Below are 55,587 nucleotides of genomic sequence, written 5' to 3'. Positions count from 1 at the left end.
CGGGCGCAAGAATGAAGAATGCCGGAATGGCCAGTCAAAAAGCCGCGAGCCGGTATTTTATCCTCTTGCGGGAGCGCAATCCGTCCCCTGGGGCGACATTGCCCCCCAACCCGCCCCGGACGCCGCCCGCGCGGCGCCCGGACGCCCTGCTCTTCAATCCGGCTTGATCCCGGCCGACTTGATCAGGGTTTCATAGCGGCCGGCCTCTTCCTTCATGGCAGCCAGCGTGGCCTGGGGCGTGGAGCCGCGCACCAGCAGGCCGCGCGCTTCGTAGGTCTGGCGAAACGCTGGATCCGCCGTGACCGCCGTCACCGCCTGGTTGATCCGCGCCACCAGCACATCCGGCGTCTTGCCCGGGGCGAACAGGGTAAAGACCGTGGACGGAATGCTGCCGGCCTTGCCGCCCGCCTCCTGCAGCGTCGGCACGTCGGGCATCATGGCGGCCCGCTGCGAGGCGCCGGCGACCAGCACGCGGATCTTGCCGGCCTTGTACTGTTCCGACACCGCCAGGCCGCCCGCCATGACGCTGTCCACGTCGCCCGCCATGGTCGCTGTCATGGCCGGCGCCACGCCCTTGAACGGCACATAGGTGAACTGCACGCCCTCGGCGCTGGCCAGCATGGCCATGCCCAGATGGTTCACATGGCCCTGGCCGCCGGTGCCGACGTTGATGCGCTGCGGATTGGCCCGGGCGTAGTCGATGAATTCCTTATAGGTCTTGGCCGGAAAGGCATTGCTGACCGCCACGTACAGCTGGACCTGGCCCAGGTCGGTGACGGGCTTGAAATCTTCCTGCCAACGGTACGGCACCTTGGCATATAGAAAGGGATTGGTCTCCAGCGCCAGCCGGTCCACCATCAGCAGGGTATTGCCGTCGCCCGCCGCCTTGGCGACGTAGTCGCTGCCGATGATGGCGTTGGCGCCGGGGCGGTTCTCCACCACCACGGTCTTGCCGCTCTCCTTGAAGAGTCGGTTGCCCAGGTCGCGCGCCAGCACGTCGGGTTCGGTGCCGGGCGGATACGGCACCACGATCTTCACGGTGTCCGACGGCCAGGACTGGGCCGCGGCCTGGGTAGCTGGCAATAGCGCCAGCGCGGCCCACAAGACGGGTTGCAAACAACAACGGTACGGCGATCCCATGGTACTTCCCCTTGTATATGTCGTTTCCCGGAAGCGTCCGGCGACTGAGTTGCCGCTCCGAGCCAGGACGAACCCGGGCGGCTGGAAATCCAGATCAGGACCGGTCCGCTTCACCAGCGGCCGATCAGAATGCCCATCATCCGTTCGTGCGCATGCGTGCGCTCGCGTACTTCCTCGTCGGTTTCGGTGGCGCGGCGCTTGAGGCCTTCGTGCCAGTCCAGCAGTGCGGAACGCATCCGTGCCGCCACCGGCGCCATGCCCGGATCGGCGCCCAGGTCATGCAGTTCGCCAGGGTCGTCGCGCAGGTCGAACAGTTGCGCGGGATAGCCCTGCCAATGCAAGTATTTGTAGCGCTCGTCGCGGACCATGAGACCGGTGCACTCGCGCTCACCACGTCCCAGGAACAGGCGCGCCTCGCGGTAGGCGTAGTCCAGGCTGCCCACCACGTACTCGCGCGCGGGCGGCGCGGACTCCGACACGCCGCGGATGCCCGGCAGCAGCGAGCGGCCCTCGATGCGGTGCTCTTGCCCCGGCAGCGCCAGCGCGTCCAGCACCGTGGGGACGATGTCTATGCATTCGACGAAGGCTTCGCTGCGCGTGCCGCGGGTCGCGTCGGCGGCGGGCGCCGGGTCATGGACCAGGCAAGGCACGCGCATCGCGCTCTCGTAGAAGTACTCCTTTTCGCCCAGCCAGTGGTCGCCCAGGTGGTCGCCGTGGTCGGAGGTGAAGAGGATCAGCGTGTCCTTCAGCCTGCCGCTGCTCTCCAGGTAGTCCAGCAGCCGGCCGATCTGGTCGTCGATCTGCTTGACCAGCCCCATGTAGACCGGCCGTATGCTGCGCCAGACCTCGTCGCGGGCGAAGGACTCCGACTCTTCCAGCCGCTGGTAGGCGCCATGCACCGGATGCGGACGCTCGCGTTCCGCCTGCGAGCGTACCGGCGGCGCGCAGTCTTGCGCGCCGTACATGGCGTGGTAAGGCGCCGGCGCCTTGTACGGCCAGTGCGGCTTGATGTAGGAAAGATGCAGCGCCCAGGGCTGGTCGCCCTGCCCCTGCATGAAATCCAGCGCGCGGTCCGTGAGATAGGCCGTCTCGGAGTCCGCCGCGTCCACGCGGGCAGGCAGCGGCGCGTTGCGCATCAGCCAGCCGCTGGCGATGCTGCCGTCGGCGGCCTGGCTGCCCACCACGTAGTCTTCCCAGGGCCGTTCGCTGTCGTAGCCGCGTTCGCGCAGGTAGCGGCGGTAAGGGCTGTCCTTGGCCAATTCGAAATGGCCGTCGTAGCGCTCGATGGGCACGAAGCCGCCTTGCAGGAAACGTTGTTCGTCCTCGGCCGAATAGCCTTTGCCCCGCAATCCGGCGCGATCGGGCACGAAATGCGTCTTGCCCAGCAGGTGCAGCGGCAGGCCGGCCTGGGCCAGGTATTCACCCAGGCACCATTCGTCCACCGGATGCGGCACGCGGTTCCAGGTGACGCGGTGCGACAGTGGATAGCGGCCGGTGTAGTAGGACGCGCGCGACGGGCCGCAGACCGCGGACGTCACGTAGGCCCGGTCGTACTGCACTCCCATGCGCGCCAGCCGGTCGATGTGGGGCGTGCGCAGGGCGCCGGCTCCGCCATAACAGGACAGGTGGTCCGCGCGCAGCTGGTCGCACATGATGAACAGCACGTTGCGGACCGGGCCGTTCCCGGATTGGACAGGCGCGTTCATGGCTGCGCTCCGTTCAGCATGGCCCCGGGCGCATGTGCCGGACTGCTTGCCTGCGCCGCGGGCTGGCTTGTGGCCTGGGCGGCGCCCGGCACGAAGCGGGCGGCGTAGCGGCCCAGGGCATCGGCCGCGTCCTCGCGCCGGCCCAGCGCCGCGACGTAACGGTCCGGACGCACCAGCACCCAGTCGGCGCGGGTGCGCTGGAACCAGAAGTGCAGCGCGTTTTCCGTGTCCTGCAGCACGGGCAAGGCCCCGGCCTGCAGCTCGTCGGGATCGCAGCCGCTACGCGCGCGCTGCGCCGCCACGTAGCGGCAGCCCAGCTTGTCGAGCTGCGCGCGCAGGGCCGGCGGCAGCCCGGCGCGCGGATCGCGGCGCCAGCCTATCAGGGCGAAGCCCGCGCCCAGCGCTTCATCCAGGCGCAGCGTGGCGCCGTCCTCGCCTTCCACCAGCGGCTGGATGAACATGCGGCCGATGCACTCGCGCTGCGTCCTGTCGGCGCTGTCGCCTACCACACCGCTGCTGTAGCGCGGCATGGGCTTGAACTTCATCTGCAGCACATAGTCGCGGATTTTCGGAATGTTCCGGATCGACAGGAAGAACGTGTCGCGCAGCGCCGCCAGCACGGGATTGGTCTGCGACAGCATGGCGCCGAACATGTCGGCCAGCGAAATCATGGCGCGGGCATGGCTGTGGCGTTCGTCGTGGTAGCTCTGCAAGGCGGCCGGGTCCAGGCGGCCCTGCACGATCCAGGCCACCTTCCAGGCCAGGTTGAAGGCGTCGCGCAGGCCGGCGTTCAGGCCCTGGCCGATCCAGGGCGGAGTCAGGTGCGCGGCGTCGCCCGCCAGGCAGACCCGGCCCGAGACGAAGCTGCGCGCCACCCGCGAATTGTGCGTATAGACCCGTGCGCGAATGACGTTGAGCCTGGTCGGATCGGCGACGTGGTGGCGCAGCAGTTCCTGCACCTTTTCGGGCTGCAGCATCTGCTCGCCGTCCTCACCGGGAAACAGCATGAACTCCCAACGCCGCAGGCCGTAAGGCAGGCGCAGGCAGACATAGGGGCGGCGCGGCTCGCAATGCAGCGCCGTGTAGGGCGCGTCCAGGGGGTCCTGGTCGCATTCGATGACTACCCATTTGCGCGGATGCGTGTTGCCGTCGAAGGGCAATTGCAAGATGCGCTCGCGCACCGTGCTGCGCCCGCCGTCGGCGGCCAGCAGGTATTGCGTGCGGATCTCGCGCTCGGCGCCCTTGGCATCGCGCACCCGCACAGAGACGCCGCGCTCGTCCTGCGTCAGCGACAGCAGCTCGGTGCCGAGTTCCAGCGCCACATGGGGAAAGCGCCGCAGCCCGGCGCGCAGGGTGCGCTCGCCCAGCGGCTGCGAAAACAGGTTGCGGCGATACCAGCCGAACTCACGCGTGGCCGGCAGGATCTCGGCGAAGCAACGCTTGGTCCGCGTGTACATGCGCATGGGCACGTTCTGGATCATGTCGCGCAGCATCTCATCGGCCAGGCCCGCGCTCTGGAACGTGCGCATGGCCTCGTCATCCAGGCCCACCGCGCGCGGATAGTCCAGCACGTCCTGGTTGCGTTCCAGCACCAGCGTTTCCACGCCATAGCTGCCCAGCAGATTGGCCAGCGTCACGCCGACCGGCCCGGCGCCCACAACCAGCACCGGCACTTCTACGATATGCGCCATCTCGGCTCTCCCTTGGATTCTTGTCTTGTGCCTGGCGGGTTGCGCCTTGGGCTCGCCTCAGGCGCGCCGCAGGAACCCGCCGACGGCCTGCTCGAAGGCGGCCGGCCGGTCGTCGTGGATGTAATGGCCGGCGCCTTCGATCTCGACCCATTCCACGTTCGGGTTGCGCGCCGCCATGTCGCGGGCGGTCTGGGCCTGCAGGTAGTCCGAGCGCCCGCCGCGCACGACCAGGGTCGGACAGCTCAGCGCCTGGACCTGCGGCCACAGGTCCACCACGCGCGCCGGATCGGGATCAAGCCGGGTCGCGGCGATGCCCGCATGGTCGTGGCGCCAGGTCCAGCCGCCCGCCCCGTCCTCCTTCAGCATGTGGCGCAGCCGTTCCTCGCGGGCGGCTTCGGTCACGCTGGGCCGCAGCGCGCGCAGGTATTCGCGCGCCGCGGTTATGTCGGGAAAGGATTCGGGCGTTTCGCGCAGCTCGCGCTGGATGCGCGCCGCGCCCGCGCTGCCTTCGAAGGCGGCGGGTCCCGCATCCTCGACGATCAGGCGCCGCACGCGCTGCGGATGGCGGGCGGCAAAGACGATGGCCGCGATGCCGCCCATCGAATGTCCCAGCAGATCGAAGCGGTCCAGGCCCAGCGCGTCGGCCACGCTCGCCAGGTCGTCGACGTAGGCGTCGGTGTAGTAGTTGCGCCCCGGATCCCAGCTGCTGGCGCCGCGGCCGCGCTGGTCATAGGCCAGGACACGGAAGTCCGGCTGCAAGGCCTGCGCGATGCCGGCGAAGGTCTCGGCGTAGCCCCGGATGCCGTGCAGCATGAAGAGCGGACGCCCTGCCTGGGGGCCCCACTCGGTCAGGTGCAGGGTCATGCCGTTGACGGCGATTTCGGTGTCGCGGCGTTGCATGTGCGCTTCCTTTCAGCAGAGTCCGTCTTTGCCCTGGATTTCGCTGGCCGGGATGCCGCCCAGGCGCGCATGCAGGCGGCCGCGGGTGGCGAAGGCGAAGGCGATCAGCACTTCGTCGCGGTTGGGCGCGTCGCCGAACAGTGCCGTCACGCTGTCGTAGTGGGAACGGACATAGAGCGCGTCCTTGTGCGCCAGCGGAATGTCGATGACGGTGCCGGGGCCGCCGCGCTTGCCGGTGGAAGGCACCCAGGCCTTGCCGCCGCCAAGCGCTGCTCGCACGGGCTCGGCGAAGATGGTGGTCAGGAGCGCGTTGCCGTGCTCGTACTCGCCCTCGGTGCCCACCACGCAGGCCTTGCCGTAGCTTTCCAGCGGTTGGCCGCCAGCCGCGGCGATGATGCGCCGGCCGAATTCCTCGCCCAGCATGCCCGAGGGTTCGACGTAGCCCGACAGGTCGCGCTCGAAGCGCCCCGCGTAGGGGTTGTGCAGCGCGGCCGCGATGACGATCTTGCGCAGCGGCTCGCCGTCGGCGGGTTCGCCGGTTTCGGTAGCCAGGGTGTCGTCGATCTGCAAATACCACTTGCGGATGCGGTAGGGACCGAAATTGCTGTTGCTCATGGATGCTCCAGGAAATGTGGAATCAGTAAGGGATGCGCCGCGCGGGCGGTCAAAGCGGGTCCAGCGTCATGGGGACGCTGGGTGCGTTGTGGTCGTGCAGAACCTGCTTGCCCTCTTCGTCGCCGTGCACGGTTTCGCAGAAGAACTCGAAGCGGTGGCCGTCCGGGTCGGTGAAGTACAGGCCGTAGCCGACCTTGTGGTCGGTGATCTTCACCACGTCCACGCCCTTGGCCAGCAACATGCCGTAGAGGCGGCGCAGTTCGTCCACGTCGCCCTCGATCTCCAGGCCGTAGTGCTGCATGTTGACGGGGCCGCGGGCGGGCTCGCCCTCGGCCGCGCGGATCAGGGCGATGTCGTGGTGCTTGCGCCCGAAGGACAGGAACACCCATTGCTCGCCCCGCGCGGTCTCCTGCATGCCGAGCACGGATTCGTACCAGGGCGCCGACGCGAACGGGTCGCGTACGAACAGGGCCAGGTGGGTGCGCGCGATGCGCGGCCGGCGGTCTGCCGGCGCTAGCGTGGTGTTGGTGGACATGGCGGTCTCGGGCGGGTTGTCAGTTGATGGACTGGGGATGCGCGGTCACGGGCGCGGCATACGGCGTCCAGGCCACGGCGGTGATTTCGCTGAAGTCGCGCCATTCCTTGAACCAGCTGCGGCCGCCGTCGGTGGAACGGAACAGATGGCCGTACTTGGTGCCGGCGAAAGCCAGCCGCGGGTCGGCGGCGTGCACGCCGAAGGCCCAGAAGGTGGAATTGGGCGGCGTGTGCAGCAGCGCCGGCTGCCAGTTGCGGCCGCGGTCGGACGAACGGTAGATCCTGCTGCGCGTGCCGGGTGTGCCGTCGCCGATGGCCAGCAACAGCGTGTCGGGATCGTTCGGCAACGCCTGCACCGTGCGGGTGTAGTACATGCCGTCAAAGCGCGACTTGGATGCCACGCCGTCCCAGCGCCGGCCGTCGTCCTCGCTGAGGTAGACGGAGTTCACGGTCAGCGCCATGGCGGTCTTGGGCGCGGCGGCGGTGGCCGGCAGGACAGCTACGCAATGGATGTCGGGGTTGGCGATGGCATCGGCGTTGCCCTCCTCGTCCTCGCGCGACCAGGTGTCGCCGCCATCGCGGCTGCGCCACAGCCCGCCTTCCTCGACCCCGAACCAGACCTCGCGGCCGTCGTCCGGATCCACGCAGACCGACAGGATGCGCGGGCGGTTCACGCCGCGGCAGAATTCCGGCAGTTCAGGCGACAGGCGTTGCCAGCTGGCGCCGCCATCCTCCGAACGGAACATCGCTGCGCGCGAAGGCGCGCCGGTGCCCGCATACATGCGTCGCGGGTCTGTCGGGTCGATCGCCATGGCCCAGACAGTCATGCCGTTCATGGGGCTGTCCACCCGGGTGAAATGCGCGCCGCCGTCGGTGCTGACGCACATGCCGGCGTCGGCGCCAGCGAACACTCGGCGCGGATCGGCCGGGTCCACGGCCAGGCTGCGCACCGTGCCGTCGAACTCGATGGCTTCCTTCAGCCCCAGGCGGTGCCAGGTGGCGCCGTCGTCCACGCTGCGCAGTATTCCTTGGCCGGCCGTGCCGACCAGTATCGTGCCTTGCATATCCAGACTCCCCGAATGAGGTTCAGCGGTTCAAAGAAAGATGCCGCGCGTGATGCCGCCGTCCACCCCCAGCGATTCGCCGGTGATGGCGCCCGCCCGCGGCGACGCCAGGAACAGCACCGCGTCGGCGATCTCGGCCGGCTGCAGCACCCGGCGTATCGGCGTGGCCTTGGCATAGTTGGCCTCGACCTGGGCGGCCGTCAGCCCCTGCTTGGCGGCTTCCTTTTCATACAGTTCATGGATGTGGGGCGTCTCGACCACGCCCGGATGGATCACGTTGACCGTGATGCCATGCGGACCCAGCTGGTCCGACAAGGTCTTGGTCAGGTGGCAGATCGCCACGTTGCGCATGCCCGAGAGCTGCTTGCTGCCACGCCCGGTCAGCCCGCCGATGTTGACGATGCGGCCAAAGCCGCCCTGGCGCATGTGCGGCGCGGCCGCCTTGGCGCAGCGCATGTAGCCCACCACCTTGATGTTGATGTCTTCCAGCAGGCCCTCGGGATCGGCCTCGTCGATCTCGCTGCGCACCAGCCCGCCGGGATGGGCCGCGCCGTTGACCAGGATGTCGATGCGGCCGAAGTGTTCGGCCACGCGCTGCATCATGGCGTTGACCTGGGCCGTGTCCGACACGTCGGCCGCCACGCCCAGCACTTCCACGCCCGTGGCGCGGGTGATATCGGCCGCCACCTCGTCCAGCTGCGCCTGGCGGCGCGCCACGATGGCCACGCGCACGCCCTCGGCCGCCAGCGCTTCGGTCACCGCCCGCCCGATGCCCAGGCTGCCGCCCGTGACCACCGCGACCTTCCCCTTGAGTTGCAAGTCCATGTTTTGATGCTCCTTATATATAGCGGCGCCTACAGCGCCATCTCGATCAGGACCGGTCCTGGCTGGCGCAGCGCGGATTCCAGCTGCGCGGCCAGTTCTTCCGACGTCGCGGCGCGGCTGGCCTGCACCCCATAGCTGGACGCCAACCCCACCCAGTCGATGCGCGGGCGGTCCAGCGCAGTCAGTTCGGCGGCGCGCTCGCCCAGCACGGCGTTGCCGCGGCGCAGCTCGTTGCGCAGGATGGCGTACTGGTGGTTGGCGGCGATCAGCACCGTGACCGGCAGGTTTTCATGCGCCAGCGACCACAGCGCCTGGATCGTGTATTGGGTGCTGCCGTCGGACAGCACGGCCACCACGCGGCGTTCCGGACAGGCGATGGCGGCGCCCATGGCGACCGGCAAGCCCTGGCCGATGGCGCCGCCGGTATTGGTCAGCACGGTGTGCGGCGCGGCGCCGGCGGAAGCGGCATACAGCGGATAACCGCAGGTGCCGCCCTCGACCGAGACGATGGCGTCGTTGGGCAAGGCCCGCGCCACCACGGCCGCGATGGATTGCGGCGTCAGGGCGCCCGGCGCCGGTTCGCGCAACGGTGCGGCGGCGGGTTCGAAAGCCGGCGCGCCCGCCAATTCGGCCAGCGCCTCCAGGCGCGAGGCGGCGTCCTGGCCAGGCGCCGCCAGCTCCAGCAGGCGTTCCGCCGGCACCAGACGGCTGGGATGGCCGGCATAGCCGAAGTACGTCACGGGCGGCAGCGCCCCCACCAGCACCACCAGGTCGGCGGCGTCGAGCGCGGCGCGAGCGGGTTCCGGGAAATACGGCAGGCGGTCGAAGTCCGGCAAGCCCCGGCCGCGCTCCGATCTGGCGGGAAAGGTCTCGGCGTATGCCTTGCCACCCAGGGCGGCGCACAGGCGCGCGGCCGCAATCTGCGCGCGGCGTCCCAGGCCGCTGGCCGGGCCGCCCCCACCCAGCAGGAACAGCGGCTTTTGCGCGCGGCTCAGGCGCTGCCATGCGGCGGCGGCGTCGAAGGTCTCAGGTTCGGCAGCGGGCTGGACAGCCGCCTCCGGGGAATCCGCCGCCACGCTTTCAGCCTGGAAGTCAGCGGGAAAGATCAGCGTCGCGCCCTGCCCGCCATCGGCCAGGCTGGCCTGCACGGCGGCGCGCGCGGCGCCCGCCGCCTCCTGCGCGGACGCGATCCGTTGCACCCAGCCGGACACGGGACGCGCCAGCGATTCGATGTCCGAGGTCAGGGGCGCGTCGCATTCCAGGTGCCAACTGGCGTGGTCGCCGATGATGTTGACGATGGGAGTGCGGGCGCGGCGCGCGTTGTGCAGATTGGCGATGCCATTGGCGAAGCCCGGCCCCAGATGCAACAGGGTCGCGGCCGGCTTGCTGCTCAGCCGGCCGTAGCCGTCGGCCGCGCCAGTGCAGACGTTTTCCTGCAGGCCGACGACGCAGCGCATGCCGCGCACCTCCTCCATCGCACGCACCAGGTCCAGCTCGGTGGTGCCGGGATTGGCGAAACAGACTTCCACGCCCTGCTTGCGCAGAGCCTCCAGCAAGGCACTAGCTCCGGTCATGATTACCGCCTCCTTTTTTTGCTACTTTATCGTAATTTGATAAATGTGCAATTTCTTTTGGCGGATTGATGTCTGATAATTTATTAGAATTATCTATTTGATAGATCTGCAGGAAAGTCCTATACACACGCGTGCGCGCCGCGCGCGGTGGGGCGATTTGCCAATACGCGCCCCTTGGTGCACCCTCGCAGCACGTCTGCCTTCCCACGCCTCACACACATGAACAGTCTTCGCCGCATGCTCGATGTCCTGGACCTCTTTCAGCCCGACCGGCCGGTCCTGGACGTAGACGCCATCTGCCAGTTGCAGGGCTACGCGCCCGCCACCGCCTACCGCTACGTGCGCGAGCTGTGCGCCTGCGGCTTGCTGGTGCGCCTGCCCGCCGGCTACGCGCTGGGCCCGCGCATCATTGCCCTGGACCTGCAGATGCGGGAGTACGACCCCATGCTGACGGTCAGCCGCGACCTGATCGAGGAACTGTCCGGCCAGACCGGGCTGGACGTGCTGCTCAGCGCGCGCTACGACGACAAGGTGATCAACGTGCACCAGCAGGCGGGCCGCAATACCCAGGCCCTCAACTTCGGCCGTGGCCGGCACATGCCGCTGCTGCGCAGCGCGACCGCCCGCGTGATCCTGGCCAATCTGGGGCCGCGCCAGCTACGCCGCGTCTACGACGAGCACGCCGATGCATCCGACATGCAGCGGCTGGGCCAGGACTGGAAGTCTTTCTCCCGAGCCATGCTGCAAGTGCGCAAGGCCGGCTATTGCATCTCGTCAGGCGAACTGGATTCCGGCAAGACCGGGATCGCCGCGCCGATCTTCGATGAAGAGAACCATGTGCTGGGCAGCATCACGCTCATCGGCATGCAGGATGCCTTCGCGGCCTTCCGCGAGGACTACCTGGCCGGCCTGATCTGCCGCGCCGCCACCGAGATCACCCGGCGCATCGCGCAGGCGCCGACCAAGCTGCCGCAAGCGGCCTGATCCACGCCCCCAGTTCCAGGTTCACGCATGACACCCGCCATCCGTATCGGTCCCCTCGTCTTTCCCTCGGACCTGCTGGTCCTCATCGTTGCCGCCGCCGTCGGGCTGCTGGCCGCCAGGATATTCACCCGCAAGCTACAGCCCCGGCCCGATACGGGCGCGGTGCTCTGGCGGGCGTTGATCATCGGCCTGGTGGTCGCCCGGCTGGGCTTCGTCTGGCAGTACCAGGCGCACTTCATCGAGAATCCGCTCCGGATCCTGGACCTGCGCGATGGCGGCTGGGCCGGGATGGCCGGGCTTGCCGCGGCGTGGCTCTACGCGCTGTACGCGGCCTTGCGCCGCCAGGCGCCGCAGCCCGCGCTGCTGGGCGCGCTGGCGTTGGCCAGCGCGATCTGGATAGGCGGCGGCCGCTGGCTGGCGCCCGCGCCGCAGGCTCAGCCCGAACTGGCCGCCCTCGCCTTGCGCCAGCTGGACGGCGCACCCGCGGCGCTGGCGGCCTACCAGGGCAAGCCCACCGTCATCAATCTGTGGGCGAGCTGGTGCCCGCCCTGCCGCCGCGAAATGCCCGCCTTCGCCGCGGCGCAAGCGGCGCATCCCAATGTGAATTTTGTCTTCCTGAACCAGGCCGAAGCGCCGCCGGACGTCACGGCGTTCCTGGCGCAACACGCGCCGACGCTGCGCAACGTGCTGCTCGACCCCGCAGGCGCGGCCTCGCGCCAGATGAGCAACCGCGGCCTGCCCGCCACGCTGTTCCTGGATGCCCGGGGACGGCTGGTGGACCTGCGCGTGGGCGAGCTGTCGGCAGCGTCGCTGGCCCAGCGCCTGGAGGCGATCCAGGCGCCGGCCAGCGGCGATTGACCCGAGAGCGCTTCAGGACCTCGGCTCGGCCGCAAGGCGGGCCCAAGGCAAGGGCCGCCCGTCCGTATCGCGTTCGAATAGCGACAGGAGCTGGCCTGCATGGGTGGGCGGTTCTTCCAACCGGACGACCAGGACCGGTCCCGCGGGCAGCGCCCGGACCGTGGCAATGACTGCGGCGGGCGCACCGTCCCGCGACGGCAACTCGGTCCAGGCCAGCAACTCCGCCTGCTCCACCGCCGCCGCGCGCGCCTGTCCATGGCCGCAAGCCGGGCACCACAGCCTCACGGGATAAACCAGATGGCCGCAGCTGCTGCATAGGCTGACGTTGACGCTCATGCTTCCTCCCGCGCCAGCACCGCGGCGTTGGCGCACATGCCGTAGCGCAGCTGCACCATGCCGTAGCCGGTAGCCACGCCGTGGCGCGCGCCGCGTACCTGCCGTTCCCCTGCCTGCCCCAGCAATTGGCGCGCCACTTCGACCAGGCCATGCATGCCGCCGGCGGTGCCCGCCTGCCCGGCGGACAGTTGGCCGCCCGCGGTGTTGACGGGCAAGTCACGCGAGGCCAGGCGGCGCGCGATGAAGCCAGGCAAGTCATCCACGCTGGCGACGCCCAGATCGCACAGCTGCGCCAGCGCCATGGCGGGATAGTCGTCATACACGCTGAGCACATCCATGTCTTGCGGCCCCAGGCCCGCGCGCTGCCAGAGCGCCGGCGCAAACGCCGCGATGCCGGTCTGCAGCCCGTCGCCTTCCTGCTGGTCGCCGTTATAGAGGGCATCGCTGGCCAGCAGCCGCACGCTGATTCCCGCCGGACGCGCGCTCAGTACCAACGCGCAAGCGCCGCTGACCACCGGCACGCAATCCAGGCGTCCCAGCGGCGGCGCGACCATGGGCGCGGCCAGGTACTGCGCCAGGCTCATGGGCTCGCGATACGCCGCGTTGGGATTGCCGGCCGCCCATTGCCGCTGCGCGACACACAGCGCGCCATAGTCTTCCCGGGCAAGGCCGGTATGCGCCATCTGCCGCTGCGTGAGCATGGCGAACAAGGGGTTCGGACCCTCGCAGCCCAGGGGGCTGAGATAGTCCTGCGCGCTGCGGTTGTAGCCCCGCACCAGCCCCGCGAAATCGGCGCCCGTGAAATGGTCTCCCGCGACCAGCACGATGGTCTCGGCCTGCCCCGCTTGCAGCGCCAGCCACGCCTGGCGCAGCAGATTGATGGCGCTGGCGCCGCCCATCTCGTCCTGCATGCACCAGTTCAGCCGCAGTCCCAGACGCCACGCCAGATCGATCGCGCGGTCGGGGCGCAACGTGAATGAAGCCACGCCCAGTCCGTCCACATCGCCGGGCTCCAACCCTGCGCCGCGCAACGCCTGCGCGATCGCCTCGGCCATCAGGCCGGCCGTGCTGGTCCCCGGGCCGGGATGGCGCAACGAAGGCGTTTCGCCCACGCCAACGATGCCCGGGCCGCGCGCCGCGCTCATGCCGATTCCTGCCGCGGCGGTTCGCGCGTCAGCAATAAGGTCAACACCGTGACCGCGGCCATGCCCACCAGGAACCACGCCACCGGGGTCGCCGATTCATACTTGCGCAGCAGCGCCATGGCGATCAGCGGCGACAGGCCGCCAGCGAAGACAGACGCCAGTTCATGCCCCAGCGCCAGTCCGGTGTAGCGGACCTCTGCAGGAAACAGTTCGGCGAAATACGCCGGCTGGGTGCCGATCATCGCGGCGTGGCAGACCGTGTTGCCCAGGAAAAAGGCCAGGAATATCCACACCGGCTCCTTCGTCTGCACCAGCCAGAAGAACGGGAAGGCCACCAGCACCAGTCCGGCCGAACCGATCAGGTACACCGTGCGCCGCCCGATGCGGTCGGACAGGTGGCCGAACCAGACCAGCGTGCCTAGCTCGATGAACATCGACACCAGCACGCCGCCCAGCATGACGTCGTTGGGAATGCCCAGGAACTTGCCATAGGCCAGCGCGAACGCCAGGAAGATGTACGACCCGCCGTTCTCGGCCACACGCAGGCCCATCGCGGTAAACACCTGGCGCGGATAGCGGCGGAACACTTCGACTGCCGGCATGCCGCGCTTGGCGGTCTTGGCGGCTTGCACGAACTCATCGCTTTCCGGGATGTGCTTGCGGATGTAGAGGCCCACGCCGAAGATCAGCACGCTCAAGAGGAACGGCAGGCGCCAGCCCCAGCTCATGAAGGCTTCCTGCGGCAACTGCTGCGCCAGCATGAAGACGCCCGAGGACAGCACGAAGCCGCCCGCCACGCCCAGTTGGCTGAAGGAAGAGAAGTAGCCGCGGCGCTTGCCTCCGACCGCCTCGCTGATCAGCAGCACGCCGCCGCCCCATTCCCCGCCCGCGGCCGCACCTTGCAGGATGCGCAGCACCACCATGGCCACCGGCGCCCAGAAGCCGACCTGGTCATAGGTGGGCAACAGCCCGATCAGGAAGGTCGCGGCTCCCATCAGGCCCAGGGTCCATTCCAGCGCCAGCTTGCGGCCGTAGCGGTCGCCGATATGGCCGAAGATCACGCCGCCCAGCGGCCGCGCCAGGAAGCCGACCGCAAAGCCGGCAAACGCCCCCATGGTGCCCAGCAGCGGGTCGGTGCCCTTGGGAAAGAACAGTTCGCCAAACACCAGCGCCGCCGCCGTGCCGTAGATGAAGAAGTCATACCATTCCATCGCGTTGCCCGCGACGGACGCCATCACCACGCGCCGCGTGCGCTTTCTGCGCGCATCGTCGCCAGCGGCCGCGGCCGCCCCCTTGTATGCCATCGTCATTGCCGCCCCTAGTCTGTTTGAATGGATTGATGACGCTCAGCGCGCCACGCGATAACCGACGGCGTCGCGGTCCCAGGCGTCGCCGGTAATGCCCTCATCCCGCAAGCGGAACTTGCGGATCTTGCCGTTCTCGGTGCGCGGCAAATCCTCCAGCACGCGCAGATAGCGCGGCACGGCGAAATACGGCATGCGAGGCTGGCAGAAGTCCAGCAGCGCCTCGGGCGCGATGGCCTGCCCGGTCTTGTAGACCAGCGCCGCCATGACCTCGTCTTCCGCCAGATCGGAACGCACCGCATAGACCGCCGCGGCAGCCACCGCCGGATGCGCCAGCAGCACCTGCTCCACCTCGTACGAGGAAATGTTCTCGCCGCGCCGGCGGATGGCATCCTTCGTGCGGTCCAGGAAGCGGAAATAGCCGTCCGCATCGCGCACCACCCGGTCGCCCGTGTGGAACCAGAGGTTGCGCCAGGCTTCCACCGTCTTGTCATCCATGCCGAAATAGCCTGTGGCGATGGCGTATGGCACATGTGCGCGCAGCAGCAATTCGCCCGGCGTGCCGTCGGGCACCGCCGCGTCGTGCTCGTCGGCCGCCATCGCGTCGAACTCAGGCGCGGCCCGTCCCATCGTGCCGGGGCGTTGCTCGGCCAGCGTGCCGCCCAGCGCGAAATTGGTTTCGGTGGAGCCGTAGCCCTCCAGCAGCGCAATGCCGGTACGTTCGGCGAACGCCGCATGGAAGCGTTCGGGCACCCCGGGCGCCAGCGCGATCCGCGCGCGCTGGCGCCGTTCGGCTGCGGCAGGCGGCTGCGCCAACAGCATGGGCACCATGGCGCCCAGCAGATAGGTCACCGTGGCGCCCGCGGCCTCGAGCCGGTCGAAATAGCGGCTGGCCGAGAAACGCTCGTCGCAGACGATGGTCGCGCCCGTGACCAGGGCCTGGAAGCAGGCGTTCAGGGCATTGGTGTGAAAGAGCGGCAGGCTCGTGTAGAGCACGTCGCTCTCGACGATTTCCAGGTTGCGCGCGGCGATCCTGCCCCACCAATAGAACTGCGCATGAGGACAGCAAACGCCCTTGGACAGGCCTGACGTGCCCGAGGTGTACAGGATGGCCAGCGTATCTCCCGGCCCAAGGTCGGCCGCCGGCGGGAGCGGCGTGTCCGGCGCGGGAGGAGGCGGACACGCGTGCACCGGCAGCGCGTCGGCATTGCCGTCCAGCAGCCAGATGCGGTTCAAGGCCAGGGGCTGCATGTCCAGTGCGGCCAGCGCCGGACAGGACGCGGCGTCGGCCACCAGCAAGCGGCAACCGCTGTTGGCCAGGATGTGCTGCAGCTGCATGCCGCGCGACGCGGTGTTGATAGGCACCACCACCGCCCCCAGCCAGCCGCAGCCCAGCACGATGGACAGGAACTCATGCCGGTTGCCGGCCATCAGCCCGACCCGGTCGCCCCGGGCGATCCCGGCTTGGGCCAGGCGCGCGGCCCAGGCCGCCGCATGCCCGGGAGCATCGCCGTAACGCAGCGCGCCGCCCGGCGCCTGTACCCATGTGCGCTCGCCCCATCGGGCGCCCTGCTCCAGCAACAACGACGGCAGTGTCAACGCATGCATGGCGGTGCTTCCCCTTTGTTGCGGCCCTCGGCAAGCGTTGCCCCAGCCTTATGAAATTAGTCTAGGAATCAACTATTTATATGTCAAATTTATGGATATTATTTATCTTATAAATCAAGCTGATATGAGAGGCATGCGTGGATTTTGATCTCAACCTCATGCGGGTTTTCCTGACCGTGCTGCAGGAGCGCAGCGTCACGCGCGCGGCGCAGCGCCTGAACCTGACGCAGCCCGCCGTGAGCTACGCGCTGGCGCGCCTGCGCGAAAAGTTCGACGATCCCCTGTTCGCGCGCACGGCGTCCGGCATGCAGCCCACGCCGGTCGCGTTTGCCCTGGCCGACCCCATCGAGCGCGGCATGAACAGCTTTGCGGAGGCGGTCAGCCTGCGGCAGCGCTTCGAGCCCGCCAGCAGCACCCGCCGCTTTCGCCTGTCCATGTCCGATATCGGTGAAATGGTGTTCCTGCCGTCGCTGATGGAACGCGTGCACGCCCTGGCGCCGCGCCTGCAGGTGGAAGTATTGGAGATCCCGCTGGAACGGCTGCCGCAGGCTCTTAAAGAAGGCGAGGTCGATCTCGCCATCGGCAACCTGGCCGGGTTGGGCAGCGAAACCTGCCACGCGGAATTGTTCAGCGAACGCTACACCTGCATGGGCAGGCGCGGCCATCCGGTGTTGTCGACAGGCCTGACGCGCAGCCAGTACAAGCGCCTGGACCACATCCTGGTGGCCTCGCGCGCCAGCGCCCACCGCTTGCTGGACGATGTGCTGAGCGAGGCCGGCCTGCCGCGCAGGCCGTATCTGACCTTGCCGCATTTCTCGGCGGCGGCCGAGATCGTGCGGCGCACCGATCTCACCATGACCTTGCCGCTGCGGGCCGCGATCTGGTTCAACCACGACGACGCGTTCCAGATACGCCCGCTGCCGATCGCGCTGCCGCCCCTGTCCGTGACCGTGCATTGGCACGCCCGCTTCGAAAGCGACCCGGGCACCGTCTGGTTGCGCCGCCTGGTGGTGGAAACGCTGGCGGACCCGGCCTGAGCCCGCCCAGGCGCGGCGCTTATCGCATCGCGGCCAGCATCAGGTCCAGGTTCTGGACCGCCGCGCCTGAGGCGCCCTTGCCCAGGTTGTCGAACACCGCCGTCAGCAGTACCTGGCCGTGCTGCGCATTGCCGTAGACGGCCAGGCGCAGGTCGTTGGTGCCGTTGAGCGCCTGCGGATCCAGGTGCGTATGGGCGGCCGCGTCCTGCGGCGCCACGACCTGCACGTGGCGCGCGTCCTTGTAATGCTGCTGCAGGCAGGCGTGCAGGCGCTCCATGTCCACGCCCGCCGGCAGCAGGCGCAGCTGCAGCGGCACGGTCAGGACGATGCCCTGGCGATAGGCGCCATAGGCTGGCACGAACACCGGCCGCTGCGTCAGGCCGGCATGCCGCTCGATCTCGGGCGTGTGCTTGTGCGCCAGGCCCAGGCCGTAGAGCTGGAACGCCGGTCCCGGCGCGCCGTCCGCGGCTTCGTAGGCGTCCACCGCCGCGCGCCCGCCGCCCGAATAGCCGGACACCGCGTGCACCACTACCGGGTAGTCGGCCGGCACCAGCCCCGCCCGCAGCAGCGGACCCAGCAAGGCGACAGCGCCCGTGGGATAGCAGCCGGGGTTGCTGACGCGCCGCGCCTGGGCGATCAGCCCGGACTGTTCCGCGTTCATTTCCGGAAAGCCATAGACCCAACCCGGCGTCGTGCGGTGGGCGGAACTGGCGTCTATCACCCGTACCGCGGGATTGACGATGGACGCGGCGGCCTGCCGCGCCGGTTCGTCCGGCAGGCAGAGGATGGCGATGTCGCAGCCGTTGATCGCCTGCGCGCGGCGTTGCGGATCCTTGCGTTCCGCCTCGGGCAGCGTCAGCAGCCGCAGATCCGTGCGCCCGTGCAGGCGTTCGTGGATCTGCAGGCCGGTGGTGCCCTGGTCGCCGTCGATGAAAACTAGAGGTTGGGTCATGGCGCTTGCGTCCTGGATCAAAGGGGCGCCGGAAGGTTCCGGGCGCGGGACTCCATCATCGGACTGAAAGCCAGATTACAAAAGTCGAATATCATGACTATCCAATTCAGCTTTCCTGAACGAAACCGCCATGCGTGAAATCAGCCTGGACCGCCTGCGCACCCTGGTTGCCATCGCCGACCTGGGCTCGTTCGCCGATGCGGCGCGCGCGCTGCATCTGGCCCCGCCCACCGTCAGCCTGCACGTGGCCGACCTGGAGGCGCGCATCGGCGCGCCGCTGCTCACGCGCAAGCGCGGCCAGGTCCGCGCCACCGCCATCGGCGAAACCCTGCTGGAACGCGCGCGCCGCCTCCTGGCCGATGCCGACCAGGCGCTGGACGACGTGCAGCGACAGGTGCAGGGCTTGTCCGGCCGCGTGCGGCTGGGCGCCTCCACCGGCGCCATTGCCCATCTGCTGCCGCAGGCTTTGGAAACGCTGGGGCGCAACCATCCCGGCATCGACGTGCAGGTGGCCGTGCTGACTTCGCAGGAAACCCTGCTGCGCCTGGCCGACGGCTCGCTGGACGTGGGCCTGGTGGCCCTGCCCCAGCCGCCGCTGGAAGGCCTGGTGCTGCGCCCCTGGCGGCGCGACCCGGTCATGGCCTTCCTGCCCGCGGACTGGAAAGCGCCCGCGCGCCTGACGCCGGGCTGGCTGGCCGAACGGCCGCTCATCCTGAACGACGCCAGCACGCGGCTGTCGCGCCTGACGGGCGAATGGTTCGCCGCCGCCGGGCTGAACCCGCGCGCCCGCATCCAGCTGAATTACAACGACGCCATCAAGAGCCTGGTGGCCGCGGGCTACGGCGCCACCCTGTTGCCGCACGAGGCCACCGCGCCGCAGCCGGATCCGCGCATCCAGATGCGCGCGCTGCGGCCGGCCCTTTGGCGTCCGCTGGGCATCGCGCACCGCGCCGGGCAGGTGGAACAAGCCACCCGGCATGTGCTGGACGTGTTGTGGGAGCTGCGCGCTTCACCCGCCCGCTGAGGGCGTGCGGCGGAAGTACGCGGTGCGCTGGCTTTCCTCGCGCAGCCGGCGCGCGCGCGAGCGGAACAGGTCCTTGCGCCCCACGATGCCGACCAGCCGGCCGTTGGCCCGGTCAAGAATCGGTATGCGGCCGGCGCCGGTCAGCGCCATGCGGTCGGCGATCTGGCTGGCCAGTTCCTCGGGATGGCCGTACACCAGGTCGCGGCCTTGCAGCGCTTCCCCCAGCGTGCGCCCGGTCTGCTCGTCGTCGATGGCCCAGGCCAGCGTGTCCGCGCGCGTGACTTCACCCACCACCGCGCCTTCGGCATCCAGCACCGGATAGCTGGTGTGCACCGGCTGCGCCGTCGTGAAATGCGCGATGGCTTGCGCCACCGTCCAATCGGCCGGCAGCGTCTGGACCGGCGTGGTCATCACCTGGCTGACCCGCAGCAGGTCGAAGGGATCCACGCGGTACTCGCGGCTGATGTGATGGCCGCGCCGCGCGATCTTCTCGGTCAGTATCGAGCGCTTGAGCAGCAGCACCGTCATCCCGTACGCGAACACGCAGGCCGCCAGCACCGGCAGCAGCGCGCCCATGTCGCCGGTCAGCTCCACCGCGAACAGGGTCGCGGTCAGCGGCGCGCGCATGGTGCCGCCCATCATCGCGGCCATGCCCAGCAGCGCCCAGAAGCCCGGATCGGCCTGCGGCAGCAGCGGCGCGGCCAACGCGCCCAGCGCGCCGCCGAATATCAGCAACGGCGCCAGCACGCCGCCCGAGGTCCCCGAACCCAGCGCCACGGACCAGATGATGACCTTGACCGCCAGAAGCAGGAGCACGGCCTGGAACGCCAGATCGCCCGCCAGCAGATGGCGGATGTTGTCGTAGCCCACGCCCAGCGCCGCCGGCTCGATCAGCCCGCCCAGGCCGATCACCAGGCCGCCGAAGGCCGGCCACCACATCCAGTGCAGCGGCAGTTTCTCGAACAGGTCCTCGGCGGCGTAGACCATGGACGTCAGCACGCCCGATCCCAGCCCCGCCAGCACGCCTACGGCCGCGCAGGCCAGCAGGTGCACGGGCGTGAACGGCAGCGACCCCGAATACGCGAATATCGGGCCGCCATCGAGTGCGAATGCGCGCGTGGCCGCGGCCACCAGCGCCGCCATCGCCACCGGCAGGAAGCTGCGCGGCTTCCATTCGAACAGCAGCAGCTCGACCGCCAGCAACACCGCCGCCAAGGGCGTGGCGAAGATCGCCGTCATGCCCGCGGCCGCGCCGGCCACCAGCAGGGTCTTGCGCTCGCCGTCGTCCAGGTGGATGGTCTGCGCCAACAGCGAACCGATGGCGCCGCCCGTCATGATGATCGGGCCTTCGGCGCCGAACGGGCCGCCCGTGCCGATGGAGATGGCGGACGACACCGGCTTTAACACCGCCACCTTGGGCTGGATGCGGCTCTTGCCGATCAGGATGGCTTCCATCGCTTCCGGAATCCCGTGGCCGCGGATCTTCTCCGAACCGTAGCGCGCCATCAGGCCGATGATGAGACAGCCCACGACCGGAATGGCGACGGAAGCCAGGCCCAGGTGGCCGGTCGTGATGGGCTGGTCCTTGAAGGAGAACTGGTGGTGGTAGGCCAGATTGGTGCACAGCGCGATCAGCCGCAGCAAGGCCCAGGCCGCGGCCACGCTGGCCAGGCCGACCGGGATGGCCAGCCCCATGAGCAGGACCACGCGCTTGTCCGTGGTGAAGTCGCCCAGGCGCAGCGCGGCCCGGGCGGAGGAAGAAGTGGGAGGCATGTTCGAAGACGGGAAGAATTGCGCAGGGATTTGCGAAATGTCATATATATCGTATCACGACATATATTAGAATCGGCCAGGTGAAACCGCCTCCGCCCCCACCCCAGCTGACCGCCACGGACTACGAGCTCCTGGCCGACTTCCGCTATGCGCTGCGCCGCTTTGCCGCCTTCAGCGAAAACGCCGCCGCCGCGCTGGACCTGATGCCGCAGCAGCACCAGGCCCTGCTCGCCATCAAGGGCACCCGCAAGAACGCCCCCGGCCGCCGTGGCCTGTATGTCGGCGAAATCGCCGAACGCCTCCTGATCCGCCCGCACACCGCAGCCGAACTGGTGGGCCGACTGGCGCGCCTGGACCTGGTCAGCCGCGAGGCGGACCCCGAAGACGGCCGCCGCGTCGAGGTCGTGCTGACTGCGAAGGCCGAGCGCATGCTCGAAGACCTCTCGGCCTCGCACCTGGAAGAATTGCGCGCCATGCGCCCGCTGCTGACGCGCCTGCTGACCCGCATCGGCGACGACTCCGGCAACGCCTGATCCACGTCCTGCTGCATAAGCTTATGCAGCGCAGCCTTGCCTCGCGTGATAAATTGTCGCCCCGCGACATATCGATGCGCGAGGAGATCGTTTTGGGTGTAGCAATCAAGCGCTGGCTGGGCTCGTTCGCGCCAGCGCCGGTGGGCGTCAACGGACGCGAGAAACTGTACGGCGCGCTGGGGGCGCTGCTCGGCCTGTTCTGCACGGAATGGGTGGGCCGCCACGCGCTGGGCGACGCCAGCCCCTGGTTCATCGCCCCCATGGGCGCGTCCGCCGTGCTGCTGTTCGCCGCCCCCGCCAGTCCGCTCGCCCAGCCCTGGTCCATCATGGCCGGCAATCTGGTATCGGCCCTGATCGGCGTCTTCTGCGCCCAGTTCATCCCCGTGCCTGGCGTGGCCGCCGCCGTGGCGGTGGCGCTGGCGATCGGCGCCATGTTCTCCTTGCGCTGCCTGCATCCGCCCAGCGGCGCGGTGGCGCTGACCGCCGTGCTGGGCGGCCCCGCCGTCGCCAGCCTGGGCTACGGCTTCGCGCTCTGGCCCGTGGCCCTGAACTCCGCCATCCTGCTTTGCATCGCCGTGGTCTTCAATGGCGCGCTCAAGCGCAACTATCCGCGCCGCCACGCCGACCCGGCCGCCGGCCACAACACCCGCGACCTCGCGCCCAGCGCCCGCCTGGGCTTCAGCCTGGCCGACCTGGACGACGCGCTCACGCAACGCGGCGAGCTGCTGGACATCAGCAAGGAAGACCTGGAAGAAATCGTCCTGGCCGCGGAAATGCGCGCCAGCGTACGGCGCTTTGGCGACGTGCATTGCGCCGACATCATGTCGCGTGACGTGGTCACGGTGCAGGCCCAGGACCCGCTGGACTACGCCGTGCGTCTGTTCGACAAGCATCGCCTGCAGGCGCTGCCGGTGCTGGATTCGGCCGGCCGCTACGCCGGCATGGTCAGCCAGGGCGACGTGCTGGCGCGCCAAACCCGGCTGGCTGCCGTCGCCGTCGACGCGGATGCCGCGCCCGGCCTGCTGGTGGCCGACTGCATGCGCAGCGAAGTGCCCTTCGCCACCCCCGGCCTGCCCGTCATCGAACTGGCCCGCCCCATGTCGGACAGCCTGCATTGCGTGCCGGTACTGGATGAAGCGCGCAACCTGGTCGGACTGGTGACGCAATCGGACCTGGTGGCGGCGCTGTACCAGATCGCGCTCGCGGCCAGCTCGCAGGCGCCGGACCCGGACGCCCAGCGGCTGGCGGCCTGAGCGCCGACCCTCCGTAGCCCTACGGATTCCTGCCCGCGTTGGCCGCAAGGCATAATTTCAGGCGTGAATCCCCTATCGCGCGCTCGCGCCTTCTTCTGCTGGCTGGTCCTGTTCACCTTCGGCGCCCTCTGGATCGGGCGGCAGGACTATGTGGACCAGTACGAACGCTTCACCCAGAGCACCAGCGTGGCGCAGCGCATGCTGAGCCAGAAGACGGTGCAGCATGAAGCCGTGCTGGCGACCCTGGCCGCCCTCTCCCACCCCCCAGCTCCGGAACGCCTCTATCCCAGCCTGCGGCCGGCCATGCCCCAACTGCTGGGGCTGGGCTACCTGTCCGGCGGCGCCTGGAGCGGCAGCGTGGCCGAACCCCCGGGCCTGGCGGCCGCCGTCGAACGCGCGCGCGGCCTGGGCCGGCCCGTGACGCTGCCGGTGGACACCGCACGCTATTGGCTGGTGGCGCCCTCCAGCTGGAGCCTGCTGCTGGACGCCAGCCAGCTGATACCCGCGGCCGACTTTCCTCCCGGCCTGGCCAACTTGACCCTGACGGTGGACCAGACCCCGCTGCGGCTGCTGGACAAGCAGCCAGACGCCAGCGGTCCCGGCTGGCCGCTGGCCCTGCAAAAGCCGCTGGGCGCGGCCAGCCAGCCCTTCCAGATGCGCAGCACGCGCACGCTGACACCCGGCGTCTGGCCCTGGGCCACCTGGCTCGCCTGGGGCTTGGCCAGCGCGCTGCTGGTGGCCGGCGCCGCGGCCTGGCAGCGTTCTCGCGCCCAGGCCCGCCGCCACCAGGAGCAACTGCGCCTGGGCGCCATGGCGCGCCTGAGCACGCTAGGCGAAATGGCCGCCGGCATCGCCCACGAACTGAACCAGCCGCTGACCGCCATCCTGGCCCAGACCCGCGCCGCCGAGCGGCTGCTGGACGACGAAGAGGAACGCCCCGCCGTGCGCCACGCGCTCTTGGCCAGCGCCGAACAGGCCAAGCGCGCCGCCGACATCATCAGCCGCATGCGCGCCCTGGTGCAGCCCAGCTCGCCCGCCCGGCGCGAAGCGCTGGACCCCGACGCATTGGTGGCGTCGCTGCGCTTTCTGCGCGAAACGGAATTGGCCCGGCTGGGCATACGGCTGAGCTGGCACAACGCCAACCCGGGCATGCGTCCGCTGGGCGACCGCGTGGCCCTGGAGCAGATCCTGCACAACCTGGTGCAGAACGCCGCCGATGCGCTGGCCGACGTTGCCGGGCCGCGCCAGATCTCGCTGGAGGGCCGCGCCGATGGCGACACCTATCTGTTCAGCGTCAGCGACACCGGCCCCGGCATCGCCGCCGACGCGTTGCCGCGCCTGTTCGCTCCTTTCTACACCACGCGGCCGCAAGGCATGGGCCTGGGGCTGGCGCTGTGCGACACGCTGGCCGGCTCCATGGACGGCCGCATCGCCGCGCGCAATCTCAGCCCGGCAGGCGCCTGCTTCACGGTCAGCCTGCCGCGCGCCGCCGCCGTCTGACGCCGCAGGAATCTCCCATGTTCGAACAATCCCCGCTGGTCTACCTGGTCGATGACGACGACGCCGTGCGCGACGGCCTGGCGCTGCTGCTGCGCAGCGTGGGCCTGCGCAGCGAGGGCTACGGCGACCCGCTGGCCTTCCTGGCCCAGTTGCACCCGCAGTCCATTGGCTGCGTGGTCCTGGACATCCGCATGCCCGGCATCAGCGGCCTGGACGTGCTGAGCCGGCTGGCCGAGCAATCGGACCTGCCCGTGGTCATGCTGACCGGCCATGCCAACGTGGACCTGTGCCGCCGCGCCTTCAAGGGCGGCGCCATGGAATTCCTGCAAAAGCCCGTGGACGACGACGTCTTCCTGGACGCGGTGCAGGCCGCCGTGCGCACCCACATCGCCAGCCGCGAAAAACTCGCCGTGACCCAGGCCGCGCAGGAACGGCTGGACAAGTTGTCCGGGCGCGAGCGCGACGTGCTGGAACGCGTCGTGCAGGGCCTGAGCAACAAGGAGATCGCGCGCGAATTCGACCTGTCGCCGCGCACGGTGGAGACCTACCGCGCCAACGTCTTCGCCAAGCTGGAAGCGGACAACCTGGCCGGGCTGATCCGCGAGTACGCGGGGCTGCTGGGCTAAGGCCGGTCCAGGCGGCCAGCAACCTTGCACGGCCCCCCTCCGTAGCCCTACGGAGGCCCCAGCGTAGCCGACCGAATACCGCCGATCGGTCGCCATCTTTACTCTGTCTGTTCCCGTCACCGACCCACTAAGGACACAGACATGTCGCCCAAACTCATCGCTTTCGCCGCCCTGTTCGCCTGCGCCGGCGCCGCCAACGCCGCCGTGCTCAACGAGAGCAACCTGTCCATGGCCGACGCGCAGAAGCTGGCCACGGCCACCGTCGCCGCCTGCCAGGCCAAGGGCTACAACGTGAGCGCCTCGGTGGTGGACCGCGCCGGCCTGCTCAAGGCCTTCGCCCGTGCCGACAATGCCGGCCCGCACACCATCGAGGCCAGCCGCGCCAAGGCCTACACCGCCGTCTCGGCCAAGACACCGACGCTGACGATGCTGGAAAACGTGCAGAAGAATCCCGCCGCGGCCACCTTGACCGACATTCCGGGCTTCCTGGTGCTGGGCGGCGGCGTGCCCGTCAAGGCCGGCTCGGCCGTGATCGGCGCCATCGGCGTGGCGGGCGCCCCCGGCGGCAACCTGGACGCGCAATGCGCGGACACCGCCCTGCAAGAAAACGCGGAACTGTTCAAGTAAGCCGCTGCCGGCCGGGACGCGGCGCGTTTGCCGCGCCAGCGGCATCGCGGTAGGCTTGGGGCGCCATGCCCCAGCCGCCCTCCCTCTCCCTGCTCGACGCCATCCTGCGCCGCACCGCCCGGCGCTATCGCGTACCCGCCATTTCCCGCATCCCCGCCGAAGACGCCGCGCCCGCAACCGCGCTCGCCGTCGCCATCGAACAGGCCCGCCAGTCGCTCGAAGATGGCGGCGCGCCGCCGGCCACGGTCAAGCAGGCCTTTCTCGACGCCCTGGCGCGCCTGATACGCGACGCCATGCGCGAGTCCGACGGCGATCCCGCATTCCAGGCCATGCTGCTGCGGCACCGCCTGCCGCTCGTGCGCGAGTATGCCTCCCTGGCCGCGCGCGCCGCCCAGGACCGCCGCGAGATCATTGCCGCCGCCAACGCCATCGCCCACCCCGCCAAGATTCAACGCATGCCGGCAGGCCCCGCGCGCGACGCCATGGCCGCCTTGCAAGCGGCGGCGGCGTCCGAGTCCTGGGCTGCGCTGCCCGAAGCCGCGCGCCGGCTTCTCGGTTTGTCCTCCGAAGCCCAACCGGCCTCCGCCGCGCTCGACCGCCTGCTCGCCAGCCCCGCGCTGGATCATCTGCAACGCCTGGACGCCCTGACCGCCGACAGCGACGTGCGCCGCTACCGCGCCTTGTGGGAACAGCAAGGCCCGCGCCCGGGCAGCGCCACCGCCCTGGCCGAAGGCAACGCCTCGCGGTTGCGCGGCGACGCCGTCGAGGCGCAGGCGCTGCAAGCGCTCCAGGCCCTGGCGCGCCGTCTCAACGACGCCGATGGCAGCCAGGCCTACCAGGCCGTGTCCTCCATGCGCGTACCGCCTTCGATGCCCGCCAACACCGACCGCGCCAAGACAGAATGGGATGCCGCGCTGCTGCGCCGGGCTGCGGGCGATGGCGCGCCGCCGGCCTGGGACCTGTGCCTGCTGCTCGAAGCCAAGGCCTCGGCCGACGCGGCCGCCACCGACTTTCCGCGCCTGCTGCGCGGGCTGCGCCTGCTGACGCAAGCCGATCCACGGACCGACTACGCCTTCAGTACGCGCCAGGGCCGGTACCCCCTGCGTGGCGCGGCGCTGCGGGCGTTGCCCGCCGAAGGCCCGCAGCTCGAAACCACCGTGCTCTATGTCTGCGACGGCCCGGCCGATGCGATCCCGCGCCTGCTCAGCGCCGCCAGCCGCATGCAGCTCCTGTCCGCGCCGCCCAGCCTGGAATATGCCGGTCTTCTGGCGCAGGGTCTGGATGCGGCCCCCGAGACCTTGGAACCGGTCTGGCAACAGCTGCTGCAATCGGCCCAATGGGCCGGCGTGCTGCAGCAATACCCGACGCTATGCCAGGCGCGCGAACTGATGGCGCACCCGGATGACCTGATGGCGGCGATCGAAGGCGCCACGCGCTGAGGCCCACGCCCGCGGGCCGGTTTCGTACTGTGCTTGCCCTAGACCGCGGGCCCCTTCAGCTCGATTTGATTGCCATCGGGATCGAAGCAATAGATCGAAAGCCCTTCGCCTTCCGCGCCATACCGCAACACGGCCTTGTCCGCGGCAATGCCAAACGCTTGTAGATGTTGCACGATGGCCGCTTCATCGAACGGATCGACCCGCAGGCAAAAGTGGTCGACGTTGCGGCGCTCTTTTTCTGGCGCGGCCCCGCCAGCGGCGCCCAAGGCTCCTTGCACATCGATCAGATCGATCATGGACCCGCCGGCGCTCAGGTGGATCATGGCGAGCTTGTCGTTCTTCTTCTTGACGGAGCAGCCTAATACCTTCGTGTAGAAATCCACACTGCGCGCCAGGTCTTGAACCCTGAGCACGACATGGTCCAGGTGCTTGATTTGAAATGCTGGCATGCGGATTCTCCCGGGTCGAACTTGGCATTGTCCTGCGGCTTTCATCGGCTGTCGAACGTCCCGCTTCAGGGATGAATCGTTTCACCGCGATCAAGCATGCCGATGAACTCTTGGATCTTGCGCGCCCGCGTTGCGGGCCTTTTGGCATGCTGGATCCGAAACAGAATGGCGTAGCGGTTCCGGCTGTTCAGCGTCGCAAAGAACGCGCTGGCCTTGGGATTGGCGTCCAGCGCGGCTTGCAGGTCGTCCGGCACGACCGAATTGCTGGGAGAGGCATAGGCGGCGGCCCAGCGTCCGTCCTGTTTGGCCTTTTCGATTTCCCGCATGCCGGCCGGGAGCATTCTGCCTGCAGCGATGAGCGCTTCGGCCCGATCCGTGTTGAGTTTGGCCCAAATACTCTTCGGAGAACGCCGGGTAAAGCGCTGCAGCCAGGTTTCTTCGCTTTCAGCCTGTTTTTGGCCATCGATCCAGCCATGGCAAAGCGCGCTCTCCACCGCCTGCGCGTACGTCAAGGTCCGCTGCCCGGCGCCTTTCTTGGCTATGCGCAGCCATACCCCCGCCGACGTCTCGCCGTTGTGCGTCAACCAGTCTTCCCATTCGCTCTGGGCCAGGAATGTCAGGCGAGGTTCAGTCATGGAGCGTTCCGTTCAATGGCAGTCCAACAAACCACTCGCGGCAGCCCTGTACAGTGTCATGCACGCGGCCGATTCAAGATGCGCTCATATTGAAGAAGGTCTTCCGCAGAAAAGCAGCAGAAGATCACCTCCAGTATGGATGAGTCCCCGGCCAGACTTTCGCGGACGCTTTTGGCAGCGACCTCCGCCGCCAACGCTATGGGATACCCATATATCCCCGTGCTGATGCTGGGCAACGCAATCGACGTGACCGCCCTTTCTTCCGCCAGCTCGATGCATCGGCGGTAGCAACTGGCCAGCAGCGCCGGCTCCCCGCTCTCTCCGCCCTGCCACACGGGCCCCACGGTATGAATGATGTACTGCGCGGACAGGCGATAGGCCTTGGTCACCTTCGCATCCCCCGTCTTGCAGCCGCCCAGCAATCTGCATTCATGCACAAGATCCGGACCCGCGGCGCGGTGGATGGCGCCATCGACGCCCCCTCCGCCCAGCAATGAGGAGTTTGCGGCGTTAACGATGGCGTCCACGTGCAGCTTCGTGATATCTGAACGGATTGCGCGCAGGCTTGTGGCCATGATCTTGCTCCTTGCGGTACGAACGCCGTCGCCGCGGCGCACTTGCAGGGCGATCTTCCTGCAGGCAAGCGTACGGCACTCATCACGCCTGCTGGCGGCGACGGATCGGGATTATGTTGCCAGTCTACAATTCCGCCCACTTCATGCACTCAAGATTGCAGGCTGACGCCGTTTCCCCACATGCAACGACGCCTTTTGAATGCCCTGTTGGTTACCCTCCTGGTGAGCGTCGGCGTGCCCGGCGGTTCGACGCAAGCCCTGGCCCAGTCGACGCCAAAAGCGCAATCTGGCGAGGGCCGCCCATATGAAATTGCCGATAGCGAAGTATGGGACGTGCCCGATCCCGTGTCGGGCCGCGGCTATCAGGTTTATGTCGCGTTGCCGCCGTCCTATGCGAAACAGCCGCAACGGCGCTACCCGGTGCTTTATGTGACCGATGCCGACTACGCCTTCCCGATTATCCGGCAGCTGGCGCGCCGCCTGAACGTGGAGGGACCGCAAATCGAGGAGTTCATTCTTGTCGGCCTGTCATATGGCAAGGGGGAAGATGGCGGAGTCAGCCGCCAGCGCGACTACACGCCGACACCGAACGGCCCAAGCACGGCACCGGCCAACGCGGTCCATGGCCAGGCGCGCGCCTATCAAGCGTATCTGCGCGATCAGGTGAAGCCTTACATCACCGCCCGCTACCGGACCGACCCGGCCAGAGCCCTCTTTCTTGGCCACTCCTATGGGGCGCTGCTGGGGACACAGATCCTGTTCACCGAGCCCGGCATGTTCAACGGCTATGTCCTCGGCAGCCCGTCCCTCTGGTACGACAAACGGCATGCCTTGAAACTCGAAGCGCGCTATGCCCAGCGGCATCGGGACCTGACGGCGAATGTCTATCTTTATGTCGGCGCCTACGAAGCCCTGCGCAAAGGCGACCGTCGCTACAACCAGACGGTGGACATGGTCGCCGACAACCGTGCGCTGGAGGCGGCGCTGCAAAGCCGGCAGTATCCAGGCTTGAAACTGAAGTCGGTGGTACTGAATGACGAGGACCATCTCACCGTGGCGCCGCGCGGCTTTATGCAGGCCCTGAAATATCTGCTGCCGGTGCGCTGAAGCAATACAGAAAGTCCTTCGCCTTCCGCGCCATGTGGCATCGCGGCCTTGTCCGCCGTGATGGGGTGGCGTTGGACAACCTCAGACCTATGACGCCTCTCAAAGGGACGATCGGAGCTTCACGAATACGAGCTCGGGGTCGCCGTCGTCCAGATTCTCGATTTGGCCGCTTCTGATAAAGCCAAGCCGGCCAAGCAATTGGCGCATCGCGATGTTTGACCTGTTTGTCGACGTGAACAGTTTTCCTCCCTGGCATTGCAGTTCCAGGGTCCGCATAATGGCTGTCGCGACGCCACGGCGTCGAGCCGAACGCTTGACGACGATCAGCGGAATGAAATCATGTCCGAAGAACGAGCGGTCAAGCACCCCATAACCGACCAGCGCCGAAGCATCCTCCGCTGCCGTCGCGGCCCAGCATTGGCCAGCAGCCACCGCCTGGGCGATAAATGTCCTCCTGCCCGGTTCCTGCCTGGCGATCGGATCCAGTTCAACAATCGAATCGATGTCTACGCTCTGGGCGATTCGGACCTGCGTTTGGGAAGACATGATCGCTGCGCATCGGGATTGGGGGATTCTTAGTCTACCTGCCCCGCATCCAGCAGGTGCCTGATCTGCCACCGCGGCGAATAGGCGATGCCGAGCCCGGCGCTCACGGCGGAATAGACTGCCGCCGTCGTGGTGGTTTGGAACGGACCACGGACCCCGACGTTACGCCGCTTGCGATCGATCTCAAAGGCCAACTGCCCGGGCCTTGCGACTGGCCTATTCTGGGAACGAACGGACCTTTGCCCGCCGGCATTACCCCTGAACTGGTGTCCTGCCACTAGTTAATCCAGAGAATCCAAACCGCAGTTTGCGATATTCGGCGGGCCGAATCATCTTTGCCATGTCACGATTAATGAAACGGTATTGGCATTAACGCGATCGAATACGATTCCCATCAACGAACTAATGCAAAGGATGCGCACCAACAAGGAATCAGAGTTTATACGAACAGATTATGCGCTGGAAATCACTATCCCATCAGCGGGATATTTGGCAGAATTTAATACCGGCCGCATTTCTACGCGAAAACTCATGCGCAAACCTGAATTCGCCTTGCACGATGTGCGCTGTGCGTTTCTGAAAAAATGGCGCGCTTTTGTTTTGGTGCTGTTGATCGTGCTTACCGCTGCCTTCTCGTGTATTTTGTATTTCCACGAGTCGCAACGCGGAGAGCTCGCAGCGCTGGCTCTGGGAGGAACCTTAATTGGAATGCTGTTCGTTGGCTTTTTTGTTTGCAGGCGTTGACTAATTTTGTCGCGCCACGTCGCACCGTGCGACGCACTCCCAAATCCGTATTGGATAATCAGCAGGCCATATCCAATATATACAAGCTAAAAATACGAAAACGCCCTGGTTTTACGCCAGGGCGTTGCTTCAGGACGGCAAGTCACCGTCCCCGCAAATACCCGTCCCGCGTCTGCGGCAGCTTCATCCCCAGCACGGCGGAGGCGACCTGAGTCCGCAGGATCTGCGCCGTGCCACCGGCGATCGTGAACATGCGTGCGTCGCGCACGTGGCGCTCCATCGGCAGGTCGCGCCCATAGCCTGACGAACCGTGCAGCTGCAAGGCGTCGTTGGTCACGCGCTGCGCCGTTTCCGCCGCGTGTATCTTGGCCTGCGCGGCCAACGACAAGTCCGGAAAGCCGAAAGTCCGCGGCGTGCCGCTGCGCGCGGCCGCATGAAGCATGTGGCGCGCGGCGTTCAACTGGATGGCCATGTCGGCAACCATCCACTGCAAGCCCTGGAACTCCGCTATCGGCCGGCCGAACTGCTGGCGCTGCTTGACGTATTCCACGGCTTCTTCAAAGGCGCCCTGCGCAATGCCCAGCGCCACGGTGCCCGCGCCCACGCGCTGGGCGTTGTAGGCCTGCATCAGCCCGGCGAAGCCGCGTTTCAGACCCTCCGGCGGCGCCACCAGCATGGACTTGTGCACCTTGAGGTCGCGGAACTGGATGTACGTCTCGGGTATGCCCCGCACGCCCATGGCGTAGGAACGCTTGGCGATCTCCAGGCCATCGTCTGCGGCGTCGGGCTCGCGCACGTGGATGAAGGCGCCTATGCCCAGATCCACGCCCTCGTCGAACACGCGCGCGAAGATCAGGTGCAGGCGCGACACCCCGCCTCCGGTGATCCAGTATTTCTCGCCGTTGATGACGTAGTCGTCGCCCACACGCACGGCGCGTGTGCCCATTTCGCTGGCGGCGCTGCCGGCCTGGGGCTCCGAGATGCAGATGGCGGGCTTGTCGCCCGCCAGCACGCACCCGGCGGCCAGCGTCTTCTGCTCATGGCTGCCGTATTGCATGATGGCGCCGATTGCGCCCATATTGGCTTCCACCGTGATGCGTCCCATGGTGGCGCAAGCCTTGGCCATTTCCTCCACGACCAGGACGGTATCGAGATAGCTCAGCCCCTGTCCGCCGTACTCGCGCGGAATCGTCATGCCCATGAAGCCGCTTTCGCGCAGCAGGCGGACATTGCCCCAGGGATACTGTTCGGATTGGTCGGTGGCCGCGGCCGTCGGTTTGAATACGGTCTGCGCCAGTTCGCGCGCGCGCTGCTGCAGCGCCGATTGTTCTTGAGAAAGCTCAGTCATGGTTCATCCTTGCTACGTGCAAAACTCCGGCCGGGCCGCCAGGCCCGCCGGCATCAACCCACCTTGATATCCGCGCGCCGCGCCACCTCGGCCCAGCGCTCGACTTCGCTGCGCGTCAGGGCGGCAAGCTCCTGCGGCGTGCCGCCGCCCGCGTCGGCACCCAACGCAATCCAGCGCTGCACGAAAGCCGGATCGGCGAACGCCTCGTTGACCGCCGCATTGAGCACGCGCACCACGTCCGCGGGCGTGGACGGCGGCGCATAGATGCCATACCAGCTGGTCGCGTCGTAATTGGCCGCGCCGCTCTCCGCCGCCGTGGGCACGTCGGGCAGGCTGGGCGAACGCACCTTGGACGTCACCGCGATCGCGCGCACGCTGCCGGCCCTGATGTGCTGGATGGCCGAAGGCATGGTCTCGAACATCATGTGCACGTTCCCGGCAATGATGTCCACGATCGCCGGCGCCGAGCCGCGGTAAGGCACGTGCATCATCTGGGTGCCGGTGACGTTCTTGAAGTATTCGGCCATCAGGTGCTGCATGGTGCCCGCGCCCGGCGTGGCATAGCTGTACTTGTCCGGATTGGCCTTCAGCAGCGCTACCAGCTCCTGCACATTCTGCGCGGGCAGATCCTTGTTGACGATCAGCGCGTGGTTGACACGTCCCAGAAAACCCACCGCCGTCATCTCGCGGATGTCGTATCCCAGCTTCGGATACACCGACTGGGCGATCGCGTGATGCACCGCCCCGAACAGGATCGCGTAGCCATCGGGACGGGCCTTGGCCACGGCGTCGGCGCCCAGCGTGCCACCGGCGCCGCCGCGGTTTTCCACGATCACCGACTGGGCCAGGCTGGCGCGCATCGGCTCGGCCAGTTGCCGCGACAGGATGTCCACGGTTCCACCCGGCGCATAGGGCGCGACCAGCCTGATGCTCTGCGACGGATACTTGCCTTGCGCAAATGCGCGGCTCAATGGCGTCAATGCGGCCAGCGCCAGCAACTGTCTCCTATCCATGCCTCTCTCCTCTTGTGTCCGCCTTCGTCGAAGCGGTGTTGTCTAAGATGTGTGACGTCAGTCCGGCGGACCGCCCGCCGTCCAATCGTCCAGGATCTGCCGCGCATGCTCGTTCAGGCGGGGCGGCGGATTGCGATAGGAGACCGGCGTGGCGGACAGCTTCAGCGGATTTGCCAACAGGTTCAGTTCGCCGCCTTGCGCCCATGCGCAGGGCATGCGCAACTGCGCGCCGCGAGCCTGTACGTGCGGGTCGTTGAATACGTCGCGCAGGTCGTTGACCGGACCGCAAGGCACGCCCACGGCTTCCAGCTGTTCCAGCCAGACCTGCCTGGGGCGCCGGGCCAGCGCTTCCTGTACCCGTTGGCAGAGTTCGATGCGGTGGGCGACGCGGGCCGCATTGGAGGCATAGCGCTCGTCGTCCGCCAGCCCGGCCACGCCGGCAACCTCGCAGAAGCGCCGGAACTGCGCATCGTTGCCCACGGCAAGAATCATGGGACCGTCCGCCGCGTCGAATACCTGGTAGGGCACGATGTTGGGGTGGCCGTTGCCCAGGCGGACGGGCGGCTCCTGCCTGGCGAGATAGTTCGTCCCGGCGTTCACCAGCCAGGCAATCTGGCTGTCCAGCAGCGAGATGTCGATGTGCTGGCCCTGGCCGGTCAGGTCGCGGTGGCGCAGCGCCGCCAGGATGCCGACGGCGGCATACATCCCGGTCATGACGTCGGCGATGCCCACGCCCACCTTCATGGGCGCGCCTTGCGGCTCGCCGGTAAGGCTCATGATCCCGCCCATGCCCTGGATCAGGAAGTCGTAGCCCGCGCGCTTGGCGTATGGCCCCGTCTGCCCGAAGCCGGTGATGGAGCAATAGACCAGGCGCGGATACCGGTGCTTGAGCTGTTCATAGTCCAGCCCGTGCTTGGCCAGGCCGCCGACCTTGTAGTTCTCGACCAGCACGTCGGCGTGGTCCAGTAGTTGATGCAGCGTTTCCCGGCCCGCCGTCGTGGCGATGTCGATCGCGATGGACCGCTTGTTGCGGTTGGCGCTCAGGTAGTAGGCGCTTTCCGCGGTCGCGTGGCCGTCCTGGTCGTTGATGTAAGGCGGCCCCCATTTGCGGGTGTCATCGCCCTCGTCCGGCTTTTCCACCTTGACCACGTCCGCGCCCAGGTCGCCCAACAGCTGCGTCGCGCTGGGACCCGCCAGGATGCGCGAGAGGTCCAGGACACGCACGCCCTTGAGCGCGGAGGCTTCCACTGACTGCATACGCCTTCTCCATCAGAATCGATCGATGCAGTCTAAAATTCGCAATCCTCACCTTCAATTGAGTTTTTTTTCAATATGAAGGACAGCTTGCCGCCCGGTCCGGACGGGCGACGCGCGGCGCTACTTGACCGGAAACTTCAGCTTGGGCGCGGCGTCCCTGACCATGGCCCAGAAGGCATGCGCGGCAGGCGACAGCTTGCGTTCATTGAGGCAGGCCAACCCGATCCTGCGCTTGGAAGCGGGGCTGATCTTCCGGTAGACCAGCCCGTCGTAGGCCTGCGGCAGCACCAGCGACGCCAGCACGGAGATGCCCTGCCCGCGCCGGACGAATTCCAGGATGGACATGATCTGCGAAAGATCGTGCGCGATATGCGGCTTGGCGCCGGCGCGCTCGAACATGCGCGTAATGACAGGCTGCGAACCGGCGCGCGTCATGATCAGGGGATAGTCGATCAGCTCCTTCACCGCGATCGTCTTGCGCCCGGCCAGCGGGTGGCCGGCAGGAAGCACCACCATCAGCTCGTCGGTAACGAGCGGCAGCGTGTCGAAATCCGGTTTGGGCAAGGCCACCACGCCGATCTCGATACGCCGTTCGACCAGCGCGCGCTCCAGTTCCGGGTCTGGCTTCTCGGTAACGAACACATCGACGCCCGGATATCGGGCTTTGAACATCTCCAGCAGCTGCGGCAGGATGTTCAGTGAGGAACTCGCCCCCAGCGAACCCAGATTCAGCAGACCCGAACGCAAGCCCGCGCTGGCGTTCGCCGTCGCCCGCACGATCTGCAGGGAGGCGAACACGTCCCTGACGTGCGGCAGGATCTGCTGCCCGGCATAGGTAAGATGCACGCCCGATGCGTTGCGGTCGAGCAAGGGCGCTCCCAGCGTGGCCTCCAGCGTGCGCAGGGCGTGGCTGGTGGCCGAGGGCGTCATCCCCAGCCGCGCGCCCGCGCCCGCGATGCTGTCGGCGGAGGCCAGCGCCAGCAGCAGTTCCAGTTGCCTGAGGGAGAGGGATTTTGCGGCCTGATCCGGCATGGTCATGTCTCCTTGCTGCTAACCGGCCAGCGCCTGCGCCAGCCCCAACGCCCGCGCCAGGAACGCCGACGTGTCATCCTTGCGGTAGCTGACGATCACCGGCGACACGAAGGTATCGGCATCGATCGCCACGTGCGCCACATCCTGCCGCTGCAAGCGCTGCACCGACGCCGGCACCACCGTCACACCCAGCCCCGCCGCCACCAGGCCGATGGCGGTCTGAAGTTCGTTGGCCTCCTGCACCACCTGCGGCGCATGTCCCGCTGCACGGAACAGGCCCAACACATGGTCGGAGAAGTTCGGCCGCGGGCGTGCCGGATACAGCACGAAAGGTTCGCGCGCCAGGCGTTCGACGGACACGCGCCGCAGCCGCGCGATCGGATGGCCCAGCGGCACCGCGGCCATCAGCGCTTCGGTCATCAGCACCCGCCGCTCGATGGCGGGATCGTCGAACAGGATGCGGCCTATGCCCAGGTCGATGCGGCCGGCCTTGAGCGCTTCCAGCTGCGGCAAGGTGGTCATTTCCGTGAGACCCACCTCGACCTGCGGGTCGGCGTTGCGCAGCTGCCGGATCAGCTCGGGCACGAAGCCGTACAGGGATGACGGCACAAAGCCTATGCCGAACCAGCGCCGCTGGGTCTGTCCCAGCCGGCGCGTGCCTTCCAACACTTCTTCCAGGCGCGCGGTCAGCAGGCGCGATTGTTCCAGCAGGAAGCGGCCCGCTTCCGTCAGACGCAGCGCCCGCGTGGTGCGTTCGAACAGCTGCACACCGAGTTCTTCCTCGAACATGCGGATCTGGCGGCTGAGGGGCGGTTGGGCCATGTGCAGCCGGGCGGCCGCGCGGGTGAAGCTGCCTTCCTCCGCCACGGCCTGGAAATAACGCAGTTGCCTCAGTTGCATGGCATGGCTCCATACATACCATAAAGGTATCAATCGGAACCCATATAGTCTTGGACTCGCAGGGAAAACGCAAGCCATACTGAACCGTCGCGCAAGCCTGCACTTTGAAAGTATGAATCCCGGGAGTTGCCTGCCCGGGATCCTTGGGCCAAAGGCGCGCGGCAACACAATAATTCCAGCATTACGGAGACCATCATGCGCTTGCGCCCTGTATTCAAACGAATCGCCCTGGCCTGTGCCGGCCTGGCGCTGCTGGGCGGCGCGTCCGCAACGCTGGCCCAGACGTACCCGGACCACCCCGTCAAATGGATCGTTCCCTTCCCGCCCGGCGGCGCGATGGACAGCATCGCCCGCACCCTGGGCGAATCCATGGGCAAGCAGCTCAACACCACCTTCATCGTGGAGAACCGCGCGGGCGCGGGCGGCAATATCGGCGCGGCCAGCGTGGCCCGCGCCAAGCCCGACGGCTACACCATCCTGATCGTCGCCAACGGCATGGCCGTCAACCCGGCCCTGTACAAGGACCTGAACTACGACCCGATCAAGGATTTCGCCCCGATCTCGCTGCTGGCCGTGGTGCCGAACGTGCTGGTCACCAATCCCGCGCGCACCGGCGCCACCAGCGTGCAGGACGTCATTGCCAAGGCAAAGGCACAGCCCAACCACTACACCTACGCCTCGGCCGGCGTGGGCACCTCCATCCATCTGGCGGGCGAGCTGTTCCTGTCCATGGCCCAGGTGGATATGCTGCACGTGCCCTACAAAGGCAGCGGCCCCGCCGTCGCCGACCTGCTGGGCGGACAGGTGGACTACATGTTCGACAGCATCACCTCCGCCAAGCCGCACATCGAAGCCGGCAAGCTGCGGGCGCTGGCAGTGACCACCAGCAAGCGCTCGGCCGCCCTGCCCGACGTGCCCACCGTCGCGGAAAGCGGCCTGCCCGGCTACGAATTGATGCCCTGGTTCGCGGCCTTCGCCCCCGCCGGCACGCCGCCCGAGGTGGTCGCGAAACTGAACGCCGCGATGCGCGCATCGCTGAACGACGCCAAGGTGCGCGCCACGCTGGACTCCATCGGCGCCGAGCCCATCGGCGGCACGCCGGATGAACTGCGCGACCACCTGGCGCGCGAGACCGCGCAATGGAAGACGCTGGTGAAGGAACGCAACATCAAGATCAATTGAGGTCAGCGCGGCTGCGGCACGCTGGAGCTGGACGTCTAGGCGGGTTCCTGCAAGGCCGACGCATCCAGCAGATGATCGACGATGGCGAGTATCTGCTCGGCGGCTTCGCCGATATGCCGCTCCAGCGCGGCTTCGGCGTCTTCGGCCCGGCCCTGCCGGGCGAGCGCGATCAGTTCGCTGTGCTCGTCGTGGGCCTGCTGGCGGATCGGCGCGTTGACGATCTGGAAGCGGAAATAGCGTTCGGATTTTTCGTGCAGCGCGCGCACCATGGCCAGCGCGGCGGGCCGTTGCGCCGAACGGTACAGCAGTTCGTGCAGTTGCCAGTTCAGGCGCCCCCATTGCTCGGGCTCGGCCGTGTCCATCTGCGCCACCACCTGGCTCGCCAGCTCCAGGTCCTGGGGCTCGCGCTGCTGCACGGCCAGGCGCAACAGCCATGGCTCCAGCCGCAGCCGGATGTCGAAGAACTCCTGCACCTCGGCGCGCGACAGCATGGAGACGTAGGCGCCGCGATGCGGAATCATGTCGATCAGCCCTTCGGCGCTGAGCTGGCGGATAGCCTCGCGCACAGGCAGCCGGCTCACCCCCAGTTCCTCGGCGAACAATTCCTGGCGCAGCGCCGAACCGGGAGGAAGCGCGCCGGACAGGATGCGGTCGCGCAATTCGTCGACCACCAGTTCGACGGCGGTCTTGCGCACCAGGCGGCCGGGGCTGGCGGCCTGGGAACGGGACGGGTTGGAAGCGGAAAGCGGCGAATTCTGTGACATGAAACCTGCCTGGTTGCACCGTGCGGCGGGAGCGGCACGGGAGGGACTACGCGGAACCCGCGCCGCCATGCCCAGGAAAACCCCGAGAGACAGCCGGTAGCCACAGCCCTTTTAATGTGAGTATACTGGATCCATGATCCAGTTCAAACCGCCGCCCGCCAGGGCGACGGACCGAGGCCCGAGCCTCGTTTTTTTAAGCCCCATATTTTTGGATCCAATATCCAATAACCATCATCCAGCCGGATTGCTTCGGCTGGACCACGCATCAGGAGCCGCAGCATGAGCATTCAATGGCAAGGCGTATTCCCCGCCGTCACCACCAAGCTGAAACCCGATTTTTCGCTGGACCTGGAGGCCATCCGCCTGGGACTGGAACGCCTGATCGAGAACGGCGTGGGCGGCGTCGTGATGATGGGCATGGTGGGCGAAAACGCCCAGCTCTCGCCCGAAGAGAAGCTGCAGGTGCTGCGCACCGCCGTGGACACCGTGCGCGGCCGGGTGCCGGTGATTTCTGGCGTGGCGGAAACCGGCACCGCCCGCGCCGCCGCCTTCGCGCAGGAAGCCGCGCGCATTGGCGTGAACGGCCTGATGGTGTTTCCCGGCCTGACCTACAAGTCCGACGGCCGCGAGACCGTGGCCTTCTATCGCGAAGTGGCGCGCGCCAGCGCCCTGCCCATCCTGCTCTACAACAACCCGCGCGGCTACGGCGTGGACCTGACGCCGGACCTGGTGGCCGAGCTGCTGGAAGAGCCGACCATCGTCGCCATCAAGGAGGAGTCCTACGACACCACCCGCGTCACCGACCTGATCACGCGCTTCGGCGACCGCCTTGCCGTGGTCTGCGGCGTGGACGACCTGATCCTGGAAAGCGCCGCGCTGGGCGTGACGGCCTGGGTATCCGGCATGGCCAACGCCGTGCCCAAGGCTTCGGTGGACCTGCTGAAGCTGGCCGTCGAAGGCGATTTCGTGCGGGCCCGCAAGCTCTATGCCGCGTTGACGCCGCTGTTCCACCTGGACACCGTGGTCAAGCTGGTGCAGCACATCAAGCTGGCCGAACACCTGATCACCGGCAGCGCCGAAACCGTCAAGCCGCCGCGCCTGGACCTGGCCGGGGCCGAACGCGAACGCACCATCGCCATTACCAAACAGACGCTCGCGGATCTTTCCGCCCTGGGCTACTGATACCGGAGCCGCCACCATGCGCCCCTACCGCCTGTCCGCGCTGGCCCTCAGCGCCCTGTCCGCAGTTTCCGTCCTGTCCGCCGCGCATGCCGCGGACTACCCCGCCCGCTCGATGGAACTGGTGGTCGCCTACCAGCCCGGCGGCGGCAGCGACAACACCGCGCGCGCCATCGCCGAGGCGGTGCGCCCGCCCCTGCTGGCGCAGCCCACGGTGGTGATCAACAAGCCGGGCGCCAGCGGCTCCATCGGCTGGGCCTACGTGGCCAACGCGCAGCCCGACGGCTACAAGCTGGTGTTGATGACGCCCGAAATGCTGGTGGTGCCGCTGATGGGCATAGGCAAGACCACGGTGGGCGACTTCCAGCCCATCGCCCGCTTCACCGACGATCCCTCATCGGTCACGGTGCGCGCCGACGCGCCCTGGAAGACGGTGGAGGAATTCCTGGCGGACGCCAGGAAGAATCCCGAACGCGTCGCCGTGTCCAATGCCGGCATCGGCACGGTGCCGCACATGGCGGCGGCGGCGCTGGGCGAACAGGCCGGCGTGAAGTTCGTGCACGTGCCTTACCAGGGGTCGGCCCCGGCCATCATGGGCCTCCTGGCGGGCGATGTGCAAGCCACCACGGTCGCCTACGCCGAACTGCAGCAGCACGTCGAGACCGGCAAGCTGCGCACCCTGGCGGTCATGGCGCCCAAGCGCCTGGACAACCTGCCCTCTGTCCCGACCATGAAGGAGAAAGGCGCGGACCTGCAGTTCAGCGTCTGGCGCGGCATCGGCCTGCCCAAGGCCACGCCCGCCGACGCGGTCGAGAAATGGCGGGCCGCGGCCCGCCAGGTGGCGCAATCGCAGGACTTCCAGGCCTTGATGCGCAAGCAGAACCTGACGCCCTCCTACGCCGACCTGCCGCAATTCACGGCCGACGTGGCGCGCCAGGAAGAGGCGTTCAAGGCCTTGGTGCCCAAGCTCAATCTGAAGCCCTGAACGCGTAGCCCTGAACGGCGGCGGGCGCGCCACGCCCGCTCGCCCGATCCGCCTATTCGACCGTCGCGCCCGACTTCTTCACCACTTCCGCCCAACGCGGGATTTCCGTCGCCATCAGGTCCCGCAGTTGTTCGGGCGTGCTGCCGACCAGTTCCATCCCCATGGTCTTGCCCAGCTTCTCCTGCACGTCCGGCTCTTTCAGGATCGCTGCGATTTCCTGGGCCAGCTTGTCGAGGATGGGTTTGGGCGTGCCCTTGGGCGCGTATACCGCCTGCCAGGACGCCATCTGGAAGCCCGGCACGCCGGCCTCCTGCATGGTCGGCACCTCGGGCGCCAGCGCGATGCGGTCCTTGGTGGTCACGGCCAGGAGCTTGAGCTTGCCGGTCTGCAGCAGGGGCAAGGCCGCCGTCATCTGGTCGAACATGAAGGTCACCGCGCCGGAGGACACGTCCACCATGGCGGGCGGCGTGCCCTTGTACGGCACGTGCGTGAGCGGCACGCCTATCATGCTGGAAAACAGTTCGCCGGCCAGATGCGTGGAGGTGCCCGCGCCCGAGGACGCGAAGGTGCGCTTGGACGGGTCGCGCTTCAACAGCGCGATCAGGTCGGCCACCGAATTCACGCCCAGGTTGGGGTCCACCAGCAGCACATTAGGCAGGTAGGCAATCAGCGAAACCGGCTCGAAATCCTTGACCGGGTCGTACTTCAGGTTCTTGTACAGGCTGGCGTTGATGGCGTGCGTGCTGATGGTGCCGCCGAACAGGGTGTAGCCGTCGGGCGGGGCCTTGGCCACATAGGTCGCGCCGATGCCGCCCGCGGCGCCGGGCTTGTTCTCGACGATGACGTTCTGGTGCAGGCGGTCGCCCAGCTTCTGCGCCAGCACCCGGCCCACCACGTCAGTCGAACCGCCCACGGTGAATGGCACCACATAGGAAATCGGCTTCTGCGCGGGCCAGTCGGCGGCCTGCGCGGGCGCCGCCAGCGTACCCAGCATGGCGGCGGCCAGCAGCGCGGCCAGCGCGCCGCGTCGTTGCGTGTTCATGGTTGTCTCCTGCCTCTTGTTTGGCTTATGGGGTTGCCGGCTGCGCCGGCGGCAAGGCTCAGCGGCCCTGTTGCTTGCGCCATGCGGCGAACTTGTCCTTGGTGCCGGGGTCCGTGGGCGGATACAGCCCCAGGATGGACGCGCCCTGCTGCACCTCGCTGGTCACGAAGTCCTCGAAGGCCGTCATCTCCACGGCTTCGACGGCGATCTCGTCGGCCAGGCTGGCGGGTATCACCACCGCGCCCTCGCGGTCGCCCACGACGATATCGCCCGGCCACACCGCCACATCGCCGCAGCCGATGGGCGCATTGATGTCCAAGGCCTGGTGCAGGGTCAGGTTGGTGGGCGCCGAAGGCCGCTGGTGATAGGCGGCAAAGCCCAACTCGGCAATCTCGGGCGAATCGCGGAAGCCGCCGTCCGTGACCACCCCAGCCACGCCGCGCTTCATCAGCCGCGTCACCAGGATGGAGCCGGCGGAAGCCGCGCGCGCGTCCTTGCGGCTGTCCATGACCAGCACCGCGCCTTCCGGGCAGGTCTCGACCGCAACGCGCTGCGGATGGGCGCGGTCCTCGAACACCTTGATGGTATTCAGGTCCTCGCGCGCGGGGATGTAGCGCAGCGTAAACGCCGGGCCGACCATATTGGGCAGCGTGGCGTTCAGCGGACGCACGTCCTGGATGAACTGGTTGCGCAGGCCGCGCTTGAACAAGGCCGTGCACAGGGTGGCGGTGCTGACGCCGGCCAGGCGGGCGCGGGTTTCGGGTTTCATTTGGGACACGATGGCTCCGGGGGGGCTGAAGGCAATGGGGTGGGCGCGGATGGCGCGCTAGAAGATCTCGGGTTCGGGTACGGGTGCGCCGAAAGCGGTTTCCAGGAAATCGAAATCGCAGCCGTCGTTGGCTTGGAGGATGTGCTTCGAGTACATCCAGCCGTAGCCGCGCTCGTAGCGCCTGGGCGGCGGTGTCCAGGCGGCGCGGCGCGCGGCCAGCTCGTCGTCGCTGACGTTCAGGTGGATGCTGCGCGCGGGCACGTCCACGGTGATCAGGTCGCCCGTCTTTACCAGGGCCAGCGGGCCGCCGATATAGCTTTCCGGCGCCACGTGCAGGATGCAGGCGCCGTAGCTGGTGCCGCTCATGCGCGCGTCGGACAGGCGCAGCATGTCGCGCACGCCCTGCTTCACCAGCTTGGTCGGGATGGGCAGCATGCCCCACTCCGGCATGCCGGGACCGCCCTGCGGTCCGGCATTGCGCAGGATCATGATGTGGTCGGCGGTGACGTCCAGGTTCTCGTCGTCCACCGCGGCCTTCATGCTGGGGTAATCGTCGAACACCAGGGCCGGGCCGGTATGCCGCAGGTACTGCGGCGCGCATGCGCTGGGCTTGATGACGCAGCCGTCCGGCGCGATATTGCCGCGCAGCACGGCCAGCGCGCCTTCGTCGTAGATGGCCTGGTCCAGCGGGCGGATCACATCGTCGTTGTAGACCTCGGCGCCGGCGATGTTCTCGCCCAGCGTCTTGCCGGTGACGGTCATGGCGGACGGATCCAGATGGTCTTGCAGCCGCGACATCAGCGCCGGCAGCCCGCCCGCGTAGAAGAAGTCTTCCATCAGATAGGTGTCGCCGCTGGGCCGGATGTTGGCGATCACCGGCACCTTGCGGCTGGCGGCGTCGAAATCGTCCAGTCCCACGGCGCAGCCGGCGCGGCGCGACATGGCGACCAGGTGCACGATGGCGTTGGTTGAGCAGCCCATCGCCATGGCCACGTTGATGGCGTTCTTGAAGGACGCCAGGCTCAGGATGCGCTGCGGCGTCAGGTCTTCCCAGACCATCTCCACCACGCGCCGGCCGCATTCGGCCGACATGCGCATGTGGTTGACGTCCGCCGCCGGGATCGAGGATGCGCCCGGCAGCGTCATGCCTATGGCTTCGGCGATGGCGGTCATGGTGCTGGCGGTGCCCATGGTCATGCAGGTGCCGTAGCTGCGGGCGATGCCGCCCTCGACCTCGGTCCATTGCTCCTGCGTGATCTTGCCGGCGCGGCGCTCGTCCCAGAGCTTCCAGGCATCCGACCCGGATCCCAGGATCTTGCCCTTCCAGTTGCCGCGCAACATGGGGCCGGCGGGCACATAGACACAGGGCAGCCCGGCGCTGACCGCGCCCATGATGAGACCCGGCGTGGTCTTGTCGCAGCCGCCCATGAGCACGGCGCCGTCGACCGGATGGCTGCGCAGCAGCTCCTCGGTCTCCATGGCCAGGAAATTGCGGTACAGCATGGTGGTCGGCTTGACGAAGGACTCCGACACCGAGATCGCGGGCAGCTCCACCGGAAAGCCGCCCGCCTGGAACACGCCGCGCTTGACGTCCTCGACGCGCTGCTTGAAGTGGCTGTGGCAGGGATTGAGGTCCGACCAGGTGTTGATGATGGCGATGACGGGGCGGCCCGCCCAGTCGTCGGGGCCATAGCCCATCTGCATCATGCGGGAGCGGTGGCCGAAGGAACGCAGGTCGTCCTTGGCCATCCAGGCGGCGCTGCGCAGGCTTTCGTAGGAGCGTTTCATAGGGGCGAGGCGGAGTTTCATAGTGGCGACCGGGCCATTTAAACACTAATACATTAGTGTGTCAGCCTGGTAAAAACCCGCTAAACTCCGTTACTCTTCAGGCCCAACTCCGCACGCGACCCGATGCAAAGCACCAAGCTCAGACTGGACCGTTCGCGCCACGCCGCGCCCCAGGTCTTTGAACATCTACGCGAACAGATCGTGTCCCTGGAACTGGCCCCGGGTACTCCCCTGTCGCGCATCACGCTGGCGGAAACCTACGGCCTGAGCCAGACCCCGATCCGCGACGCGCTGATGCGGCTGGCCGAAGAAGCGCTGGTCGAGATCTATCCGCAGCACACCACGGTGGTCAGCCGCATCGACGTGGACGCCGCGCGCGAAGCGCATTTCCTGCGCCGCTCGCTGGAGCTCGAAATCGTGCAGATGCTGGCGCAGCGCCCGGATCCCCAGCTCTTCCAGCGCCTGCAGGCCAGCATCGACCTGCAGCGCGCCAGCCACGCCAGCAGCCAGTTCCAGCGTTTCATCGACGCCGACCAGGCCTTCCACCGCGACATGCACGAAGCCGCCGGCGTGACCCGGCTGTGGGAACTCGCGCAACGCTACAGCGGCCACCTGGACCGCTTGCGCCGCTTGCACCTGCCCGAGGCCGGCAAGGCCGAACGCATCCTGGACGACCACCAGCGCCTGCTGGACGCCATCGTCGCGCAGGACCCGCAGCGCGCCCAGCAGGTGCTGCGGGAACACCTTTCGGGCACCCTCAGCCAAGTGGCCGAGATCTGCAAGCGCTATCCGGAATATGTGCTGACGGCGTAGGCCCCGCCGCCCCTCGGACGTATTCGCCCCGCGCATACGCGCCCTGCCCGGTATGATCGGGGACACGCCGTGGCCACAAGCCTGGCGCCGGCGCCCCGCGCCACCACCGGAAAACACCAATGACCGCAAGGCACGCATTCCTGATCGCCCTGGCCGTGACCGCCTGGACCCACCCCGCGCAGGCCGCCCCGCCCGGCGCCTGCGAAACCGTCACGGTACGCGAAGGCGACCCAGTCCCCGCCGACGCCTGCGCCGTGAACATCGTGCCGCGTGACCCTGGACCCGGCGGCATGGTGTCCGCCGAACCGGACTGGCTGCCGCTCGACCCGCAAGCCATGCCAGGCGTGTTCTACGACAGCGCGTCGGTCAAGATCGTATCGGAGCGCCCCGCCGTCAGGGCAGTGAACGTGGCCTGGTTCTATGCCCAGCCCAAGATTTCCGCCGCCAACGGGCAACCCTACCGCTCCGTGACCCAACCGGTCACCATGAATTGCACCGCCGGCACTTATACCGTCAGCCAGGTCGTGCACCATGCGGGCGAGAACGCCACCGGCCCCGTCGTCGAATCCCTGCCCCCGCCCGGCATCCGCAATGCGCCCATCACGCAAGACCCTGTGCAGCGCAAGCTGCGCGAGATCGTCTGCCCGGCCAACGGCAAGGGGCCGCGCAAGTAGCAGCAGCCGGCCGTCGCTGCCGCGCCGCGCGCCTATCCGGCCGCTTCGGCCGCCAGTCGCGCCTGGCGTTTGGCCAGTTCGGTCTTTAACTGCACCAGGCTGGGCGTAACGATGGGCAGGAAGGCCGCTTCCCGCCAACGCCGGGCAAAGCCTGAGCCGGCCTGCCGCAGATAGGCCCCGCCGCCGCTGGCCTGCAATTCCAGCTGCACCGCCTGCTGGGCCGCTTCGGCCAAGGCGATGCGGATTTCGAACAGCCGCCAGGGCTGCGCCACGAAGCTTCCGCTACGCACGCCTTCGATCAAGCCCGCGGTCAATGCATCCAGTTGCGCGCCCAGCGCTTGCAGCGGCTGGCCCAGGATGCCGCGCGAGGCCTGGCCCTGCCCGGCCTCCAGCGCGGCGCGCAAGGCGCCCCGCGCCAAGCCGATGGACAGGCCGCACTGCATGCCGGCGAAGGCCGGCCGGGCCTGGGGCAGGTATTGGCGCGCGTCGGGATGGATCAGCCATTCGGGGCCGATGCGCACATCGCGCAGCGCCAGCGCGGCGGTATTGGTCGACTGCAACGCCAGCAAAGGCAGGTCCGCGCTGCGCTCCAGCCCCGCAATGTCGTGCGGCAACGCCACCACCGCCGGCGTGCCATCAGGCGCGGCGACCGCGGCCGCCACCAGGAAGCCTTGCGGCCGCAGGTTCGTGACCCAAGGCATCTGTCCGTCCAGCGCCCACGCGTCGCCCGCCTCGCGCGCGGCGATCTGCAGCGATTCGATGCCGCTGAGGAACTTCATGGCGTTCGACAGCGCGGTCGCGCCGGCCTGCCCGCCCTGGAGCAATGGCCCCAGCCAGGCATCCGCCAGACCGGCGTTCGGACTGCGCAACAGGTACTCGATGAAAACGCGCTGGCTCCAGGCCACGAAGGCGCCGGCGACGGACAGTTCCGCCAACTGCGCAATGGTTTCGATGGCATCGCCGATATCCGTGCCCGGCAAGCCGCCTTGCGCCACGGGCACGCCATGGCGCAACACGTCGGCGGCGGCCAGCCGCGGCAACAACTCCGCCGCGTCCAGGCTGCCGTCGTCCAAGGCATCGGCGTGTTGCCGCAGCCAGGCTTTCAGGTCTGCCGGCAGCGCGGCGTGGACGGGCGTAAGGGCCATAGGAGTCTCCAGCGGGTCGTCATGGGATGCGCCAGCGCGGGCGGCCCGGCGCAATCTCGCATGATGCCCTCAAACTGCGACGCCCGGACGACCATATCAGCCGCCCGTCCTGGCCTGGCTGGATCAGGCCAGGCCCAGCAGCAAATCGGCCAGCAAGGCCGGATGCGTGATGTGGGCTTCGTGCGGCGCGGCAATGTCGACCCAGTTCCAACCCGCTTGGGACTTCACCAGCTTGCGCGAATCGTCCAGCACCGGCAGTTCGGGCTGGGTGCAATGGATGTAGGTACGGGCCACGCCGTTGCCGATGGGGTGCTTCAGGTTCAGCGGCGTGGTGTAGCTGGCCAGCGGATGCGCGGTCAGGCGGCGCTTGACCCAGTCATGGTCGGCGCTGCCCGGCGTGAATCCCCAGGCTGCAGGCAGCGGATCGGGAATCGGCACAGCCAATCCATCGGTGGCCTTCGAGGCGGCCGCAATGCGCGCGTCGGCATCCGCCTTCGGATACACGGAGAACGCATTCTGGCCGCTTTGCAGCACGATGGCGTCGAAGTACACCAGATGCGCAAGCCGCTGCGGTATCCGGTCGGCCACGCCCGTGATGGGAATGCCGCCGAAGCTGTGGCCCACCAGGATCACATCCTTCAGTTCCTGCGTCTCGATGACCTGGACCAGATCCTCGACGAAGGTGTCGATGGTGATGCTCTTGCTCAACAGGTGGGCGCGGTCGCCCATGCCCGTGTAGCTGGGCGCGTACACGCGGTGGCCTGCGGCCAACAGACGGTCCGCCACCGGGCGCCAGCACCAGCCGCCATGCCAGGAGCCGTGGGCCAGGACGTAGTTGCGGGCCTTTGCGGTCGGGGCAGCCGGAGCTGCCGCCCCGGCCGCTCCCGCAGCTGCCAGCGCGGGCAGGCCCGCGGCCAGCTTCAACAAGGTTCTGCGGGGAAGCATCGTCATGGCTTAAACCTGTGCCAGCGCCTGGTCCAGATCCGCCAGCAGGTCGTCGATGTGCTCGATGCCGATCGACAGGCGCACGGTTTCCTCGCGCACGCCGGCCTTCTGCAGCTCTTCGGGATTGAGCTGGCGGTGCGTGGTCGACGCGGGGTGCGTGGCCAGCGACTTGGAGTCGCCGATATTGACCAGGCGGGTGAACAGCTGCAGCGCGTCCTGGAAGCGCGCGCCGGCCTCGCGGCCGCCCTTCACGCCGAAGGTGAAGAGCCCAGGCGCCTTGCCGCCGAGGTACTTCTGCGCCAGCGCGTGGTCGGGATGGTCCGGCAGGCCTGCGTAGTTGACCCACTCGACCTTCGGATGTTCGCGCAGGTAGTTGGCGATCTTGACGGTGTTCTCGACGATGCGGTCCACGCGCAGCGCCAGGGTCTCGATGCCTTGCAGGATCTGGAACGAGTTGAAGGGCGAGATCGCCGCGCCGGTATTGCGCAGCGGCACCACGCGAGCGCGGCCGATGTAGGCGGCCGGACCGAAGGCTTCGGTGTAGACCACGCCGTGGTAGCTGACGTCAGGCGTATTCAAGCGCTTGAAACGCTCTTTGTGTTCCGCCCACGGGAACTTGCCGGAATCGATGATGGCGCCGCCCAGGCTGGTGCCGTGGCCGCCCAGGTACTTGGTCAACGACTGCACCACGATGTCGGCGCCGTGTTCGATGGGACGCAGCAGGTACGGCGACGGCACAGTGTTGTCGACGATCAGCGGCAGGCCATGGCGATGCGCCAGCTCGGCCAGCGCAGCGATGTCCGTGATATTGCCCAGCGGATTGCCCACGGATTCCGCGAAGATGGCCTTGGTGCGGTCATCGATCTGGGCCTCGAAGGCGGCCAGGTCGGAAGGATTGGCGAAACGCGTGGTGATGCCGTACTGCGGCAGCGTATGCGCGAACAGGTTGTAGGTGCCGCCGTACAGCGTGCTGGACGAGACGATGTTGTCGCCCGCTTCGGCGATGGTCAGGATGGCGTAGGTCACCGCGGCCTGGCCCGAGGCCAGCGCCAGCGCGGCGATGCCGCCCTCCAGGGCCGCCACGCGCTGCTCCAGCACGTCGGTGGTCGGGTTCATGATGCGGGTGTAGATGTTGCCCGGCACCTTGAGGTCGAACAGGTCGGCGCCATGCTGCGTGTCGTCGAACGCGTAGGCCACGGTCTGGTAGATGGGCACGGCCACGGCGCGCGTGGTCGGATCGGGGCGGTAGCCACCATGCACGGCCACGGTTTCAAGCCGCCACTGGGGCTTCTTCGCTTCGGTCATCAGTATCTCCTGAAGGGTTGCTTATCAATGATTCTTCTCAGACGGGAAGCGTCCGCGCCGCGCGCAGGATGCGTTCCACGTCCGCATGATTGTTATAGGCGCCGACGGACAAGCGCACGTAACCATACTCCACTATGCTGGCCACGATCCCGGATTGTGTCAGATGCGCCAGCGCGGCGGCGGGATCCGGCACGCGCAGCGCCGTCGTCGTGCTGCGGAATTCGGGACCGGCCGGCGACACCACCCGCAGGCCCAGTCCGCGCAGGCCGGTGCTCAACGCTTCCGAAAGTTCCAGCACCCAGGGCTCGATACGCTCGGGCCGCGCGCCTTCGATCAGGTCCAGCGCGGCAGCCCAGCCCGCGATGCCCGGATAGTTCAGGTTGCCCGATTCGAGCCTGCGGGCGTCGGCGCCATCGGCGATGCCCACCTGCCATTGCAGTCCGGACTTGTCCAGCGTATTGACGCCGGAAGGCCCGATGTACAACGGATCCAGGGCGTCCAGCAGCCTGGGCGACACATGCAGCAGGCCCACGCCCAGCGGTCCGAGCATGCCCTTGTGCGCGCCGCAGGCAAAGGCATCCACGCCCCATTCATCCACGTCGGCGCGCAACAGCCCCGCGCCCTGAATCCCGTCGACGACCAGCCAGATGCCGCGTTCGGCGCAACGCCGGCCCAACTCGGCAATATCGGTGCGCAGGCCGGTGCCGTATTGCACCCAGGACACCGCGATCAGCCGCGTGCGCGCATCCACGTGCTGCCAAAGGTCGTCCACCGTATAGCGATGCGAATTCGCCTGCGCCACCCGCACCTGCACGCCGCGGCGCCGCAGATTCAGCCAGGGCAAGGCATTGGTGGGATGCTCCTGATCGTCCACCACCAGGTTGTCGCCTTCCTGCCAGGCCAGCCCTTGCGCAACGATGTTCAGCCCTTCGGTCGTGTTCTTGGTGTAGGCCAGACGCTTGGCGTCGCCGCCGATCAGGCGCGCCAGCCGCAAGCGCAACGCATCTGCGTCCCGCAGCCACCGAGGCTTGTCGCTGCGCGCATAGGTGATGCCTTCGAAGAAGGCGGCGACCGCCTCGGCCACCCTGGGCGCCAGCGGGCTGGTATAGGCAATATTGGCGTAGGCCTGGTCTTGCGTGATGGGAAACAACTGCCTGAATTCGTCCTGCCAGCTCATGCGCCGCCGCTCCGTCATTTCAACTTGGTATGCAGGGATTCTAGGTATATGACGCGCATTTGAGTAAGGCTTAGTTTTTATATCCATATGACCATATAGTCGCTCGCGTCTAGCCATCGCGCCCATAGAATTCCTGCCTTTCCGGACGGCATCGAATAAAGGAATGGCATGCGTTTTACTCAACAATTGAAAATCGCGGGCATGGCCGCCATGCTGGCGCTGGCCGGTGCGGCTCAAGCAGGCACAGTCGATACCATCAAGAAACGCGGCGAGCTGGTCTGCGGCGTGAGCCAGGGGTCCGCAGGCTTGTCCATTGCCGACAAGCAAGGCCGTTGGACCGGCCTGGACGCGGACCTCTGCCGCGCGCTGGCCGCGGCCGTGCTCGGCGATCCGGAGAAGACGCGCTTCGTGCCGCTGAGTTCGCAGCAGCGTTTTCCCGCGCTGCAATCGGGCGAGATCGACGTGCTGAACCGCAACACCACCATTACCTCCAGCCGCGACGCCGGCCTGGGCATCGCCTCGGCCGGCATCGTTTTCTATGACGGCCAGGGCTTTCTGGTGCCGCGCAAGCTGGGCGTCAAAAGCGCGACGGAACTCGAAGGCGCGCAGGTCTGCGTGCAGCCTGGCACGGTCAACGAGCAAAACCTGGTCGACTACTTCAAGAAGCACAAGCTGAGCTATCGTCCGGTCGTCATCGAGAATCTGGTCGAACTCGAGCAAGCCTTCTACGCCGGGCGCTGCGACGTCTACCTGTCGGATGCGTCCACCCTGGCCGCCAGCCGCGCGGCCCGCGCCAGCCAGCCCGACGACTTCGTCATCCTGCCCGAACGCATCAACAAGTCGCCGCTGGGCCCCTTCGTGCGGCAGGACGACGCCAACTGGGCGGCCATCGTGCGCTGGACCATCAATGCGCTGGTGGCGGCCGAGGAACTCGGCATCACCGCGCAGAACGCCGACAGCCAGGCGCAAAGCAGCGATGCCCAGGTGCGCCGCCTGCTGGGCGTGGACCCCGGCATAGGCAAGAGCTTCGGCCTGGACGAAGGCTGGGCCCGCAATGCCATCAAGGCCGTGGGCAACTATGGCGAAGTCTGGAACCGCAATCTGGGCGCCGCAACGCCGCTGAAGCTGGAGCGCGGGCTGAACGCGCAATGGAACCAGGGCGGGCTGCTGTACTCGCCGCCGTTCCAGTGATCCTGGCCGTTTGAGCGCCACGGGCGGGCCTTGAGCCCGCCTTTCTTGCATTTGCCCCCCTTCTTTTCCATCATGGTTGCGACCACTCTTCCTTATCCCTCCACCGGCCGGTGGCGGCGCTGGCTGCCTGCGTTGGCGTGGACGCTCGCGCTCGGCGGCATGGCTGCCGTCCTGCTCTGGCACATCGAATCGGTGCAGACCGCGCGCGGCATCCAGGGCGGCTTCGGCTTCCTGTTCCAGCCCGCAGGTTTCCGCATTTCGGAAAGCCTGCTGGACATCACGCCGGAAGATCCCTATTGGATGTCGATAGCCGCCGGCCTGGTCAACACCTTGACCGTGGCCGCCGTGGCGATCCCGCTGGCGACGCTGCTGGGATTGGGACTGGGCCTGTTGCGCATGTCGCGCAACCCCTGGGCTGCACGCTGCGCCGCCGCCATCATCGCGCCCTTGCGCAACACGCCAGTCCTGCTGCAACTCTTCGTCTGGTACGGGCTGCTGCTGCGCCTGCCCGACCTGCGCCAGGCTTGGTCGCCCCTGCCGCACCTGCTGCTGTCCAATCGCGGATTGGCCTTGCCAGCCGTGCACGGCTGGCTGCCTTACGCGGCCGCGGCGGCCATCGCGCTGGCGCTGGGCGGATTCGCGCGCCGCCGCTGGGGCAATCCCGCGCCGTATGCCGTGCTGGCCGGCGCGCTGCTGGCATGGATGCTGTTGCCGCCCATGCGCATCGACATGCCGGTCAGGCGCGGCCTGGGTCTGCAGGGAGGCTGGCAGCCCAGCATCGAATTCGCAGCGCTGACGATAGGCCTGGTGGTGTTCCATGCCGCCTACATCGCCGACATCGCCCGCGCGGCCGTGCGCGCCGTGCCGGTCGGACTGGTGGAGGCCGGCCAGGCGCTGGGCCTGAAGCCCCGCAGCGTGCTGCGGCTGGTGATCGCGCCCTATGCCGCCCGCGTGGCGCTGCCGCCCTATGCCAACCAGTGCCTGGCGCTGGTGAAGAACAGCACCTTGGCCATTGCCATCGGCTATCAGGAATTGATGGCGGTGATCAACACCGCCATCACGCAGACCGGCCTGGCGCTCGAAGGCATCACGCTGGCCGTCGCGGTCTATCTCGGTCTGGCGCTGACGCTGGGCGGCGGATTGTCGGCCTGGAACGCGCGTAATACCCGCCACGGTCCTGGCGACACGCACGGCGCGCGCCTGGGCGAGCGGCCCACCTGGAACCCTGCCGGCGAACGTCGTGGTTGGCGCGGCAGGCTGGTGTCGGCCGCATTGGCCGCCGCCGTGGGCTTGATCCTATGGCGCCTGCTGGAATGGGCGTTGCTCGGTGCGGTCTGGCGCGGCGATCCCGCAGCATGCGCGGGCGCGGCCGGCGCATGCTGGGCCGCCGTGGGCGAGAACCTGCCCCTGCTGTTCTTCGGCGCCATGGCCCAGGCCGACCGCGCGCCGGCGCTGGCCGCCAGCGCAGCCCTGCTTGCCGGGGTTGCGCTGGCGCTGACTGCCCCGCGCATGCGTGCAGCGGTGCGCGCGGCATTGCTCGCCGTCCTGTTGGGAGCGGCCATCAGCGCGCTGTCCGGTTGGCCTTGGGGTGGCGCCGCCATCGGGCCGCAACGCTGGGGCGGATTGCTCGTCACATTGATTCTGGCCATCTCCGCCTTGCTCGCCGCCGTGCCGCTGGCGTTCGCGCTCGCGCTATTGCGCCGTAGCCACAACCGCGCCGCCTCGCTGGCCGCCGCGGGCCTGATCGAGGCCGTGCGCGGCGTGCCGCTGGTGACGCAGTTGCTGTTCGCATCGTTCGTGCTGCCCATGCTGCTGGGCGGCGGCGTGTCCAAGTTCGCCATGGCGCTGGCCGCGCTGACGTTGCACACCGCCTGCCTGCTGGCGGAGGTGCTGCGCGGCGCGCTGCAAGCCATACCGCCCGGCCAGATGATGGCGGCGCGCGCCTTGGGCATGCCTGCGGCCATGGCCTATGGTTCGGTGATCTGGCCGCAGGCCCGCCGCATTGCCGCGCCTGCCGCCCTGGGCGTATTCGTGGGTGCGGTCAAGGACACATCGCTGGTCAGCATCATCGGCGTGTTCGATGTGCTCGGTGCGGCAAAGGCGGTGGTGGCCGGCACCGATTGGCGGCCCTATCACGTCGAGGTCTACCTGGCCGTGGCCGCCTTGTACTTTGCGGCAAGCCTGGCCCTGTCGCGCGCGGCCCGCGCCATGGAAGGCAAGACCGGTCGCGCTTGAGGCCAGCATGACGCCGTGGGCGCGGAGGACCCGCTTCAGAAACGCTCGTCCATCAGCGCCGGCATGACGATTTCCCGCACGAACGACGCGTCCGACAGATTCAGCAGCGCGCGTGTCATCGCCACCACGTCGTGCACGGGTATCAAACTGCCCTCTCCCCGCAGACTGGCGGCGTCGCGCGGCACGTCCAGGCCGTCTTCCGTGTTCAGGTAGCCCAATTGCAGGCAGGTCACCGCCAGCCGCCGCGCCCTGAAGCTCTCGCGCAAGGCGTCGGCGATGCCGCGCAACGCGTGCTTGGACGCGCCGAACGTGACTTCCGGACGGCCGCTGCCGGCCAGCGCGGAAGTCGAGCCGGTCAGGATGACTTGCGGCTTGCGTGCGCCCAGGACGCGCGGAATCAAGCGCTGAAGCAAGAGGATGGTCGCGGTGACGTTGATGCTCACCATGCGCGCGATCTCCGCCGGCGAGTCAGCCAGGAAATCGTAATCCTCGCTGAAGGCGTGCTCTTCCCACACGCCCAGGTTGTAGAGGATGGCATCGAGTCCATCCGGGGCCTGCGCGGCAATCTGCTCGACGGCGGCCTCGGGGCGTGACAGGTCGGCTGCTATCCAGCGCAGTTCGCAACCGGGCGGCACAGTAATGTCCGCCGGCGCGCGGCGAGCCACGCCCACGATCAACGAGGCATCCTGGCCCAATCCCTCAACGAATGCCCTGCCCAGTCCCTTGCTGGCGCCTACTACCATGACCCGCATTGCTGCCTCCGTTCGATCGCGCCTGGGCAAACGGCAATGCTGCCCGCGGCAATGACGCCGGGTATAGCACGATCAGCGCCGGATTCCCGCAATGCCCGCAAGCGCTGGCGGGCATTGCGCGGCTAGCGGACCGCGCCCTGCAGCCATGCCGGCCGCGGCGCCGCGTCCAGCCAGTTCTTGACGATCAGCCCCAGCTCGGTATCGCCCGAGATCCGCAGCCGGCGCTGGAAAAACAAGGTATCGGCGTCCGTTTCCGAACGCATCAAGGCCAGCAGATCGGCCAACTTCGCGCCCAGCTCCAGTTCGGCGGGAGCGCCGTTCCATACCGGCCGGAAGGCGCCCTGACGCACCGCGAAACTGCTGCGCAGACCCAGGTCCTCGACCGTGATGGCGAAGCTGCGGCCTTCCAGTTCGGACGGCGGTGTGAGCCATTTCAGCCGCCGCGCCAGTTCCAGCCCGGCGGTGAAGTGCAGCGAGACGAACGGCGCGGGTAGACGCCGGCCCAGCCGGGCGAGCACGCCCGGCACTTGAATCGCCGCGCTCATGCCACGGCCTCCAACAGATCGATGCCCGGCTGGCCATGGAAGTAGCCGTTGCAGCGGACCATGCCCGCGGGCGGCTGCGCCTCCATCGGCGCCAGGCCGCGCCGCATCGCATCCAGCGCGGCGATCGCGTCCAGCGTGCCGGCCGATTGCGGACTCACCCGCAGCACCTCCACGCCCATGGCGGCCAGCGCCGGCGCCTGCGACAGCAGGTCCAGGCAGGCTCCGGACTGCACCTGGATACCGTTGATCGCCAGGAAATCCCTCGACTCCCGCGTGCGCATGTCCAGGCCGTCCGGATGCTCGATGCAGCGAAAGCCGCAGTCGTCCTTCTTCAAACGGAAATGCCGTGCGGTGAAGCAGCGCGCCGAGAACGCCAACGCCATGCGGCCCCAGACCATGACTTCCGCCTCCAGGCCGGCAGGCCTTTCCGCCATGAGAAGAG

General features: G+C 67.8%; 53 protein-coding genes and 1 pseudogene. 19 read left to right on the top strand and 35 right to left on the bottom strand.

All coding sequences use genetic code 11. The annotated features are described in order from the left end of the window. Positions 1-153: 153 nt before the first annotated feature. The 9 genes from N5C88_RS25885 to N5C88_RS25845 all read right to left on the bottom strand — a co-directional run bounded on the left by N5C88_RS25885 (position 154) and on the right by N5C88_RS25845 (position 10,049). Positions 154-1,116, bottom strand: coding sequence for a tripartite tricarboxylate transporter substrate binding protein (locus tag N5C88_RS25885; RefSeq protein WP_280016517.1), 963 nt, complete (start codon positions 1,114-1,116; stop codon positions 154-156). A 134-nt stretch (positions 1,117-1,250) separates the two neighbouring features. Then, on the bottom strand, positions 1,251-2,846 hold the full coding sequence (locus tag N5C88_RS25880) for a sulfatase-like hydrolase/transferase (protein WP_280016516.1): 1,596 nt from the start codon (positions 2,844-2,846) through the stop codon (positions 1,251-1,253). Further along, positions 2,843-4,537 carry a bifunctional 3-(3-hydroxy-phenyl)propionate/3-hydroxycinnamic acid hydroxylase gene (locus tag N5C88_RS25875; protein ID WP_118931980.1) on the bottom strand — a complete coding sequence of 565 codons (1,695 nt, stop codon included), beginning with the start codon at positions 4,535-4,537 and terminating at the stop codon, positions 2,843-2,845. The genes N5C88_RS25880 and N5C88_RS25875 overlap by 4 nt, the downstream gene beginning before the upstream one ends. A 57-nt stretch (positions 4,538-4,594) precedes the next feature. Next, positions 4,595-5,437 (bottom strand): alpha/beta hydrolase, encoded by an 843-nt coding sequence (locus tag N5C88_RS25870; RefSeq protein WP_118931979.1) that lies wholly within the window; start codon positions 5,435-5,437, stop codon positions 4,595-4,597. A 12-nt stretch (positions 5,438-5,449) separates the two neighbouring features. Further along, positions 5,450-6,052: an amino acid synthesis family protein gene (locus N5C88_RS25865; RefSeq protein WP_280016515.1), complete on the bottom strand. Its 603-nt coding sequence runs from the start codon at positions 6,050-6,052 to the stop codon at positions 5,450-5,452. A 49-nt stretch (positions 6,053-6,101) separates the two neighbouring features. Further along, entirely contained in the window at positions 6,102-6,587 is a 486-nt protein-coding gene (locus N5C88_RS25860; RefSeq protein ID WP_054454578.1) for a VOC family protein, read from the bottom strand. Between the two features lie 19 nt (positions 6,588-6,606). Beyond that, positions 6,607-7,650, bottom strand: coding sequence for a glycosyl hydrolase (locus N5C88_RS25855; RefSeq protein WP_118931976.1), 1,044 nt, complete (start codon positions 7,648-7,650; stop codon positions 6,607-6,609). Between the two features lie 30 nt (positions 7,651-7,680). Then, positions 7,681-8,475 carry an SDR family oxidoreductase gene (locus N5C88_RS25850; protein WP_118931975.1) on the bottom strand — a complete coding sequence of 265 codons (795 nt, stop codon included), beginning with the start codon at positions 8,473-8,475 and terminating at the stop codon, positions 7,681-7,683. Between the two features lie 29 nt (positions 8,476-8,504). After that, positions 8,505-10,049 (bottom strand): acetolactate synthase large subunit, encoded by a 1,545-nt coding sequence (locus N5C88_RS25845; RefSeq protein ID WP_280016514.1) that lies wholly within the window; start codon positions 10,047-10,049, stop codon positions 8,505-8,507. 219 nt (positions 10,050-10,268) lie between these two features. Here N5C88_RS25845 and N5C88_RS25840 point away from each other — a divergent pair, with 219 nt between their 5' ends. Both N5C88_RS25840 and N5C88_RS25835 read left to right on the top strand, forming a co-directional pair. Beyond that, a complete protein-coding gene (locus N5C88_RS25840) occupies positions 10,269-11,033 on the top strand; it encodes an IclR family transcriptional regulator (protein WP_165867793.1) in 765 nt (254 codons plus the stop codon). Between the two features lie 27 nt (positions 11,034-11,060). Next, a complete protein-coding gene (locus N5C88_RS25835; RefSeq protein ID WP_280016513.1) occupies positions 11,061-11,891 on the top strand; it encodes a TlpA disulfide reductase family protein in 831 nt (276 codons plus the stop codon). A gap of 12 nt (positions 11,892-11,903) precedes the next feature. Here the strand turns inward: N5C88_RS25835 and N5C88_RS25830 are convergent, their stop codons facing one another. The 4 genes and pseudogenes from N5C88_RS25830 to N5C88_RS25815 all read right to left on the bottom strand — a co-directional run. Beyond that, entirely contained in the window at positions 11,904-12,227 is a 324-nt protein-coding gene (locus N5C88_RS25830) for a zinc ribbon domain-containing protein (protein WP_059379724.1), read from the bottom strand. Next, on the bottom strand, positions 12,224-13,372 hold the full coding sequence (locus N5C88_RS25825; RefSeq protein ID WP_280016512.1) for a thiolase family protein: 1,149 nt from the start codon (positions 13,370-13,372) through the stop codon (positions 12,224-12,226). Before N5C88_RS25825 ends, N5C88_RS25830 begins: the two co-directional genes overlap by 4 nt. Continuing rightward, positions 13,369-14,682 (bottom strand): MFS transporter, encoded by a 1,314-nt coding sequence (locus N5C88_RS25820; RefSeq protein WP_059379722.1) that lies wholly within the window; start codon positions 14,680-14,682, stop codon positions 13,369-13,371. Before N5C88_RS25820 ends, N5C88_RS25825 begins: the two co-directional genes overlap by 4 nt. 36 nt (positions 14,683-14,718) lie before the next feature. After that, positions 14,719-16,290 (bottom strand): annotated as a pseudogene (locus N5C88_RS25815) (ATP-dependent acyl-CoA ligase); the annotation flags it as partial. Between the two features lie 131 nt (positions 16,291-16,421). On the opposite strand from N5C88_RS25815, the gene N5C88_RS25810 reads away from it, so the two are divergent. After that, the gene (locus N5C88_RS25810) at positions 16,422-17,321 is read left to right on the top strand and encodes a LysR family transcriptional regulator (RefSeq protein ID WP_251880281.1); all 900 of its coding nucleotides are present in this window, start codon (positions 16,422-16,424) and stop codon (positions 17,319-17,321) included. Between the two features lie 19 nt (positions 17,322-17,340). Here N5C88_RS25810 and argC read toward each other — a convergent pair whose 3' ends face one another. Next, entirely contained in the window at positions 17,341-18,273 is a 933-nt protein-coding gene (gene argC, locus N5C88_RS25805; protein WP_280016511.1) for an N-acetyl-gamma-glutamyl-phosphate reductase, read from the bottom strand. A 130-nt stretch (positions 18,274-18,403) separates the two neighbouring features. Here argC and N5C88_RS25800 point away from each other — a divergent pair, with 130 nt between their 5' ends. Beyond that, positions 18,404-19,297, top strand: a complete 894-nt coding sequence (locus tag N5C88_RS25800) for a LysR family transcriptional regulator (RefSeq protein WP_280016510.1) — start codon at positions 18,404-18,406, stop codon at positions 19,295-19,297. Here N5C88_RS25800 and N5C88_RS25795 read toward each other — a convergent pair. Further along, positions 19,283-21,070 carry a chloride channel protein gene (locus N5C88_RS25795; RefSeq protein WP_280016509.1) on the bottom strand — a complete coding sequence of 596 codons (1,788 nt, stop codon included), beginning with the start codon at positions 21,068-21,070 and terminating at the stop codon, positions 19,283-19,285. The two genes, N5C88_RS25800 and N5C88_RS25795, sit on opposite strands and share 15 nt — an antisense overlap. An 80-nt stretch (positions 21,071-21,150) precedes the next feature. Here N5C88_RS25795 and N5C88_RS25790 point away from each other — a divergent pair, with 80 nt between their 5' ends. The 6 genes from N5C88_RS25790 to N5C88_RS25765 all read left to right on the top strand — a co-directional run bounded on the left by N5C88_RS25790 (position 21,151) and on the right by N5C88_RS25765 (position 27,048). Continuing rightward, positions 21,151-21,603: a helix-turn-helix domain-containing protein gene (locus N5C88_RS25790; RefSeq protein WP_280016508.1), complete on the top strand. Its 453-nt coding sequence runs from the start codon at positions 21,151-21,153 to the stop codon at positions 21,601-21,603. Between the two features lie 74 nt (positions 21,604-21,677). Continuing rightward, positions 21,678-22,856: an HPP family protein gene (locus tag N5C88_RS25785; RefSeq protein ID WP_118932025.1), complete on the top strand. Its 1,179-nt coding sequence runs from the start codon at positions 21,678-21,680 to the stop codon at positions 22,854-22,856. Positions 22,857-22,919: 63 nt separating this feature from the next. Next, a complete protein-coding gene (locus N5C88_RS25780) occupies positions 22,920-24,356 on the top strand; it encodes an ATP-binding protein (protein ID WP_059379716.1) in 1,437 nt (478 codons plus the stop codon). Positions 24,357-24,373: 17 nt separating this feature from the next. Next, a complete protein-coding gene (locus N5C88_RS25775; protein WP_059379715.1) occupies positions 24,374-24,982 on the top strand; it encodes a response regulator in 609 nt (202 codons plus the stop codon). A 141-nt stretch (positions 24,983-25,123) separates the two neighbouring features. Then, complete coding sequence (locus tag N5C88_RS25770; RefSeq protein WP_059379714.1) at positions 25,124-25,609, top strand: heme-binding protein; 486 nt, start codon at positions 25,124-25,126, stop codon at positions 25,607-25,609. Positions 25,610-25,674: 65 nt separating this feature from the next. Then, entirely contained in the window at positions 25,675-27,048 is a 1,374-nt protein-coding gene (locus N5C88_RS25765; RefSeq protein ID WP_280016507.1) for a 3-deoxy-D-arabino-heptulosonate 7-phosphate synthase, read from the top strand. Positions 27,049-27,086: 38 nt separating this feature from the next. On the opposite strand, the gene N5C88_RS25760 is transcribed toward N5C88_RS25765, so the two are convergent. The 3 genes from N5C88_RS25760 to N5C88_RS25750 all read right to left on the bottom strand — a co-directional run bounded on the left by N5C88_RS25760 (position 27,087) and on the right by N5C88_RS25750 (position 28,707). After that, complete coding sequence (locus N5C88_RS25760; protein ID WP_280016506.1) at positions 27,087-27,497, bottom strand: VOC family protein; 411 nt, start codon at positions 27,495-27,497, stop codon at positions 27,087-27,089. A 65-nt stretch (positions 27,498-27,562) separates the two neighbouring features. Next, complete coding sequence (locus N5C88_RS25755) at positions 27,563-28,132, bottom strand: YdeI/OmpD-associated family protein (RefSeq protein ID WP_280016505.1); 570 nt, start codon at positions 28,130-28,132, stop codon at positions 27,563-27,565. A gap of 56 nt (positions 28,133-28,188) precedes the next feature. Beyond that, entirely contained in the window at positions 28,189-28,707 is a 519-nt protein-coding gene (locus tag N5C88_RS25750; RefSeq protein WP_280016504.1) for an O-acetyl-ADP-ribose deacetylase, read from the bottom strand. Between the two features lie 180 nt (positions 28,708-28,887). On the opposite strand from N5C88_RS25750, the gene N5C88_RS25745 reads away from it, so the two are divergent. Next, positions 28,888-29,814: an alpha/beta hydrolase-fold protein gene (locus tag N5C88_RS25745; protein ID WP_280016503.1), complete on the top strand. Its 927-nt coding sequence runs from the start codon at positions 28,888-28,890 to the stop codon at positions 29,812-29,814. A gap of 99 nt (positions 29,815-29,913) precedes the next feature. On the opposite strand, the gene N5C88_RS25740 is transcribed toward N5C88_RS25745, so the two are convergent. Continuing rightward, positions 29,914-30,360, bottom strand: a complete 447-nt coding sequence (locus N5C88_RS25740) for a GNAT family N-acetyltransferase (protein ID WP_280016502.1) — start codon at positions 30,358-30,360, stop codon at positions 29,914-29,916. 414 nt (positions 30,361-30,774) lie between these two features. Here N5C88_RS25740 and N5C88_RS25730 point away from each other — a divergent pair, with 414 nt between their 5' ends. Then, positions 30,775-31,104, top strand: coding sequence for a hypothetical protein (locus N5C88_RS25730; protein WP_280016501.1), 330 nt, complete (start codon positions 30,775-30,777; stop codon positions 31,102-31,104). Between the two features lie 142 nt (positions 31,105-31,246). Here N5C88_RS25730 and acdA read toward each other — a convergent pair whose 3' ends face one another. From acdA to N5C88_RS25705, 5 genes are all read right to left on the bottom strand, one after another. Continuing rightward, positions 31,247-32,452: a 3-sulfinopropanoyl-CoA desulfinase gene (acdA, locus tag N5C88_RS25725; protein WP_280016500.1), complete on the bottom strand. Its 1,206-nt coding sequence runs from the start codon at positions 32,450-32,452 to the stop codon at positions 31,247-31,249. Between the two features lie 53 nt (positions 32,453-32,505). After that, positions 32,506-33,465, bottom strand: a complete 960-nt coding sequence (locus tag N5C88_RS25720; RefSeq protein ID WP_118931959.1) for a tripartite tricarboxylate transporter substrate binding protein — start codon at positions 33,463-33,465, stop codon at positions 32,506-32,508. A gap of 57 nt (positions 33,466-33,522) precedes the next feature. Further along, positions 33,523-34,722 carry a CaiB/BaiF CoA-transferase family protein gene (locus N5C88_RS25715; RefSeq protein ID WP_280016499.1) on the bottom strand — a complete coding sequence of 400 codons (1,200 nt, stop codon included), beginning with the start codon at positions 34,720-34,722 and terminating at the stop codon, positions 33,523-33,525. Between the two features lie 120 nt (positions 34,723-34,842). After that, a complete protein-coding gene (locus tag N5C88_RS25710) occupies positions 34,843-35,754 on the bottom strand; it encodes a LysR family transcriptional regulator (protein ID WP_118932023.1) in 912 nt (303 codons plus the stop codon). An 18-nt stretch (positions 35,755-35,772) separates the two neighbouring features. Further along, positions 35,773-36,654 (bottom strand): LysR family transcriptional regulator, encoded by an 882-nt coding sequence (locus tag N5C88_RS25705; protein ID WP_280016498.1) that lies wholly within the window; start codon positions 36,652-36,654, stop codon positions 35,773-35,775. A 195-nt stretch (positions 36,655-36,849) separates the two neighbouring features. On the opposite strand from N5C88_RS25705, the gene N5C88_RS25700 reads away from it, so the two are divergent. After that, a complete protein-coding gene (locus N5C88_RS25700; RefSeq protein ID WP_059379703.1) occupies positions 36,850-37,836 on the top strand; it encodes a tripartite tricarboxylate transporter substrate binding protein in 987 nt (328 codons plus the stop codon). Between the two features lie 35 nt (positions 37,837-37,871). On the opposite strand, the gene N5C88_RS25695 is transcribed toward N5C88_RS25700, so the two are convergent. Further along, entirely contained in the window at positions 37,872-38,600 is a 729-nt protein-coding gene (locus N5C88_RS25695) for a GntR family transcriptional regulator (protein WP_251880306.1), read from the bottom strand. A 279-nt stretch (positions 38,601-38,879) separates the two neighbouring features. Between N5C88_RS25695 and N5C88_RS25690 the strand changes: the two genes are divergently transcribed. Together N5C88_RS25690 and N5C88_RS25685 are read left to right on the top strand one after the other, a co-directional pair. Then, positions 38,880-39,782 carry a dihydrodipicolinate synthase family protein gene (locus N5C88_RS25690; protein WP_059379702.1) on the top strand — a complete coding sequence of 301 codons (903 nt, stop codon included), beginning with the start codon at positions 38,880-38,882 and terminating at the stop codon, positions 39,780-39,782. A gap of 16 nt (positions 39,783-39,798) precedes the next feature. Then, the gene (locus tag N5C88_RS25685; RefSeq protein WP_059379701.1) at positions 39,799-40,764 is read left to right on the top strand and encodes a tripartite tricarboxylate transporter substrate binding protein; all 966 of its coding nucleotides are present in this window, start codon (positions 39,799-39,801) and stop codon (positions 40,762-40,764) included. Positions 40,765-40,816: 52 nt separating this feature from the next. On the opposite strand, the gene N5C88_RS25680 is transcribed toward N5C88_RS25685, so the two are convergent. The 3 genes from N5C88_RS25680 to araD are packed head-to-tail and all read right to left on the bottom strand — an operon-like array spanning position 40,817 to position 44,363. Further along, on the bottom strand, positions 40,817-41,806 hold the full coding sequence (locus N5C88_RS25680; protein ID WP_059379700.1) for a tripartite tricarboxylate transporter substrate binding protein: 990 nt from the start codon (positions 41,804-41,806) through the stop codon (positions 40,817-40,819). Positions 41,807-41,864: 58 nt separating this feature from the next. After that, complete coding sequence (locus N5C88_RS25675; protein WP_280016528.1) at positions 41,865-42,575, bottom strand: ribonuclease activity regulator RraA; 711 nt, start codon at positions 42,573-42,575, stop codon at positions 41,865-41,867. A 57-nt stretch (positions 42,576-42,632) separates the two neighbouring features. Beyond that, entirely contained in the window at positions 42,633-44,363 is a 1,731-nt protein-coding gene (gene araD, locus N5C88_RS25670; RefSeq protein WP_251880308.1) for an L-arabinonate dehydratase, read from the bottom strand. A 123-nt stretch (positions 44,364-44,486) separates the two neighbouring features. Here araD and N5C88_RS25665 point away from each other — a divergent pair, with 123 nt between their 5' ends. Together N5C88_RS25665 and N5C88_RS25660 are read left to right on the top strand one after the other, a co-directional pair. Further along, positions 44,487-45,176, top strand: coding sequence for a GntR family transcriptional regulator (locus N5C88_RS25665; protein WP_059379697.1), 690 nt, complete (start codon positions 44,487-44,489; stop codon positions 45,174-45,176). Positions 45,177-45,295: 119 nt separating this feature from the next. Continuing rightward, a complete protein-coding gene (locus N5C88_RS25660; RefSeq protein WP_280016497.1) occupies positions 45,296-45,850 on the top strand; it encodes a surface-adhesin E family protein in 555 nt (184 codons plus the stop codon). Between the two features lie 32 nt (positions 45,851-45,882). On the opposite strand, the gene N5C88_RS25655 is transcribed toward N5C88_RS25660, so the two are convergent. The 4 genes from N5C88_RS25655 to N5C88_RS25640 all read right to left on the bottom strand — a co-directional run bounded on the left by N5C88_RS25655 (position 45,883) and on the right by N5C88_RS25640 (position 50,422). Beyond that, the gene (locus N5C88_RS25655; RefSeq protein ID WP_059379695.1) at positions 45,883-46,995 is read right to left on the bottom strand and encodes an acyl-CoA dehydrogenase family protein; all 1,113 of its coding nucleotides are present in this window, start codon (positions 46,993-46,995) and stop codon (positions 45,883-45,885) included. Positions 46,996-47,118: 123 nt separating this feature from the next. Then, positions 47,119-47,946, bottom strand: a complete 828-nt coding sequence (locus N5C88_RS25650; protein ID WP_223283321.1) for an alpha/beta hydrolase — start codon at positions 47,944-47,946, stop codon at positions 47,119-47,121. Between the two features lie 3 nt (positions 47,947-47,949). Further along, positions 47,950-49,245 (bottom strand): aminotransferase class I/II-fold pyridoxal phosphate-dependent enzyme, encoded by a 1,296-nt coding sequence (locus tag N5C88_RS25645; RefSeq protein ID WP_118931955.1) that lies wholly within the window; start codon positions 49,243-49,245, stop codon positions 47,950-47,952. Positions 49,246-49,282: 37 nt separating this feature from the next. After that, entirely contained in the window at positions 49,283-50,422 is a 1,140-nt protein-coding gene (locus N5C88_RS25640) for an aminotransferase class V-fold PLP-dependent enzyme (RefSeq protein ID WP_251880312.1), read from the bottom strand. A 168-nt stretch (positions 50,423-50,590) separates the two neighbouring features. Between N5C88_RS25640 and N5C88_RS25635 the strand changes: the two genes are divergently transcribed. Continuing rightward, positions 50,591-51,613: an amino acid ABC transporter substrate-binding protein gene (locus N5C88_RS25635; protein WP_280016496.1), complete on the top strand. Its 1,023-nt coding sequence runs from the start codon at positions 50,591-50,593 to the stop codon at positions 51,611-51,613. A 45-nt stretch (positions 51,614-51,658) separates the two neighbouring features. After that, positions 51,659-53,848, top strand: a complete 2,190-nt coding sequence (locus N5C88_RS25630) for an ABC transporter permease subunit (RefSeq protein ID WP_280016495.1) — start codon at positions 51,659-51,661, stop codon at positions 53,846-53,848. 35 nt (positions 53,849-53,883) lie between these two features. Here the strand turns inward: N5C88_RS25630 and N5C88_RS25625 are convergent, their stop codons facing one another. From N5C88_RS25625 to N5C88_RS25615, 3 genes are all read right to left on the bottom strand, one after another. Further along, positions 53,884-54,600, bottom strand: a complete 717-nt coding sequence (locus tag N5C88_RS25625) for an SDR family NAD(P)-dependent oxidoreductase (RefSeq protein ID WP_280016494.1) — start codon at positions 54,598-54,600, stop codon at positions 53,884-53,886. Between the two features lie 122 nt (positions 54,601-54,722). Continuing rightward, positions 54,723-55,145 carry an SCP2 sterol-binding domain-containing protein gene (locus N5C88_RS25620; RefSeq protein ID WP_059379692.1) on the bottom strand — a complete coding sequence of 141 codons (423 nt, stop codon included), beginning with the start codon at positions 55,143-55,145 and terminating at the stop codon, positions 54,723-54,725. After that, a partial coding sequence (locus N5C88_RS25615; protein ID WP_280016493.1) for a U32 family peptidase occupies positions 55,142-55,587 on the bottom strand: 446 nt, incomplete at its 5' end. The genes N5C88_RS25615 and N5C88_RS25620, both read right to left, overlap by 4 nt.

The organism is Achromobacter sp. GD03932, from assembly GCF_029839485.1.
GTDB lineage: Bacteria > Pseudomonadota > Gammaproteobacteria > Burkholderiales > Burkholderiaceae_B > Achromobacter > Achromobacter bronchisepticus_A.
This window is presented reverse-complemented; position numbering and strand designations above follow the sequence as displayed.

Coding starts and splice junctions, on each gene's coding strand:
- N5C88_RS25880 (WP_280016516.1), bottom strand. CDS start 2,846: ATGAACGCGCCTGTCCAATCCGGGAACGGCCCGGTCCGCAACGTGCTG.
- N5C88_RS25875 (WP_118931980.1), bottom strand. CDS start 4,537: ATGGCGCATATCGTAGAAGTGCCGGTGCTGGTTGTGGGCGCCGGGCCG.
- N5C88_RS25870 (WP_118931979.1), bottom strand. CDS start 5,437: ATGCAACGCCGCGACACCGAAATCGCCGTCAACGGCATGACCCTGCAC.
- N5C88_RS25865 (WP_280016515.1), bottom strand. CDS start 6,052: ATGAGCAACAGCAATTTCGGTCCCTACCGCATCCGCAAGTGGTATTTG.
- N5C88_RS25860 (WP_054454578.1), bottom strand. CDS start 6,587: ATGTCCACCAACACCACGCTAGCGCCGGCAGACCGCCGGCCGCGCATC.
- N5C88_RS25855 (WP_118931976.1), bottom strand. CDS start 7,650: ATGCAAGGCACGATACTGGTCGGCACGGCCGGCCAAGGAATACTGCGC.
- N5C88_RS25850 (WP_118931975.1), bottom strand. CDS start 8,475: ATGGACTTGCAACTCAAGGGGAAGGTCGCGGTGGTCACGGGCGGCAGC.
- N5C88_RS25845 (WP_280016514.1), bottom strand. CDS start 10,049: ATGACCGGAGCTAGTGCCTTGCTGGAGGCTCTGCGCAAGCAGGGCGTG.
- N5C88_RS25840 (WP_165867793.1), top strand. CDS start 10,269: ATGAACAGTCTTCGCCGCATGCTCGATGTCCTGGACCTCTTTCAGCCC.
- N5C88_RS25835 (WP_280016513.1), top strand. CDS start 11,061: ATGACACCCGCCATCCGTATCGGTCCCCTCGTCTTTCCCTCGGACCTG.
- N5C88_RS25830 (WP_059379724.1), bottom strand. CDS start 12,227: ATGAGCGTCAACGTCAGCCTATGCAGCAGCTGCGGCCATCTGGTTTAT.
- N5C88_RS25825 (WP_280016512.1), bottom strand. CDS start 13,372: ATGAGCGCGGCGCGCGGCCCGGGCATCGTTGGCGTGGGCGAAACGCCT.
- N5C88_RS25820 (WP_059379722.1), bottom strand. CDS start 14,682: ATGACGATGGCATACAAGGGGGCGGCCGCGGCCGCTGGCGACGATGCG.
- argC (WP_280016511.1), bottom strand. CDS start 18,273: ATGACCCAACCTCTAGTTTTCATCGACGGCGACCAGGGCACCACCGGC.
- N5C88_RS25800 (WP_280016510.1), top strand. CDS start 18,404: ATGCGTGAAATCAGCCTGGACCGCCTGCGCACCCTGGTTGCCATCGCC.
- N5C88_RS25795 (WP_280016509.1), bottom strand. CDS start 21,070: ATGCCTCCCACTTCTTCCTCCGCCCGGGCCGCGCTGCGCCTGGGCGAC.
- N5C88_RS25785 (WP_118932025.1), top strand. CDS start 21,678: ATGCGCGAGGAGATCGTTTTGGGTGTAGCAATCAAGCGCTGGCTGGGC.
- N5C88_RS25775 (WP_059379715.1), top strand. CDS start 24,374: ATGTTCGAACAATCCCCGCTGGTCTACCTGGTCGATGACGACGACGCC.
- N5C88_RS25770 (WP_059379714.1), top strand. CDS start 25,124: ATGTCGCCCAAACTCATCGCTTTCGCCGCCCTGTTCGCCTGCGCCGGC.
- N5C88_RS25765 (WP_280016507.1), top strand. CDS start 25,675: ATGCCCCAGCCGCCCTCCCTCTCCCTGCTCGACGCCATCCTGCGCCGC.
- N5C88_RS25760 (WP_280016506.1), bottom strand. CDS start 27,497: ATGCCAGCATTTCAAATCAAGCACCTGGACCATGTCGTGCTCAGGGTT.
- N5C88_RS25755 (WP_280016505.1), bottom strand. CDS start 28,132: ATGACTGAACCTCGCCTGACATTCCTGGCCCAGAGCGAATGGGAAGAC.
- N5C88_RS25750 (WP_280016504.1), bottom strand. CDS start 28,707: ATGGCCACAAGCCTGCGCGCAATCCGTTCAGATATCACGAAGCTGCAC.
- N5C88_RS25745 (WP_280016503.1), top strand. CDS start 28,888: ATGCAACGACGCCTTTTGAATGCCCTGTTGGTTACCCTCCTGGTGAGC.
- N5C88_RS25740 (WP_280016502.1), bottom strand. CDS start 30,360: ATGTCTTCCCAAACGCAGGTCCGAATCGCCCAGAGCGTAGACATCGAT.
- N5C88_RS25730 (WP_280016501.1), top strand. CDS start 30,775: ATGCGCACCAACAAGGAATCAGAGTTTATACGAACAGATTATGCGCTG.
- acdA (WP_280016500.1), bottom strand. CDS start 32,452: ATGACTGAGCTTTCTCAAGAACAATCGGCGCTGCAGCAGCGCGCGCGC.
- N5C88_RS25720 (WP_118931959.1), bottom strand. CDS start 33,465: ATGGATAGGAGACAGTTGCTGGCGCTGGCCGCATTGACGCCATTGAGC.
- N5C88_RS25715 (WP_280016499.1), bottom strand. CDS start 34,722: ATGCAGTCAGTGGAAGCCTCCGCGCTCAAGGGCGTGCGTGTCCTGGAC.
- N5C88_RS25710 (WP_118932023.1), bottom strand. CDS start 35,754: ATGCCGGATCAGGCCGCAAAATCCCTCTCCCTCAGGCAACTGGAACTG.
- N5C88_RS25705 (WP_280016498.1), bottom strand. CDS start 36,654: ATGCAACTGAGGCAACTGCGTTATTTCCAGGCCGTGGCGGAGGAAGGC.
- N5C88_RS25700 (WP_059379703.1), top strand. CDS start 36,850: ATGCGCTTGCGCCCTGTATTCAAACGAATCGCCCTGGCCTGTGCCGGC.
- N5C88_RS25695 (WP_251880306.1), bottom strand. CDS start 38,600: ATGTCACAGAATTCGCCGCTTTCCGCTTCCAACCCGTCCCGTTCCCAG.
- N5C88_RS25690 (WP_059379702.1), top strand. CDS start 38,880: ATGAGCATTCAATGGCAAGGCGTATTCCCCGCCGTCACCACCAAGCTG.
- N5C88_RS25685 (WP_059379701.1), top strand. CDS start 39,799: ATGCGCCCCTACCGCCTGTCCGCGCTGGCCCTCAGCGCCCTGTCCGCA.
- N5C88_RS25680 (WP_059379700.1), bottom strand. CDS start 41,806: ATGAACACGCAACGACGCGGCGCGCTGGCCGCGCTGCTGGCCGCCGCC.
- N5C88_RS25675 (WP_280016528.1), bottom strand. CDS start 42,575: ATGAAACCCGAAACCCGCGCCCGCCTGGCCGGCGTCAGCACCGCCACC.
- araD (WP_251880308.1), bottom strand. CDS start 44,363: ATGAAACGCTCCTACGAAAGCCTGCGCAGCGCCGCCTGGATGGCCAAG.
- N5C88_RS25665 (WP_059379697.1), top strand. CDS start 44,487: ATGCAAAGCACCAAGCTCAGACTGGACCGTTCGCGCCACGCCGCGCCC.
- N5C88_RS25660 (WP_280016497.1), top strand. CDS start 45,296: ATGACCGCAAGGCACGCATTCCTGATCGCCCTGGCCGTGACCGCCTGG.
- N5C88_RS25655 (WP_059379695.1), bottom strand. CDS start 46,995: ATGGCCCTTACGCCCGTCCACGCCGCGCTGCCGGCAGACCTGAAAGCC.
- N5C88_RS25650 (WP_223283321.1), bottom strand. CDS start 47,946: ATGACGATGCTTCCCCGCAGAACCTTGTTGAAGCTGGCCGCGGGCCTG.
- N5C88_RS25645 (WP_118931955.1), bottom strand. CDS start 49,245: ATGACCGAAGCGAAGAAGCCCCAGTGGCGGCTTGAAACCGTGGCCGTG.
- N5C88_RS25640 (WP_251880312.1), bottom strand. CDS start 50,422: ATGAGCTGGCAGGACGAATTCAGGCAGTTGTTTCCCATCACGCAAGAC.
- N5C88_RS25635 (WP_280016496.1), top strand. CDS start 50,591: ATGCGTTTTACTCAACAATTGAAAATCGCGGGCATGGCCGCCATGCTG.
- N5C88_RS25625 (WP_280016494.1), bottom strand. CDS start 54,600: ATGCGGGTCATGGTAGTAGGCGCCAGCAAGGGACTGGGCAGGGCATTC.
- N5C88_RS25620 (WP_059379692.1), bottom strand. CDS start 55,145: ATGAGCGCGGCGATTCAAGTGCCGGGCGTGCTCGCCCGGCTGGGCCGG.